Origin of the sequence: Arthrobacter sp. MAHUQ-56, assembly GCF_019710585.1 — a bacterium.
Classification (GTDB): domain Bacteria; phylum Actinomycetota; class Actinomycetes; order Actinomycetales; family Micrococcaceae; genus Arthrobacter.
This window is the reverse complement of the sequence record NZ_JAIFZQ010000025.1, coordinates 57,672-113,590: the sequence shown is the minus strand read 5'-3', so window position 1 is coordinate 113,590 and position 55,919 is coordinate 57,672. Positions and strand designations below refer to the sequence as shown.

Genomic DNA, 55,919 nt, shown 5'->3' with positions numbered 1-55,919 from the left:
GCCAGCCCGGCCGACCTCGCCCGGATCTCCGCCGGCTGGCACCGCTGGGGATCCACCGACGACGGCTGGTTCCTGATCCCGAACGGCGAGGTCATCGCCAGGGCTTAACCGTTGTCCACATAGGCGCGTGCGACTGTACCGATATTTCGCCCCGCTCCTTAGCCTCGGAACATGATCATCCAAGCAGGCTTTGACCTCGAATTCCTTGCCCGTCTGCTGATAGCCCCCGAGGGGGAAATCCTGCCCAGGCTCGTCTTGATCGAGCTCGACGCTGAGATGCAGTTTGCGGACATCGGGGTTGCCAGCTGCCAATTCGACGGAAGCCTCGAGCCCCATTTCGACACGATCCTGGAGCATTTGGACCCGGACACCACCCGGTACTTCGCCATCGCCCACGCCGGAGGGTGGGAGTGCACCGACTCCGTCCATGCGCGGGTGCTCGCGGAAGCTGATGCGTTGCGGGACATGGCCCTTGCGCGTGGATTCCTCATGATCGGCCATTTTGGCCTCGACGAGGACGGGTACCTTTCCAACGGGCCCCACTATTACTTTGACCGCTACCACCTGGGCCTGCCGTGCACCATGGATCACTGGGTGCATTCCAAGCATGGAAAATGTGGCTGAGGGACGGACACAGGCAGCCCGGTAAGATTGTCCAGTGCAATTTTCCCTGTGGCTGGCGTTGGCCGGCGCCGGCGCCCTGATCAGCTTCACCCCCGGAGCCGGGGCCATCAACACCATGAGCAACTCGCTCAACGCCGGGTTCCGCCGGTCCATCTGGGGGATCCTGGGGCAACAGGCAGCACTGGTTGTGCACGTGCTGATTGTGGCACTGGGCGTCGGAGTCCTTGTGGCGAGCTCCCCTGTTGCATTCAACGTGATCCGGTATGCGGGAGCGGCCTACCTGGTGTACCTGGGCATCCGGCAGTTCCTCAGCAAACCCGCCGTGGAGCAGGAGCAGGCCGCAGCCCTCCGGAACGAGCCCGCCTGGTCCATCTTCCGCCGCGGTTTTTGGGTGAACCTGCTGAACCCCAAGGCGATCGTCTTCTTCCTCGCCTTCACTCCCCAGTTCATCCGGCCGGAACAATCCCTGGTCACGCAGTACGCCGTCCTCACGGCAACCATTGTGGTCATCGACATCCTGGTGATGTGGTTCTTCTTCGCGGCGGCAGCCAGGTCCTTCCACCGCTTCACCAGCACAGAACGGGGCCAGCGTGTCCTCAGCAGGGTCTTCGGGGCGCTGTTTGTCGCCGTTGGGGTCCTGTTGGCCCTGATCCACTAGAACCACCGTAAAGGCCTGCCCGGCGAAGGCCACACCAAATTGGCAAGTACCCTTGTTATTCCAAGTCATGCATCTTTACAAAGATGTAAATCTTTGTGAACCTCCCGCTAGCCAAGGGACATTCCAGCGCGCATGCTTAGTTCCATGAACTCAACGTCGAGCCCATACCGCGTCATCACCGTCTGCACGGGCAACATCTGCCGGTCCCCCATGGCCGAGCTGATGCTCGCCGCGGCGCTGGAACGCGAAGGGCTGGACGGACTGGTGACAGTCGATTCGGCCGGCACCACCGGGTACGAGGCCGGGCGCCCCATCGACCCACGGGCGGCCCGCAGGCTCGCCGCCACCCAGCTGACGTCCGGGCACCACATTGCGCGTGAGTGGGAGCACGAATGGTTCCGGGAGCGCGACCTGATTCTGGCGCTGGACATCGACCACTTCGCCTGGCTCAGTGAAGCCGCTCCTGACCAGGAGTCCCTGGACAAGATCCGCATGCTGCGCAGTTTCGACCCCGCCATGGCAGACAAGGACCGGCTGGACCAGGGCATCGAAGACCCCTGGTACGGCGGCCACTCGGACTTCGACGCCGTCTGGCACCAGATCCACGCCGCGCTGCCGGGGCTGGTCCGCCACATCAAGGCGGCAGTCCTGGAGAAATCGCAGCTCCAGCCCCAGGCGCTCTAGAACAATGGCACCTGCGGATGAAAGCGTGCGGGGGAAACCGGTACGCTCTAGTCCATGAATCCAGCGCCCGTCATTATCGCCATCGACGGGCGCTCCGGCGCAGGTAAGACCACCCTCGCCATCGAACTCGCAGCCCGCCTCCGCGCGCACCACAAGGTCTCCCTGTTCCACCTTGAGGACATCTACCCGGGCTGGAACGGGTTGGCGGCCGGCGTCGAACGGTATGTCTCCACCGTCCTGGCGCCGCTAAGCCGGGGCGGGGCGGCCAGTTGGACCAGCTGGGACTGGGAGAACCATTACGACGGCGATACGCGCGTGACGCTGCCCGCCGAGATCGTGATCGTGGAGGGCGTGGGGGCCGCAGCGGAGGCGGCCCGGCCGCTGCTGAGCGCCGTCGTCTGGGCTGAATCTCCCGACGAGGTCCGGCGCGTCCGCGCGCTGGCCCGCGACGGCGAAACCTACGAGCCGTACTGGGACCAGTGGGCCGCGCAGGAGGAAGAGTGGCTGGGCCAGGACGACGTCCCCGGCCACGCCGACCTGCGGGTCCAGAACCTTGCTGACGGGTCCGCACCGGCCGACCTCCTGCGGCTCCTCCCCTACCTGCCCGCGCTGGCGCCCATCCTCGCCCCCGAACTGTCCGCCCGCCGTGGCCTCTGCCTCCGCGCGGAGCGCCTGGACGCCGCACCTGACGCCCCGGCACTGTTCCAGTCCCTGTATGGCCGCTCGGGCAACGCGGTCTGGCTGGATTCCTCCAACGCCGGCGCAGCCAACCAGCAGGTCGAGGCGGACGGGGACGCCGCTGCCGCCGGGCGCAGCCGCTTCAGCATCATGGCGGACGATGGCGGCGTGTTCGGGCAGTTCGTAACGCACCGCGCCGGCGAAAGCCTGGTCAGCGCAGGCTCGGCGACGGCGAAAGTGACCGGGCCTTTCTTCCGCTGGCTGGACACGGTGTGGGGCCGCCGGGCGGTCCGGACCCCCGAGGGCTACCCCGGCCAGTTCACCCTTGGCTGGCTCGGCTGCCTGGGCTACGAACTCAAACGCGAAAGCGGCGGCAGCGACCTTTCCGCCGCCACCCCGGACGCCGCGCTGATCTTCGCCGGCCGGGCCGTCGTCCTGGACCACGCTGCAGGCGACACCTGGCTCCTGGCATTGGAGGCCCCGGATGCCGGGGAGTGGCTCGGCGAAGCCAAAGCGGCGGTGGAAGCGGCAACCGGCCCCAAGGCTGGCGCCGAAGCCGGCGGCAGCACCGGCGTCGTGCATACCCCAGTGCCGACGTTCCGCAGCCGGGACACGGGCGCCGGCTACCGGCAGAAGATCGCCGAAGCCCAGCACGAGATTTCCGAGGGCAACACCTACGAGGTCTGCCTGACCACCACGCTCGAAGCCCGCATTCGGGCGGACTCGCTGGACCCTTGGGACACGTACCTGGCCCTGCGGCGCAGGAACCCGGCCCCGTTTGCCAGCTACCTGCGCCTGGGAAGCCTCACCGTGGCCAGCACGTCGCCGGAGCGGTTTTTGAAGATAGCGTCCGACGGCGGCATGCGCGCCGAACCGATCAAGGGCACCCGCCGCCGGGCTGCAGACCCCGGCGAGGACGAACAGCTGCGCACGGACCTGGCAACGTCCCTGAAGGACAGGGCCGAGAACATCATGATCGTGGACCTGTTGCGCAACGACCTCAGCCACTTCGCGGTCCCGGGATCGGTGACGGTGAGCCGGCTGTGCGCCATCGAGAGCTACGCCACCGTCCACCAGATGGTCAGCACCATCGATGCCCGCCTGCTGCCCGGTTCCCCGCGCGCCGAAGCGGTGGCAGCGTGTTTCCCGGCCGGTTCGATGACCGGGGCGCCGAAGATCAGCACCATGGCCATCCTGGACCGCCTGGAAGCCGGACCCCGGGGAATCTACTCGGGCGCCATCGGCTACTTTTCGCTCAACGCGGCCACGGACCTCGCCGTCGCCATCCGGACTCTGGTGATCAACGACGGCGGCGACGGAACCGTGGAACTCTCGCTCGGCGTCGGCGGTGCCATCACCGCCGATTCGGTCCCGGACGACGAGTACGAGGAAATCCGCACCAAAGCGTTCGGCGTGCTCTCCACCCTGGGCGCAACGTTCCCGGACGAATGACCCGGCGCTGGTTTAGAAAGACCCCGCCCGGGGTACTCTTCTGACTTCGACCCGCTCAAGCCATGCGGCGGCCCCCTGAGTGTTCCCGCCAGAGTGAGGTTTGCCGCGTGACGGATCCCTGCCCGCCCCATGACACCGTCCAGCGGCCGCACCGCAGCTTCAAGTACGTCCTGATGCTTGGCGCCCTGGCCGCCCTTCCTGCGGTCACCACCGACATGTACCTGCCTTCCCTCCCCGCCGTGGTGGATGACCTTGAAACCAGCCAGGCCGCCGCCCAGCTCACGTTGTCCGGGACCCTCCTCGGCGGCGGGATCGGCCAACTCGTGATCGGCCCGTTTTCGGACAGGTTCGGACGGCGGCTGCCCCTGTTCATCGGCATCGCACTGCACGTGGCCATCTCGCTGTTGTGTTCCGTGACGCCGAACATTGAAACACTGACAGTGCTGCGCGTACTGCAGGGATTCTTCAACGCGGCCGCGGCGGTAGTGGCACTTGCCGTCATCCGGGACCGTTTCACCGGTTCCGCTGCCGCCCGGCTGCTGTCCCGGCTGATGCTCGTGGTCGGCGTTGCACCGCTCTTCGCCCCCACCGTGGGCCAGGCCGTCGCCGGGTTCTGGAACTGGCGTGCCGTCTTCTATGCGCTGGCGCTCATCGGGCTGGTCCTGGTGGCGATCGTCTGGAAGTTCATGCCAGAGACACTCCCGGCCGACAGGCGCTCCCCGGGCCGCCCCCGGCACGTGGGCGGCGCGTACTGGTCCCTGCTGCGGGACAGGCACTTCATGGCCCTGGCCATCATCCCCGGGCTCGGGCTGGCCCTGATCATGAGCTACGTTGTGGGGTCGCCGTTCGTCTTCCAAAACGAGTACGGCTTCAGCGGGCAGCAGTTTGCCCTCGCCTTCGCCCTGAACGGTGCGGCGCTCGTACTCTCGGCGCAGCTCAACGCCGCGTTGGTGCGGAAATTCCCCCCGGTGCGCCTCCTGCGGACCGCCCTCCTGGTCCAGCTGGGCTTTGCCCTGCTGCTGCTGGCCGTGGTGGCCACGGGTGCCGGCGGTGCGTTCGGCCTGATGGCAGGCCTGTGGCTTGTCCTGGCCGCCCAGGGCATGATCCCGGCAAACGCCTCCGTGTTGGCCCTGCACAACTACGGCCACATGGCAGGGACGGCGGCGGCGGTTATCGGAGCTTTGCAGTCCGGTGTGGCGGGGCTGGTGAGCCCATTGGTGGGGCTGCTGGGCGGGCATGCCCTGTCCATGGCCGGGGCCATGATCGGCAGCTGCGCCCTGGCAGTGACTGCCCTCGCCGCCGGAACTCCTGCCTACCGGAAAGGCGGGTGGACGGAATACGCGGGGCGCGACGACGACCGGAGGGTAGGTGCCGACGGCTAGGGCCGCGTGGGCGGCCCTTGCCGTTCCCGGACGGTGCTACCGGACGGTTGCCACTACTGGACGGTTGCCGCTACTGGACGGTTGCCGTCAGCCGGGCCACGTTGTCCACGTAGCGCGCGGCGAGGGGACGCTTCCGCCAGTCGGCCAGCTTGAGCTCGTGCGAGATGTCACGGTATGTGTCCTCCACGGCCCGCATCTTGTTCACGATGTCCTCGCCCAGGAGCATCACGGACACCTCCAGGTTCAGGGAGAACGAGCGCATATCCATGTTGCTGGAGCCAAGGACCGCCACCTCGTCATCAATGGTGAAGTGCTTGGCGTGCAGCACGAACGGGGCCTTGTACAGGTAGATCCGGACGCCGGCTTCGAGGAGGGCCTCGTAGTAGGACTGCTGGGCATGGTGCACCAGGAACTGGTCACCCTTTTCGGACACGAAGAGTTCCACGTCCACGCCGCGCTGCGCCGCCGTGGTGATCGCGTACAGCAGGGAGTCATCCGGGACGAAGTAGGGGCTGCAGATCGAGATCCGGTGCTGGGCGGAGTAGATCAGGGTGTTGAAGAGCCGCAAATTGTTCTCGGTGATGAACCCGGGACCGCTGGGGACCACCTGGGCAGTGACTGTGCCGGGATGCGGGTCGGACGGCAGCTGCAGCTGGTGTTCCAGCGACTCATCGGTTTCACCCAGCCAGTCGGTGGCGAACACGACGTTCAGGGTGGTGACGATGGGTCCGCGCAGGCAGGCCATCAGCTCCACCCATTCGCGCCCGGCCTTGCGGTGCCGGGGGTTGTTGTACGAGGGCTCGATCAGGTTCTGGGAGCCGGTGAAGGCCACCTCGCCGTCCACCACCATGATCTTGCGGTGGTTCCGGAGGTCGGGCCGGCGCCACTGGCCGTGGATGGGCAGCAGGGGCAGCATGCGCTTCCACTGGATCTTTCCGGCCCTCAGGCGCTTGAGCAGGTTCTTGTAGCCCTTGATGCGGAGCGTGCCGATGTGGTCGAACAGGAGGCGCACTTCCACACCCCGCTCGGCCGCTTCCTCCATGGCCGTGATCAGGTCGTCGGTGACGTGGTCCGTGCTCATGATGTAGAACTCGGCGTTGACGTACTTCTTCGCCTTCCGGACAGCCTGCGTCATGGCCAGGATGGAGTCAGGATAGCCGGGGATGAGGTCTACCGAGTTTCCGTCCACCATGGGCAGCGAGCCCAGCCTGCGGTTCAGTTCCGCCGCGGACTTCACCCATTCGGGGCCGGGATAGTCGCTTTCGACATCCGAGAGCGCGGTGATCCCGGCCCGCACCCGGTTGTTGACCAGCTGCTGCTGCGCCCGGCGGCGGCTGGAGAGCCGGAAGTTGCCGAACAGCAGGAACAGGACGATGCCCACGAAGGGCACGAAGAAGATCCCCAGCAGCCATGCCATCGCCGTGGTGGGGCGCCTGTTGCCGGGAATGATGCCCAACGCCAGGACCCTGATGGCGAGGTCGGCGATGCCCAGCAGCACCACCACCCACATCGGGGCAGTACCGGCTAGCGAAAACGGCCACAACACGTCAAGAACCCCCGGGAAGATCGGGTTCCGGCGGGCGGATCCGGCCGGCACACTGTGCCCAGCTTATCCGCGGCGCCCCACTAAGCTGGTGCCATGAGCTCAGCAGCCCCCGTGGCCCTCGTCTTCCTTGACCCCGCCTTCCCGGATGGCCGCGTCGCTGACGCATCCAAACCCCAGCTGCTGGTCACGGATCTGGGCGTCACGCGCGGTGACGGCGTCTTCGAAACCATGCTGGCCGTGGGCGGAACGGTACGGAAGATGCCGGCCCACCTGGACAGGCTTGCGGGGTCCGCAGAGGCCCTGGACCTGGTGGTCCCCGGGCGGGACGCGTGGCAGCGGGCCATTGCCACCGCTGTTAACGGCCACCGGTCCGAGCACCCGCCAACCGATCCCGCCACTGACGAGCTGGTGGTCAAGCTCGTGGTGACCCGCGGCGCCGAGGGCGCGGCCGCCCCCACTTCCTGGGTGCAGGTCTCCCCTGCCGGGGAGGCCGGGCGCCGCCAGCGCGAGACGGGCATTGACGTCATCCTCCTGGACCGGGGCTACGACAGTGACGTGGCAGAACGGGCGCCCTGGCTGCTCCTGGGCGCCAAGACGCTTTCCTACGCAGTGAACATGGCGGCGCTGCGCCACGCCCACAAGCAGGGCGCCGACGACGTCATCTTCCTGTCCTCCGATGGCCGCGTCCTGGAGGGCCCCACCTCCACGGTGCTGCTCGCGCATGTGGAAAAATCCGACGACGGCACGTCCGTGAAGCGCCTCATCACGCCCCGGCTGGACAGCGGCATCCTGCCGGGCACCTCCCAGGGCGCCCTGTTCACCGCCGCCAAAGCGGCCGGCTGGGAGCTGGGGTACGGCCCCCTGGAACCCCAGGACCTTTTCGATGCTGACGCGGTGTGGCTGATCTCCAGCGTCCGCCTGCTGGCGCCCGTCAACCGGATCGATGGCAAGGAGATCGGCACCCCCTCAGTCCAGAAAGAGCTGACTGCCGAATTGAGCGGGCTGTTCGCCGGCATCCACTAGGCGCAGGCGGGCCCGCCACGGGTCTTTTCCCTGTTCGGCATCACCCGTAAGGTGTGGACCATGGACTCGCAAAACCTGCCCATCGAAAAACTCTCCTTCGACGACTGCTGGGAACTTCTCGACGGCGACACCGTGGGCCGGCTGGCCATCGTGGTTGACGGCCACCCCGAAATCTTCCCGGTGAACTACGTTGTCCATCGGCGGAGCATCGTCTTCCGCACGGCCGCGGGGACGAAGCTCTGGGGCGCAAAGATGGAGCGGCCGGCAGCGCTGGAAATCGACGGCTACGATTCCGCCACGGAGCTCGCGTGGAGCGTGGTGGTGCGGGGTGAGACGGAGATCCTCGAGGAGCAGGCGGACCGGGATGCCGTGGACAGTCTTGGACTGGAGCCTTGGCAGCCGGGCGAAAAGGCCAATTACGTCAGGTTGAACGCGAAGGCCATGACCGGGAGGCGGTTCAAGGTCAACCGGCCGGATGTCTGGAACACCCGCCTGCAGGACAGGCGCCGCGCGTCGTTCGAGTAGCCGTGCCTCAGGCGCCGGAACCCGCTGTCTGCCGGGTGAGCTGCGCTTCCAGTCCGGACAGCAGGATCGCGAGCCCCTGCTCCAGCTCTGCCTCGCCGTCGTATTCCGCGAGGGCAGGGGCCAGGGCGCGGAGCCACGGAAAGTCCTTTGCGGGCAGGCGGTGGAGGCCCAGGCGCAGGAGCGCTTCGTTCTCCTCCGGATCCACCACGAACTCCTGAAGTTCGTTGAGGATGTGCCCGTAGAGGAAGCCGTAGTAGGCGCGGTAGACGTGGAGTGCGTCGGCAGGCTCGAATCCCGCCGCCACCAGCAGGGACAGGATCTGTTCCAGTGGCCTCAGGGTGCCCAGCGGCCGGAGGCCCAGCGGAGTGGAAAGGGGCCGCGTCACCAGCAAGGGCACTGCGTTGGGGTGCCGGAGCGCTTGCCGGCGCAGGCCGTGGGCAATCTTCCGAAGCTGCGCCTTCCAGTCCGGGTCCGAGGGCTCGATGGACAGGTCATCGAGAACAAGCTCCGCCACACCGTCGAGCAAGGCGGCGCGGTTTTGGGCGTAGCGGTAGAGGCTCATGGGATCCCGGCCGAGTTCCAGCCCCAGCCGGCGCATGCTCAGCGCTTCCAGCCCTTCGGCATCCACCAGTTCGAGGGCTTTGGCCAGGACAATGTCCCTGCTCAGCCTGCTTTTCGGTTGGCCGCTCCTGGGAGTATCGGCGGAAGTCATCGCGTGGTCCTCATTGCCGGGCCGCCGTCCCACGGTAACTGGGAGGGTTGCCTCATATCTGGTCTACGGGTAAAGTCTACAGTGTAGACATCGTGGTGACAGCACTCTGTGCTCCCCTGAATTTTCCGGGGAATGCAACTACACAATCCTTGCCCGCAGTGCAGGGCATCGAGGCTCGCCGCTGTAGCCTACCGGCGGCACAGTGCACCGAGCGAAGGGAGCCGTCATGGCACATTCGCAGTTCGATCAGTTCCTCCAGGAAGCCACCTACGTCGACCAGGCTTCAGAATCCGCCCTCGACCGGGACCGGTTGTTTGGCCTGTACATGAGCTGGTGCTTCATCAACCAGCAGGTACCCGGGGCCGAATCCAGCTTCTGGTCAGCCATGAAGAACAAGATGCCGGCAGGCCGCAAGGGCGTGCGGATGACGGGGCCGGCCGCTGCCGACTACATCGTCACCACGTATCCCGAACTCGTGTAGGCCTTACGGGGACTACATCCGGCCGCCTGATGACCGGGAAATGGACATGAATGCTGTGGTGCCGCAGGCGCCGCAGCATTTTCATGCCCGGCCGAAAGATGCGCATGCGCGTCCCCGGCCCGGGGTGCCGCTCAATTACGGAACATGACGACGGCGGCGATGCGGCTGCGCGCGTCAGATGTTACGTTTTTGGGGAGTAATGAGTACCGGCGTTAAGCCCTGACTGGCCGGTCGGCAACCCTCCCTTTCGCGGCGGGGTGCCTCAGGTGAATACTCGGCATATCGACCGATTCGAGCTGCAAGCGTGAGAGAAGGAGATCCGTCGTGCCTGACGCACCCGCCCCTGAAGAAAAGCTGTCCTACCGCCTGATTACAGGCCCGGACGACCGATCATTCTGTGAACGGATCTCCGCTGCCCTGGACGAGGGGTATGTGCTGCACGGCAGCCCGGCGGCCACCTTCAACGGCAGCAGCGTCATCGTCGCCCAGGCAGTGGTCCTGCCGGCCGCGATCGCTTCCGCAGACGCCGCCGTCGCCACCGCCGTGGATGAACTTGACGGCGAATTTGAGGGCGAGTTCGACGGCGAGGGCCACGCATGAGCTACGCAGGAGACCTGACACCGCAGGAAGCCTGGGCCAAGCTCGAGCAGGGCGCCATCCTGGTGGATGTCCGCACCGAGGGCGAATGGGCCCACATCGGCATCCCGGATACCAAGGCCACGGACAACGACCCGCTCTTCATCCAGTGGACCTTCCGCGGCGGCATCCCCAACCCCGACTTCGTGAAGGACCTCAAGGAGCAGGCACCCGAGGACCCGTCCGCGGAACTGGTGTTCCTGTGCCGCTCCGGCCAGCGGTCCGTCGCCGCTGCCATTGCCGCCACCCAGGCCGGCTTCACCTCGTACAACGTGCTGGAAGGCTTCGAGGGGGAGCCTGACCGCTACGGCGAACGGACCGTCAACGGCTGGAAGAACCGCGGCCTGCCCACCAACCTCGGAAAGAACTAAGTGACCTTCAACCCAGATGCCTCCGGCTGGAGCGCCGACACCCAGGCCGTCCGCGGCGGACTCGACCGCACCAACTTCCAGGAAACGTCCGAGGCCATCTTCCTGAACTCCGGGTTCGTCTACGAATCAGCGGCGGCGGCAGAACGCGCCTTCACGGGCGAGGATGAACGGTTCGTCTACTCCCGCTACGGCAACCCCTCCGTGGCAACCTTCCAGGAACGGCTCCGCCTGCTGGAAGGCACCGAGGCATGCTTTGCGACGGCGTCGGGCATGTCCGCGGTCTTCACCGCACTGGGTGCCCTGCTGGCCGCCGGTGACCGGGTTGTTGCCGCCCGCTCGCTGTTCGGCTCCTGCTTCGTCATCCTGAATGAGATCCTCCCCAGATGGGGCGTGGAAACCGTCTTCGTTGACGGCCCCGACCTGGACCAGTGGCGCGAAGCCCTGTCCAAGCCCACCACCGCCGTGTTCTTCGAATCACCATCCAACCCGATGCAGGAAATCGTGGACATCGCGGCCGTGAGCGAACTGGCGCACGCCGCGGGCGCCAAGGTGGTGGCCGACAACGTCTTCGCCACTCCCCTGCTGCAGCGCTGCGGGGACCTCGGCGCGGACGTCATCGTCTACTCCGGCACCAAACACATCGACGGCCAGGGCCGCGTGATGGGTGGTGCCATCCTGGGCACCAAGGAATTCATCGACGGCCCCGTGAAGCAGCTGATGCGCCACACCGGTCCCGCACTTTCCCCGTTCAACGCCTGGGTGCTGACCAAGGGGCTGGAAACCATGGGCCTGCGCGTCAACCACTCGTCCGCCACCGCACTCCGGCTCGCCGAGTGGCTGGAGCAACAGCCGGCCGTGAGCTGGGTGAAGTACCCGCTGCTGAAGTCCCACCCACAGTACGACCTGGCGGCGAAGCAGATGAGCGCCGGCGGCACCGTCCTCACGCTGGAACTGGCGCCCTCTGCGGGCCGGTCCGGCAAGGAGGCCGCGTTCGCGCTGCTGGACGGGCTGCGGATCATCGACATCTCCAACAACCTTGGCGACTCCAAGTCCCTCATCACGCACCCGGCCACCACCACGCACCGGGCCATGGGGCCGGAGGGGCGCGCTGCCATCGGACTAAGCGACGGCGTGGTCCGCCTCTCCGTGGGGCTTGAGGATGCGGATGACCTTATCCGCGACCTGGAACAGGCGCTGAAGCAGATCTAGTTTCCGGCGCTCTTCCGCATTTTAATAAGCAGCGGAGGCGAAGGAGGCAAGCCGTGGACCAGTCACAGCCGTATGCCAGGGCGGGAGCGGTGAGCACCGCGGCGGGCGTGTGCTGGCTGCTGGGGATCGCGATGGTGGGCAATGTCCACGCCACCAAGAGTGCGGAGCAGCGGCTGGCTATGCTGGAACGCCACCGCGGCCTCTGGACGCTGGGGCAGTTCCTTGCGGCGGCAGGAACTGCGGCGGCCCCCATGGGCTTCCTGCGGCTTGCAGCGCAGCTTCGGCAGTCCCCCCAAACCGCGGGAGCGGCATCGGAGCCTGCCCGGGGCGAAAACCTGGCGGCGGCGGGGGCCGCGGCCCTGCTCGCCGGCAGCCCCTTGTTTGTGTGGGACCTGGCCGTACGCGCGGCCGACATTGAAAAGTTCGCCTACCGGAGGGGTGCGGCGTGGCCCTTCCTGGCGTACGCCGGCCTCCAGACCTGCGGCATCGGCCTGCTGGGCGTGGCACTGCAGTCCTCATCCCTCAAAGGCAGGACCGCCCTGGGTGCCGCCGCCAGCACGCCGCTCTTCGCCGGCATCCTCCTGCGCTACAAGGACATTCCGCCGTTCGTGTTCTACCTCGTGGAGACCGCCCTCGGCGTCAAGCTCCTGCGCTTCAAAAAGGAGCCGCCACTTTGAGGGATCCTGGCGGGACGCCTAGGACTGCCGCACCCGCAGCAGTTCCGGCGCCGCTTCGACCTCCGCGAGATCCAGCGCGTCCCGCATCGTGACGCTGACGGCCTGCCGCACCACGGCACCGAACCCCATGTCCTCCGGGGGCTGCCCCGCCAATGCCTTGTCGCGGGCGCGGCGCTGTTCAGCCGCTCCTGTCCCCCGGGCAATGATGTCCTCCACGCCTTGCCGGGCCAGCGCCAGCTCGCCCTGTTCGTCCAGGACCGGTGCCAGGTACTCCACCAGGGACCGGACCACATCCTTGGCAGGCGCCGGACGGAAGTTGCCGAACTCCAGGAGCTCGCCGCTGAGTCCTGCGCTGCTGGCCTGCCACGAAGCCATCCTCAAGAGCACGGTGGGAACCGGCGCCGGGTCAACCTCCTGCCGCCATTCCCTGCTGGCGGATTCCACCAGCGCCCGGACCAGCACGGCAATGAGGCCCGCGTCCTCGGCACGAAGGCACACGTCAGCCACCCGCACTTCCACGGTGGGATGGTTTCGGGAAAGCCGCGCGTCAAAGTACAGCATGCCTTCGTCGAGCATGACGCCCGTATCCAGCAGGCGGGTCACCACCCGGCGGTAGGCCTGGTAGGTCCCGTAGATACCGGCGGGCCCGGCCGTGGGCCACCGGTTCCAGGCCTGTGTGCGGTAGCTCTCGAATCCGGTGGGAACGCCGTTCCAGAAGGGCGAGTTGGCGCTTAGCGCGGTCAGCACCGCCAGCTTGTCGCGTATGCGGTCCAGAACCGCCACGCCCTCTTCCGGGGACTCGACGTACGTGTGCACGTGGAAGCCGCAGGTCAGCTGTTCCTGCGCAGTGAGGCCAAACCGCTCCAGCATCCTGGCGTAGCGGGGGTCGGGGGTGGTGTGGCTGGTGGACGCGACGGGCGACGTGGCCAGCGCGGCTACCCGGGCACCGTGCTTTTGGGCTGCCTGGTCGGCAAGCGTCCGGCCAGCGCGGATCTGTAGGAGCAGCGTCTCATAATCCAGGCACGGCCGGGTCTGCGTCTCTATCTGCTCAAGCTTGAGCTCGGCACTCAAGCCCATCTCGTCGTCGTAATCCGCCTTGTTCCCGGCATGGTGCACGTCCGGGTCCACGGGGAAATCGTCCGCCGCAACCCCCTTGCCGGCCAGGAGTGCGTCAGCCAGGGCAAGCGGTTCTCCGGACTCCGGGTCAACAATCAGGAGTTCTTCCTCTACGCCGAATGTACGCATACGAACATTCTGCGGCAGTGACGGCGGAAGTGAAGCAGCCCCGCCCATCATGACGAACCGTTAATGGTCAGTCCTGGAAGTACTCCACCTTGGCTCCGATGGTGTTCAGCCGCTCGGCCAGGTCCTCGTAGCCACGCTCGATCACGTAGATGTTCCGCAGTTCGGACACGCCCCTCGCCGCGAGCATGGCCAGCAGCAGGCAGGCGGCCGGTCGCAGCGCCGGCGGGCAGCCCACCTCTGCCGCACGCCAGCGGGTGGGGCCGTTGACGTAGATGCGGTGCGGATCCAGCAACTGCACCTGCGCGCCCAGCCTGTTCAGCTCGGTCAGGTAGATCGCCCGGTTCTCGTACACCCAGTCGTGGATCATCGTCTGGCCGGTGGCGTTCGCGGCGATCACCGCGAAGAACGGCAGGTTGTCGATGTTCAGCCCGGGGAACGGCATGGGGTGGATCTTGTCCTCGGGCGCCTTCAGCTCAGAGGGCTTGGTGGTCACATCGACCAGCCGGGTGCGGCCGTTGCGCGCCATGTACTCCTCGGAGACCTCCAGCTGCTGGCCCATCTGGCCCAACGTGGCGAGCTCGATCTCCATGAACTCGATGGGTACGCGGCGGACCGTCACCTCCGAGTTGGTAACGATGCCCGCGGTGATGAGGCTCATGGCCTCGATGGGGTCCTCGGAGGGGAAATACTCGATCTCGGCGTCGATCAGCGGACGCCCCGTGATCTTCAGGGTGGTGGTGCCCACGCCCTCGATGCTGACTCCGAGCATCTGGAGGTAGAAGCACAGGTCCTGCACCATGTAGTTGGGGCTGGCGTTGCGGATCACGGTGGTTCCCGGGCGGTGGGCGGCCGCCATAATCGCATTCTCGGTGACCGTGTCGCCGCGTTCGGTGAGGACGAAGGAGCGGTCCCGGGTATCGGCGGGCGGCGCCTGGACCGTGTAGAAACCCGCGCTGGCCTCCACCGAGAGCCCAAACTGGCGAAGCGCCTGCATGTGGGGCTCCACGGTCCGGGTGCCAAGGTCGCAGCCACCGGCGTAGGGCAGCCGGTATTGCCTGGACTCATCCAACAGCGGCCCGAGCAGCATGATGACGCTGCGGGTGCGGCGCGCTGCGTCAACGTCCATGGCGTCCAGGTCAAGGACTGCCGGGCGGCGCAGGCGGAGGTCGGTATCGTTGAGCCACGTGCATTCGACGCCGATGCTGGTCAGCACCTCGACGATGCGGTTGACCTCCTCGATGCGGGCGAGGCGGCGGAGCACCGTGGTGCCGCGGTTGATCAGGCTGGCGCACAGCAGCGCCACACCTGCGTTCTTGCTGCTGTTCACGTCCACGGCGCCGGACAGGGTGCGTCCGCCCTCCACGCGCAGGTGGGTCATCTGCGGCTTGCCCACATTGACGATGCTCCGCTCGAAGATGTTCTCCAGCCGCTGGATCATCTTCAGGCTCAGGTTCTGCTTGCCCTGCTCCATCCTGGCGACAGCACTTTGGCTGGTGCCGAGTTCGGCGGCGAGCTGACCTTGGGTCCAGCCCTTCTCGCTCCGGGCGTCCCTGAGCATGGCGGCAACGTGTTCGGCGGTTTCCTGCGTCATGACACAAATATATCATTTATGAGTTATCCCGGCGCCCCGACGCGCCCTGAGAGCAACGAGCAGCCAGGTACTACCCGGTAGATGCGATAGGCTGCCGGCGCTAGCTGCCGAGCCAGACCATGTTCCACGTCCCCGCGGATACGGCGGCCACCAGGGCAAGCCCGGCCACCAGGACACCGCCGGCGAGCACCCACACGTCCAGTACGCTGTAGGTGGATTCGCGGGCCCAGGTCCGCGGCCCGCCCCCGAATCCCCTGGCCTCCATGGTCACCGCCAGCCGGGACGCACGGCGGATCGCCTGCACCAACAGGCCGAAGCTTTGCCCCAGCGTTGCCTTTACGCGCTGGGCCACGTTGCCGCGGGAGCCAACGCCGCGGGCCCGGCGGGCCATGCCGATGGTCTGCCATTCCTCAGCCATCAGGCCCACCAGGCGCATCGCGGCCAGGGTTCCCAGGACGAAGCGGTGCGGCAGCCGCGCCTTTTGCGCCAGCGCGTCGGCGAGGTCCGTGGGATCGGTGCAGCTCATGAGCAGCACCGCGGGAAGCGCGATGGCGAACCCGCGGAGTAAAAACCCGATCCCCAGTTGCAGGGACCCCTCGCTCATGCTCCAGATGCCGACGTCGAGCAGGATCCGCCCGCTGTCCGGAGCCAGGATGGAGGTGCTCCAGCCCCCGACGGCGGCGGCGAGGATGAGCGGCCAGCCGCGCTGCCACAACAGGGACGGCGTCAGGCCGGCAAGCGGGAACAGGAGCACTTCGAACACCAGGGCCACCGAGGCGGAGACCCAGTCGATGGACAGCGCCAGGACCGCCGTAATGAGCACGACGGCGGCGAACTTGCTCAGCGGGTTGGCCCGGGTCAGGAGCGCGTGGTTGCCGCGCAGGGTGAGTTGCTGCCTCATGGCGCCACCGCTTCCGCCGCGGCCATCCGCAGTTCGGCCCCGCCCAGGGCGGCGGTGAACTCGGCATCGTGCGTCACGGAGACCACCGCGGTGCCGGCGTCCAGTAGTTCGGACAGGAACGATGCCAGCTCCGCCCAGGTGTTGGCGTCCTGGCCGAAGGTGGGCTCGTCCAGCACCAGGACCTGCGGGCTGGCGGCCAGGACGGTGGCTACGGACAGCCGCCGCTTCTCGCCGCCGGACAGGGTGTACGGGTTGGCATCCACCAGGGCGGTCAGCCGGAGCCGCTCCAGCAGTTCGTCTACCCGTTCCCCGCCGTGGCCCAGGTGGCGTGGGCCGAAGCGCAGTTCATCGAGCACCTTGCCCGTCACGAACTGGTGCTCCGGCTCCTGGAACACGGTGCCAACCCGCGAAATCAGCTGTTCGGCCTTCCACTTGTACGGATCGATGCCCGCGCCGCGGCTGAGGTCCAGCGTGGCGGACACCGTCCCTGCCACCGGTTCCAGCAGGCCGGCGAGCGTCAGGGCGAAGGTCGATTTTCCGGCACCGTTGGGCCCGGTGATGGCCAGCGCCTGCCCCGCCCGGACCTGGGCCGTGAGGCCTTCCTGGACCGGGACCGGCGGCACCTTCCGGAAGCCGCTGCGGCGCGGACGCTCGCGGGAAACGGCAAGCTGCTCGGCGGCCAGCAGAAGGTTGCCCGCCCCCGCGGCCGGAACTGCCGCACGGCTTCGGGTTGCCGGTACGTAACCGGGCACCCAGACTCCCGCGGCAGCGAGCATGGTCCGGGCCTCTGCAAGGACGCGGTCCGGCGGCCCGTCCAGGAGTACGGCATCCTCAGCGGCGGAGCCGGGCTGCAGGACCACGATCCGGTCCACGACGTCCTTCCACACGGATACCCGGTGTTCCACCACCACCAGCGTGGCCCCGGTCTTGTCGAGGCAGCGGGCGACGGCGTCGCGGACTTCCAGCACTCCGTCCGGGTCCAGGTTGGCGGTGGGTTCGTCCAGCAGGATCAGTCCGGGGCGCATGGCAAGGATGCCGGCCAGCGCGAGGCGCTGCTTCTGCCCGCCGGACAAGGCCGACGTCGGGTGGTCCAGCGGAAGGTGGGCAAGCCCGACGTCGTCCAGCGCCTCGTGTACGCGCGCCCAGATGGCGTCGCGGGGCACCGCGAGGTTCTCGGCGCCGAAGGCGGCGTCGTCACCCAGCCGCGACAAGACCACCTGGGTCTCCGGGTCCTGCTGCATCAGCCCGGCATGGCCGCGCCGGGCGCGCGGGGACTCCCCGTCGACCAGCAGCGAACCCGCCTCGTCGGCATCCCCGGCCTCGCCGTCGTCATTCACATCCCCCAGCACCCCGGCAAGGGCATGCAGGAGCGTGGACTTTCCGGCGCCGGAGGGACCCAGCAGGAGCACGCGCTCCCCCGGGCTGATGTCAAGGTTGAGGGCGTTGACGGCCGGCTTGGACCTGCCGGCATGCCGCCAGCCCCAGCCTCGGGCGGTGATGGCGGCAGGCCTGGCGGGAGCCCCGGCGCCCTGGGAAGCGGCGGGCATCAGGAGAAGACGGGCTCCGTTGCGGCCTTGCGCGAGGCGAAGGAGCTCAGGACCCCGGTGCGGGCCAAGCCGCGGGTCGCGATCCAGGACAGCGCGCCGGCGATGATGGCTCCGGAGACCATGCAGAAGACGATGTAGGCCAGCTTGTCCGCGCCGGAGTAGGCGATGTTCCAGCCCCAGGGTGCGAAGGAGTCGTTCAGGCCGCAGAAGAGGCCGGATGCCGCACCGGCCAGCAGGGACACGGGCAGGTTGAACTTGCGGTAGACGAAGATCGCGAAGACGATCTCCGCGCCCAGGCCCTGGACGAAGCCGGAGAACAGGACGGACGTGCCGTACTGCGAACCCATGAGGAGTTCACCGGTGGCTGCCACGGTTTCGCAGAACAGCGCGGCTCCGGGCTTGCGGATGATCAGCATCCCCAGGACACCCGGGATCATCCAGCCGCCGGCGATGAGGCCGGTCAGGGGCGGGTAGGCCGCGTTCATCGGCACGGATACTGCGGCCGCGCCCTGGGACCAGGCCCAGAAAATGACGCCGCCGGCGATGGCGACGAGAGCCGCCACCACGATGTCCACGACGCGCCAGGACTTGCTGGTGGTCTTCTTGATTGCTGCTGTGCTCATGTGATCCTCCTGGGTAACAGGAGGGGAAAGCGCGGCAATCCGGCGTTGAGTGCCGTTGCCAGTCACTTCGAGAACTCGACTCCCTTGCGCCGGTACTAACCGGATCAGGTTCGAGGGTCTGCGGCGGTCCGCACTCTCAGCGCCCACCTGCGGTTCCCCGGCCTGGCCGGGATGCCGACGGCGGCGCTCCCCTGTCGTTGTAAATGGTGGTTTTGGTTCAATTCAGGCGTGTATTTCAGCCCTTGCGGGCGTGGTCAAGTTTACACCTGGCGAGGGGTAGATTGTGGGGCATGAGTGCCAATCCGCCGCATGTGACCGAGTTCGATCCGGATTCCCTCGACACGCAGCCCGAAGGGTCCCTGGAGGCGTTGATCGCCCGCGTCGAAGCGGAGGTCCGGGAGCTGCAGTTCCCCGGGTTTTCCCCGGATGACGCCCTGAACCTTGGCCTCCTCCTCGTGGAACTGGGCAAGGAGCGGGACCTTCCCATCGCCATCGACATCACCAAGGGCGAGCAAGTCCTCTTCCATGTCGCACTGCCGGGCGCCACGCCTGACAACGGCCACTGGATCCGGGCCAAGCAGCGCACCGCCGCACGGTACGAGGCGCCGTCGCTCCTGGTGGGCCTGCGGGGCCGGCTGGGCGGCGGCCGGATAGAAGACAACGCCTGGTTCGACCAGTCCCGCTACGCCGCGCACGGGGGTGCCTTCCCCATCTTCGTCACGGGAGTGGGAGCGGTGGCAACCGTCGCCGTTTCCGGGCTGCCCCAGGTGCAGGACCACGACCTGGTGGTGGAAGCCCTCCGGGACGTCCTTGGCTCGGCGCTGGAGGTGTAGCTGCCGCTCATTCGTCGAAGTGCGTGGTGACCCCGGCACCCGCGGCCACCGACTCGACGATGGACTGGGCCAGCTCCCGCAGCTTGATGTTCCGGGCGTTGGAGGCAGCCTTGATGATTTCCATGGCCGCCGACTGGCTGCACCGGTTCTGGGCCATGACGATGCCCGCGGCGAGGTCGATGGCGGTCCTGGATTGCATGGCCAGTGCCATGTCGTTGCGGGCGTCATTGAGCTGGGCAATCTTCAGCGCGAGCCGAAGCGACTTCGATGCCTGGGCGGCGAACGCCTCCGCCCGGCTGACGTGCGGGCCGCTGAAGGCATCGCTGCGTGACGCATACAGGTTCAGGGCGGCCCGGGTTGCGTCATCCACCAGCAACGGCACCGACAGGATGGAGCGGATGCCCTGTTCCGCAGCAGCGGCAACGTAACCGGGCCAACGGTGCTCCTGTGCGGTGTCCGGCACCAGGACACTCCGCATCTCCCCCATGGCCGTCAGGCACGGTCCCTCCCGGAAAGTGTTCTGCAGTTCATCCATTCCCTTGGCGGTGGGGTCGCTGCTGGCCACGGTGGTGGCCTTCTTCCGCCGGAGCAGGGTCACCCCGCAGACCACCGGCACGAACGGGGCGGCTGAAAGGCCCTCCGCTGCAACGGTGGCCAGTTCGTTGAGGAAGACTTCCACGTCCGGGCTGTCCAGCACCAGGTCCTGCAGGTCCTGGAAATACTCGGAAAGTTGCAGGGGGTGTTCAGGGGCGAGGGGTTCTTGAACCATGGCAGTGCTCCGGGTGGACTGGTCGCCACCGGAAGCATACGGAGGGACGGGGATGCCGCTTCCTGCCAAACGGTTCTGCGTTCCACCCTAACCCGTTGCCGACCCACATTCTGCTGCCCGGTTCCCGCATAGCTTTAATTACTAAGCCATGCTTACTATGTTCCTCCCGGGTTTCGAGGAGGACACGGCCTGGCAGCGCCAGGCACAGGCTCCCCCGCGTTCGTTCCCGGCATCGGCGCGGCAGACCAAGGAGCACCATGAGAATCCCGGAAACCAGAGGACCCGTCAGCAGCGCCCTGTTCAAAGTCCTGGTGCAGGCGCCGGCTTCCTCCGCGGCTGACCTGGACGCACTGCACGCCATGGTGGCGGGACAGCTGGCCCTGGCCGCGGACATCATTGGCCACGAGGACATCCAGCTCTCCCTCTTCAGCCTTTACGAACTCCACTACTCAGGCCTCGACGGCGTCGCCGACGACTGGGAGTGGGAGCCTGGACTGATCCGGATCCGGCGGATGATCGAGGAGCCATTCGAAAAGGCGCTCCGTGAGGCCGCGCGGAAGGTCGGCCGGGAACACGGCGTTCCGGCCACCGGCGCCTTCACCGGGAGCCAGCTGCCCGGTGGCAATCCAACAAGCGACGACGTCGCCCGGATCCTCTTCGATCTTGCTGCCAGCGACACCGGCCCGAGTGTCTCGCGCTACGTGGCCAGGAAGGCGTCGCTGGAGCAGTTGAAGGAGTTCCTGGTGCACAAATCGGTGTACCAGCTGAAGGAAGCCGATCCGCATACCTGGGCCATTCCCCGCCTCACTGGCCGCGCCAAGGCCGCGCTCGTGGAAATCCAGGCGGACGAGTACGGGGGCGGCCGGCCAGAACGGATGCACAGTGCCCTGTTTGCCCGCACCATGCGCGGCATCGGACTGGATGACTCCTACGGCGCGTACGTTGACTCCGTCCCAGCGGTCTCCCTCGCTTCGGTCAACCTGATGTCGCTGTGCGGATTGAACCGGCGGCTCCGCGGCGCCATCACCGGCCACCTGGCCATCTACGAGATGACGTCCTCCCAGCCCAACCGCTTTTATGGCAACGGCTTCCGCCGCCACGGTTTCGATGCCGGCGTCACGCACTACTTCGATGAACATGTGGAAGCCGACGCCGTGCACGAACAGATCGCCGGCCGGGACCTGGCAGGTGGGCTGGTGGAGGCCGAGCCGGAACTACTGGGGGATGTCTTGTTCGGTGCCACGGCCGTCATGGCCATCGACAGCCGGCTGTCAGCCCACCTGCTGGGCTCCTGGGAGTCCGGGAAATCATCGCTGCGGGCGGCAGTGCCCGTGGCGGCATAACGCCGCGGCCGCGGCAGGACGTCGAGTACATCCTTCCCCTGCGCTGGACCGATGAACCCGAGGCCTTGGAATCTGGGAGGCCGAACTCCGGCTGCGCCACCGAGGCAAAGCCCACGCCCGAACCACAGAGGAGCAAATGTGAACCAGGAGCAGCCGGAAACCACGGAAAACGGCGCCGGGGAACCGGCCGCCAGTTCCATTGTGGTGTGCCCCGACGGGCCACTGATTGTCAGGGGCGAGTTTGAGATCGTCACACCCTCCGGCGGCCCGGTGCCCCGCGACCGCAAAACCGTGGCGTTGTGCCGGTGCGGGGCCTCGGCCATCAAGCCCTACTGCGACGGAACCCACAAGATGATCAAGTTCCGCACGGAGCGCCCTGCGGGATAGGGCACGGCGGGCGGGCCTACCCGGGCGCACCGGGGTGTGCGGCTAGGCTGGAGGCAGTCCGCTTTCCGCTGTCAAGGAGTACTGGGAATGAACCTTTTCATCAAGCTGCTCGGGACCGGGGTGAGCCTCCTCGCAGGCCTGGCCGGAACCAAGCTGGTCAACGGCATCTGGGAAAAGACCACCGGGCAGAAGGCGCCCACCGGCAAGAACGAGGATGTCCCAACGAGCCTGCGTTCGGCCCTGACCTTCGCGTTGATCTCGGCATCGGTCAGCGCCATCATCCAGGTCCTGGCCAACCGCGGCACCCAGCGCGCCATCGCCCGCTTCGCCAAGAGCCAGGACATCGTCTAGGAACTAGCGCGTCCCGCCGTCGTCGGAGCTGTCCTTCCGGGCAGCCTCGGCGGCGGCTTTCTGCACTACGGCTTCAAGCTCGTCCGCGCTGAGCAGCTCCCGGTGCAGGTGCTTGGTGCGGTACCCCGCCCGGCCCACCATGTGTGCGGACACGGGGACGGTGAGGAGCTGGAAGATCCAGGCCACCAGCAGCACCGGCCACACCCACCAGGTCCACAGCTGCAGGCCGATGGCTGCCAGGAGCAGGAACAGGCCCAGGACCTGGGGCTTGGTGGCTGCGTGCATCCGGGACATCAGGTCGGGGAAGCGCAGCAGGCCGATGGCGGCCGCCAGGGACATCAGTGCACCGACCACCATGAAGACGGCCGAGGCCAGGTCAACCCAGCCGTCCGGACCGGAAAAGTCAGGATTCATTGGGGTCCACCCTCCGGTCGGCAACGAAACGGGCCACCGTGACGGACCCGATGAAACCGATGATGGAAATGGCCACCACCAGCATGAGGTTGTTCAGGTGCCGGTTCACCGCCATATCGATGCACAGGGCGCCGCCCAGGATGGCCAGCAGCACGTCGGCGGCGAGCACCCGGTCCAGCAGCGAGGGGCCGCGGGCGATCCTGATGATCGCTCCGGCGGCAGCCAGGGAGAAGATGACGGCGGTCACCGCCAGGACTGCGTCCATCACGCGGCTGCCTCCTTTCGGACGGCTTCGAGTTCCTCCCGCGTGCCCATGATCCGGATCAGGCCGGCCTCGATGGACCGCACCTCGTTCCGCAGGCCTTCCACGTCCTCGCGGGAGGTGATGTTGATGGCGTGCAGGTACAGGGTGGACGTTGACCTGTCCACCTCCACCACGAGGGATCCGGGAATCAGGGAGATCACGTGCCCCGTGGCGGTGACCAGCAGGTCCTGGTGGCTGCGCAGCCGCACAGCGACGATGGCATTGGTCACCTTTGGCCCTCGGACCACGGCAAGGTAGAACACCTGCGCGCTGGCCACCGCCACCTTGCCGAGGAACACCACGGCGAAGGGCACTGCATACAGGATGTTGAACCGGCCGCTGAGCTCCACCGGCGGAAGGTAGAACAGCCGCGCGACGCCCACTGCCAGCAGCGCGCCGAACAGGAGGTTGCCAGGGCTGAAGTCCTGCCACAGGGCCCCCCATACAACCACCAGCCACACCAGCAGCGGCAGCTCCTGGCGCAGGGAAATCCTTTGCCGGCTCATCGTCCTCCTCCCACCACAGGGGCGGCCGGGACGGGGGATCCGTCGCCGAGGACCGCGTGGATGTACGGGGTCCGGTCCAGCATGTCCCGTGCGGCGTGGCCGGACAGCTCGAACAGCGGCCCGGCGAAAAGGGTCAGGGCAACCCCGATGACCACCAGGCCCATGGTCGAGCCCACCATGGTGCGCGGCAGCAGCGTCACCGTGTCGTTGGGCTTGGCGCCGGGACCGGAAACCCTCGCCGCCGGTGCGGCAAGGAGCACCGGATCCGGATGCTCGGCGTCGGTGGGCCGGCGCCAGAACGCACGGTTCCAGACCCGGGCGACGGCCAGCAGGGTCAGGAGGCTGGTGACCACGCCGCCGACCACCAGGGCATAGGCAAGCGGCGTCCCCAGTTCCACGCCGGCCTGCAGCAGGCCCACCTTGCCCAGGAACCCGGAAAAGGGCGGAATCCCGGCGAGGTTCATGGCGGGGACGAAGAACAGCAGGGCCAGCAGGGGCGAGAGCTTGGCCAGTCCGCCCAGCCGGTCCACGGAGGAGCTGCCTCCCCGCCGCTCGATCAGGCCGGTCACCAGGAAGAGGCTGGTCTGGATGGTGATGTGGTGGGCCACGTAGAAGACGGCCGCTGCCAGTCCGGCGGCGGAAGACATGGCCAGCCCGAACACCATGTAGCCGATATGGCTGACCAGGGTGAACGAGAGGAGACGTTTGACGTCGCTTTGCGCCAGCGCACCCAGAATGCCCACCACCATGGTGAGCAGTGCCGCCACCATCAGGGGCGTGTTCAGGGCATCGCCCGGGAACAGCAGCGTCTCGGTCCGGACCATCGCATATACGCCCACCTTGGTGAGCAGGCCCGCGAACACGGCGGTGACCGGGGCAGGGGCCGTGGGGTACGAGTCCGGGAGCCAGAAGGACAGCGGGAACACCGCGGCCTTGATGCCGAACGCCACCAGCAGCATGACGTGCAGCAGGGTCCTGGTGCCCTGGTCCAGTTCGCCCAGCTTCATGGCGAGGTCGGCCATGTTCACCGTCCCCGTGGCGCCGTAGACCATGGCGATGGCGATCAGGAACAGCACCGAGGACACCACGGACACCACCACGTAGGTCACGCCGGCCCGGATGCGCGGCCCGGTGCCGCCCAGCGTCATCAGCACGTAGCTTGCCGTCAGCAGGATCTCGAAGCCCACGTAGAGGTTGAAGAGGTCGCCGGACAGGAAGGCGTTGGACACCCCCGCCACCAGGATCAGGTAGGTGGGGTGGAAGATCGAGACCGGGGCGTCCTGGTCGCCGTCGGCCATGCCCTGCCCGGTGGCGTACACCAGCACGGCCAGGCTCACCGCGGAGGAAACCACCAGCATCAGCGAGGAGAACTGGTCCACCACCATCACGATGCCCCAGGGCGGCAGCCAGCCGCCGATGGTCACGGCGGCGGTGCCGCTCTCCCACGCCGAGGCCAGCAGCAGGCATTCAAGCGCCAGGGTCAGGGACAGCAGCGCGATGCTGACCGCGCGCTGGGCGCGGGAGTGCCGGATCAGCAGGAAGGTCAGGGCGGCGCCCAGGATGGGAAGTACGACGGCGAGCGGAGCCAGGGCTGCGATGTTCACTGTCCGCCTCCTTCCGGGCTGGCTTCCATCGGGCGGGGATCGACGTTGAGTGACCCGGGCTGCTCCTCCGCCGCAGCGTCCTCGGCGGGCATTTCGCGGGCGCCCGCCGTGACTGTTGCCAGCGGAAACTCGGACGTCTCGGCCGGGACCTCGGCGTCGTCCTCGGCGTCGAAGCTGGGGGTTTCGGCCACCCGGAGGTCTTCCACGTCGTCCTGGATGTCGTCCTGGCGCGCCAGCACCCAGGTGCGGTAGATGATGCCGAGCATGAACGCCGTAACGGCGAAGGAGATCACGATCGACGTCAGGATCAAGGCCTGCGGCAGCGGGTCGTTGTAGTCCTGGGCCGCGATGTCCTTGGAGAACAGCGGGGCCAGGCCCGCGTAGCCGCCGGTTGCCAGGATCAGCAGGTTGGTGGCGTTGGCCAGTAGCATCAGCCCCAGCAGCACACGGGTCAGGCTGCGCTCGAGGATCAGGTAGATTCCGCACGCGTACAGGGCACCCATGACGATCAGGAGGGTCAGGTTGATGCTCATGCTTTGCCCTTTGCGGTGGTCTCGGCAGGCATCCCGCCCGGTTCCTCTTCCTGTTGCAATACTGGTGCGGCTTCGCCCTGGTGCCCCGAGCCTGCTGAGCGTTCCTCGAAATGCTCGTCGATTTCGGCGCCGAGGCTCCGCAGGACGTCCAGCACCAGGCCGACCACCACGATGTACACGCCGATGTCGAAGATGGTGGAAGTGACGAACTTGATGTCCCCGAACAACGGAAGCCAGATCTCGATGATGGCGGACTGGAACACCTGGCCGCCCAGCAGCAAGGGCATTACGCCGGACACGGCTGCCAGTGCCAGGCCGGAACCCAGCAGGGCGCCGGCGCTCAGGGGCGCGGCCTCCCGGAGTTCGAACCTACCGCCTGCCAGGTAACGCATAGTGAGGGCCAGGCCCGCGGTGAGCCCGCCCGCGAAGCCGCCGCCGGGCAGGTTGTGGCCGGCCAGCAGCAGGTAAAGCGAGAAGATGATCATCGAGTGGAAGATCAGCCGGGTGACCACTTCGAAGATGATGGACCGCCGTTCCGGGGCCAGCGTGCGTCCGGCCACGATCCAGGGGTCGCGCGCCGCGGCCGCGAACTTCCGGCTGACGGCCAGCGCTGCGCCATCGCGGGAGCCGGGATCCACCCCGTGGAAGCGGCCCACGGTGCCCTCGGCAACAGACGCGGAGGACTGCAGCCGCTTACCGCGGCCGCGCACGAAAATCAGGCTTGCCACGCCGGTGGCGGCGAGCGCCAGGACGCTGATTTCCCCGAAGGTGTCCCAGGCGCGGATGTCCACCAGGGTCACGTTGACCACGTTCAGCCCGCCGCCGCCCTCGTAGGCCAGCTGCGGAAACTGCAGTGACACGGGAATGGCGGTGCGGGCGCCCATGGCGAAGATCGCGGCGAACACCATGGTCACGCCGAACCCCAGCCCGATGATCACGCGCAGCACCCGGTACTTGCCGCCGGTACGGTCGCGGAGTTCAGCGGGAAGGCTGCGCATGGCCAGCACGAACGCCACCAGGATGATGGTCTCCACGAGCATCTGGGTCAGGGCCAGGTCCGGGGCGCCCTGGAGGGCGAACAGCAGCGCGATGCCGTAGCCGGTGACGGACACCATCAGCACGGCAAGGAAGCGTTTGTTGGCCCGGACGGCGGCAAGGGCTCCGATGACGATTCCCACGCCGGCCACCAGCTGCAGCGGGGAGTTGGGATCCACCAGGTAGATGTCCGCAGGCAGGTCCTTGCCGGCCAGCAGGATCACGGAGAGCGGCAGCACGAACGCCACGCTGAGGATCACGGCAAGGTAGTAGTACAGCGAACCGCGCTGGGTGCGGCCGGTGATCCAGACGGCGGCGTCGTCCAGCGCGCCGATGGTGAGCTGGTAGGCGCGGTCGCCGTCCACCCACGCGGGGACCAGGGACTGCGCGCGGGCCACCGCGCTGCGCCCAAAGTACATGGCGGCGCCCAGGACGAAGGTGACGGCCGTCAGCCCAAGCGCGGGGGTGAAGCCGTGCCACAGCGCAAGGTGGCCGGCCTGCTCACCGGGAGTGCCGGCGTCGGGCGCTGTGGAGGCGAACAGCGCCGCGTACGGCTGGATCCACGCATCAGCGGGCACCGGCCAGAGCCCGTACACGATGGTGAGCAGGCTGAGGATGGCGGGAGCGGCGAGGAAGGAGGGCCTGATGGCCTTGAACGGAGTGGGCTCCACTCCCGGCTTGAGGGCGAACGCCCCCCACATGAAGCGGGCGCTGTAGGCGAAGGTGAGGACGGAGCCCAGCACCAGGCCAACCAGGACCACCATGCCCCAGGGGCCGGACTGCGCGTCCTTGGCGTGGTGCACGAACGCTTCCAGCACCGATTCCTTGGCCACGAAACCGCCCATCAGGGGAACGCCCGCCATGGACGCGGCACCGATGGCAGCCACGATGCCCAGCGCGCGCGAGGAGCGGAAGACGCCGGAGAGCTTCCGGACGTCCCGGGTGCCGGACTGGTGGTCAATGATGCCCACTACCAGGAAGAGCGTCGCCTTGAACAGGCCGTGGGCCAGCAGCATGGCCAGGCCGGCCAGCGCGGCGTCCGGCGTTCCCAGGCCCACCGCCATAGTGAGGAAGCCCAGCTGGCTGACGGTGCCGTAGGCGAGGATGAGCTTGATGTCGGTCTGCCGCAGCGCCCGGTAGCCGCCTACCAGCATGGTGGCCAGGCCCAGCCCCAGGACCACGGGCTGCCAGTACAGCGTCTCCGAGAACCCCGGGGCCAGGCGCGCCACCAGGTAGATGCCGGCCTTGACCATTGCGGCGGCGTGCAGGTAGGCGCTGACAGGGGTGGGCGCGGCCATGGCGCCTGGCAGCCAGAAGTGGAACGGGACCAGTGCGGACTTGGTGATGGCGCCGACCAGGATGAGTACGACGGCGGCGCCTGCCACCGCGCCGTCCGTCCCGGCAGCCAGCGTGGAGGCTTGGTCCAGGATGCTGGAGATGCGGTAGGTTCCGGCGGCATGGCCGAGCACGATGAGGCCCACCAGCATCGCCAGGCCGCCCGCCGTGGTGACCATCAGGGCCTGCAATGCGGACCGCCGGGCGGCCAGCCGGGTCCGGGCAAAGCCGATCAGGAGGTAGGACAGGATGGTGGTCAGTTCCCAGAAGATGAACAGCAGCAGGAGGTCATCCGCCACCACCAGGCCGAACATGGCACCGGCGAAGGCCAGCAGCTGGGCGCCGAACGCGCCAAGATCCTGGTCCTTCTTTTTGAAGTAGCGTGCGCAGTACACCAGCACCAGGGAACCGACGCCGAGGACCAGCAGGGACATGACCCAGGCCAGCGCGTCCATCCGGAAAGCGAGCTCGAGACGCAGCCCGGGAATCCACTCAAAGACCTCTGCCACCGCCCCGGATCCGGAATAGACGGGGCCGTGCTGGAAGAGGAGCCACCCGAAGGACGCCGCGGGAACGGCGGCCAGTGCGTAGAAGGCGTTCCGCCCCCAGGCCCGGAAGAGGAAGGGCGCCAGGACAGCCACCGAAAAGTGCACGGCAAGGACTGTTATCACTGGTGTCTCCGCAACGTCAGGGATTCGATTGTCAAAAGTTGGAGCAGGCGGCAAAGAAGTTGGATCCGGGAGAGGCCAGTTTATCAAGGCTCCTGCGCTGCCTGCCGCGCCGGGGCCCCGGCAAGCCGGTGAATTCCCCGGCGTCAGGGGCCCGGCGTCCGCCGGGTGTTCGCCACGGGCGGATACTATGCAGCCTATGAACAGCGCCAGCGCCCCCGGGGCGATGCGGCCCGCCTCGGAACTCGAAGCCGGAACCCCCTCCAGCAGGGGGCAGGTCCTGGCCTGGGCCTCCTGGGACTGGGGATCCGCCGCCTTCAACGCCGTGATGACCACCTTTGTCTTCACCGTGTACCTGACGTCCAGCGCCTTCGGCGGCGAGGACAGCGCCTCGGCGGTCCTGGGTGCGGCCCTGGCGGTGGCCGGCTTCGCCATCGCACTGCTGGCACCGGTCACCGGCCAGCGTTCGGATGCCGGGGGGCGGCGCAAGCTGTGGCTGGGGGTCAACTCCGCCGCCGTCGCCGTCCTCACGGGACTGTGCTTCTTCGTGTTCCCGCGGCCGGAATTCCTGCTCCTTGGCGTATCCCTGATCGCGTTAGGCAACGTCTTCTTCGAATTCGCCGGGGTCAACTACAACGCCATGCTCGCCCAGGTCTCCACGCCGCGGAACATCGGAAAGGTCAGTGGCCTTGGCTGGGGCGCCGGCTACCTGGGCGGCATCGTGGCCCTCCTGGCCGTCCTGCAGCTCTTCGTCCAGCCGGCTTTCCAGTGGTTCGGCGCGTCCACCCAGGACAGCCTCAACATCCGGCTGGTGGCTGTCTTCTCCGCCCTGTGGTTCTTTGTCTTCGCGCTCCCGGTCCTCTTCGCGGTCCCCGAACTGCCGCGGACCCCGCAGGCCCGGCGCCTCGGATTCCTGGCCAGCTACGGCCTCCTGTTCCGGCGGATCAAGGCGATCTACGCCACCAGCCCGCACACGATCTACTTCCTGCTGGCCAGCGCCGTGTTCCGTGACGGCCTGGCTGCTGTCTTCACCTTCGGCGGAATCATCGCGGCCGGGACCTTCGGCTTCACGCTGTCGCAGGTCATTTTCTTCGCCATCTTCGGGAACGTCGTGGCGGCCGTCGGCGCCGTGGCCGGCGGCTTCCTGGACGACAAGGTGGGCCCGAAGGCCGTGATCGCCGGCTCCCTGGTGGGACTGCTCGTGGCCGGCACCGCGATCCTGCTCCTGGGCAACGGCACCTACACCTTCTTCGGCATGGACTGGGCCGGCAGCACCACGTTCTGGGTGTTCGGGCTGTTCCTCTGCCTGTTCGTGGGCCCCGCCCAGTCATCCTCCCGCGCCTACCTCGCCCGGCTCGCCCCGCACGGTGAGTCAGGCGAACTCTTCGGGCTGTACGCGACCACCGGCCGCGCGGTCAGTTTCCTGGCACCGGCCCTGTTTACCTTGTGCATCACCGTGGCCACACCGCTGGTGCCGGCAGGAGAGGCGCAGCGCTGGGGCATCCTGGGGATCATGGTGGTGCTCCTGGCCGGGCTCCTGGTCCTGCTGCCGGTGAAATCGCCGGACAAAGCCCCGATTGCGGTGGTTCCCGTCAGCTGACGGCGCGGCTGTTCGCCCTTGGAACACACCCCCGCCAGGTCTTGCCCGGCAGACTAGGCTGGAACCATGAACGTGGAAGAAACCAACCTTCCGGGCCTCGGCCGGCGCAAGGACTTCATGACAGCCTCCGGCCGCCGGATCGGCGTCGTGGAGCGGTGGGAAGGCCAGACGGAACTCATCGTTTCCACCTGGGACGACCCCGATACCTGCCAGGCTTCGATCCCGCTGACCAGCGACGAAGCCGCCACCCTCGGGAACCTCCTGGGCGGCCAGCACCTGGCCATGAAACTCACGGAAGAGCACAAGGACGTGCCCGGCATCGTCACCCGGCAGTTCTCCATCGCCGCGGATTCCCCGTTCCAGAACCAGCCCATGGGCAAGGCCTGCATCCGTACCCGGTGCGGCGTCTCAATCGTGGCAATCATGCGCGAAGGTGAGGTCCTGCCCTCGCCGGGGCCCGACGTCGTGCTCCACCCCGGCGACCTCTTGGTGGCGGTGGGTACCCAGGAAGGCCTCGACTCGGCTGCCAATATCCTGCGCCACGGCTAAATCCCATGGACCCGTTGGCCCTGACCCTCATCGAACTGGGGGCCGTTGTGTTCTGCCTCGGCCTCCTGGCCCGGCTGGCCGGACGGATCGGAATGTCCCCCATCCCGCTCTACCTCCTGGGCGGCCTGGCGTTTGGCGCCGGCGGCATCGTCAAGCTCGAAGGCATGCACGAGTTCGCACATCTCTCCGGCGAAATCGGCGTCATCCTCCTGCTGCTCATGCTCGGACTGGAATATACGGCCGCTGAGCTGTTCACGGGGCTGCGCCGCTCGTGGCAGGCCGGCGTCCTTGACCTGGTCCTGAACTTCGTCCCGGGCGCAGCACTTGCCCTGACCCTGCACTGGGGTTTCGTCGGCGCCATGGTGATGGGCGGGGTCACGTACATTTCCTCGTCCGGCATCGCCGCGAAGGTCATCACGGACCTGGGCCGGCTGGGCAACCGCGAAACGCCCGTGGTGCTGTCCATCCTGGTGTTCGAGGACCTGGCCATGGCCGTTTACCTGCCCATCCTCACGGCCACCCTCGCAGGCGTAAGTTTCTTGGGCGGCCTGACCACCGTGGGAATCGCCCTGGCCGTGGTGAGCCTGGTCCTGATGGTGGCGCTGCGGCACGGGCACCACGTCTCCAAGGCCGTCCACAGCGAAAACTCCGAGGTCTTCCTGCTCAACGTCCTCGGGGCGGCCCTGCTGGTGGCGGGCGCGGCGTCCGCGATGCAGGTGTCCGCCGCGGTGGGCGCCTTCATGCTGGGCATCGCCATTTCCGGGTCCACGGCGCACAGCGCCACGCGCATCCTTGAACCCCTGCGGGACCTGTTCGCGGCCATCTTCTTCGTGGCCTTCGGGCTCAACACCGATCCCGCCACCATCCCGCCGGTACTCGGCTGGGCGCTGGTCCTGGCGGTAGCCACGGCGGCCACCAAGATGGCCACCGGCATCTGGGCGGCAAAGCGCGCCGGGATTGCCCGGCCGGGCCGCTTCCGTGCCGGCGCCGCACTCGTGGCCCGCGGCGAATTCTCGATAGTCATCGCCGGCCTGGCCGTGGCCTCGGGAGCGGTCCCGCGCGAACTCGCGGCACTGGCCACCACCTATGTGCTGATCATGGCCGTGATGGGCCCGCTGGCCGCCCGCTACGTGGAACCGCTGACCAAGGCATTCGCCAGGAAGCCGGCGGTCGCCGCGCAGGCGTAATGCCCGGCTAGATGCTGGTGCGGTGGAAGTTCAGGTGGCTGCGGCTGGCGGTGGGACCGCGCTGGCCCTGGTAGCGGTTGCCGTACTCGCCCTGGCCGTAGGGGAACTCCGCGGCGGAACTCAGCCGGAAGAAGCACAGCTGGCCAATCTTCATGCCCGGCCACAGCTTGATGGGCAGGGTGGCCATGTTGGAGAGCTCAAGGGTCACGTGGCCGGAGAAACCGGGGTCGATGAACCCGGCCGTGGAGTGCGTCAGCAGTCCCAGGCGGCCCAGGGAGGACTTGCCTTCCAGGCGGGCGGCGATGTCATCGGGCAGGGTGACCGTCTCGTAGGTTGAACCCAGGACAAATTCCCCGGGGTGCAGGATGAAGGCCTCGTCCTGCTCCACTTCCACCAGGCGCGTCAGCTCGGGCTGCTCCTGGGCGGGGTCGATGTGCGCGTACTTGTGGTTGTCGAACAGCCGGAAGAATTTGTCGATCCGGACATCCACCGACGACGGCTGCACCATCGCGGGTTCGAAGGGTTCCAGCACGATCCGCTGGGAGTCAATTTCGGCACGAATGTCGCGGTCAGAGATCAGCACCGTCCCAAATTACCGTATCGGTTATCCCCAACCCCATTTTCCCGTTGTTGCAGTAGCCCACTGGGGCTAATGTTGCCAGTGATAGCCGCCGGATGGTCTCCCGGATGGCATGACAGAGCTGGGGATGTTGTGAATAGATTGGTTACACCCTCTTTTATTGGCGTGCTCTGTGCGTTGGCGCTGGTCTCGCCGTCCGCCTCCGCACCGCTGCAGCCGCTTCATGGCCAGGCGGCCGGAGCGCAGGGCATCTCCCTGGCGGCACCGATAGTGAACGGCGACGGCACGGCCGCGGTCAGTACAGGGTCAGCGATGGCGCCGCTCACCCCGGCCGTGGACCCTGACATCCTGGCCGCCCAGCCGGGCGCTCACGTTCCTGCCGGCCCGGGCACGGCCACGACGGAAGCCGCAGCCCCGGCCACCGGGCCATTCGCCCCCGTGCCGGCACCGACGTCGCCGGTTGCCACCACGACGGAGGCCGCACCCCCGCCCCCCGAAACAGTGTCCATTCCTCCGCTGTGGGCACCGGACAACGAACTGGCATCACCTCCCACCTCCCGCCTGGCCGCCCCGGAGTCCGCCACGGGAGTTCCCACCACGGAAGCCCTCGTCCCCGACAGCAATGCGGCAGCCATCCTCACCGTGTTCACCAAGATCAACGAGTACCGGGTAGCCAACGGGCTGAACAAGGTGAAGTACCACCCCACCGTTGCCGGCATGTCGCAGGAGTGGTCGGACAGCATTGCCACCCGTGAGGTGATCGAGCACCGGGCCAGCTTCTGGACCGACCCGCGCGCGCTGAACCCCACCAACGGCGCCGGCGAGGTGATCGCCATCCGCACTGACCGCGATGCCGCCCAGCTGGTGGAGTGGTGGAAGGGTTCCCCGGGCCACAACGCGATGCTGCTGGACCCTCGCTTCAATGTGATGGGCGCCGGCATTTCCTACACCAACTCCACGTACCAAATCTGGGGCGTGGTGAACTTCTTCGGCTACACCACGCTGCCGGCCGGCACCCTCGACTCCCCTGGGGCCGGCACCGGCAACGCTTTCCCGCCCCCGGCCCCGAGCGTGTGCGATGCCCCAGTCAAGCACATGCCGCCCACCCTGAACCTCACAGCCGCCGCGATCACCGGCCCCGCCGACCTCGTCTCGGTGGACTCCGCCGGGCAGCTGCTGAACCGGGCTTCCACGGGCGCACGCACCTACGCCGCCGCGAAGGTGATCGGATCGGGCTTCACCGGCGCCAAGGAAGTCTTCGTGACCGACTGGGACCGCGACGGCACCTACGACCTCCTGACGCAATGGACCAACGGCAACCTGACGCTGCACAGGGGCCTCGCCACCGGAGGGTTCCAGGCACCCCTCACGCTCGGCGCAGGCGGATGGAACACACTGACCCTGGCCGTGGGGGGCTGGTGCGCGAACAACAGGATGCCCCAGATTCTGGCGTTGGACGGCTACGGAAACCTGTTCCTCTATCCGAACAAGGGGACCGGGGACCTCGCCGAGCGGGCAACAGTGGCCACGGGCATTTCCGCTTCCCGCTTGTCCATGGTGGATTACGACGCCGACGGGTTCCAGGACCTCCTGGCACTCAGGTCGGACGGCTCCGTGCAGCTGTACCGCGGCTGGGGCACCACCGCGCTGCGGGCAGAAGCCCGCCCCACCGTGGCCAGCGGCTGGACGGACGTTACCGGCATCAGGCCCCTGCGCAGTGCCACCGGCCTGAACTCCACGGGCGTTGCCCTGCGCCGGGCAAACGACGTAGTGCAGTACTGGGACCTGACGGGCGGAAGCCTCGCATCGCCGTCGAACATTCCCGGTCCCTGGACCGGGCAGCGGCTGGCGCAATAGTTGTCCCGGGGGCGGCTCCGGATCAGATGGCCGGTTCCAGTTCCAGCACGTCCTTGAGCCGGGCCAGCTGGGCGACATCGGAGCTGACCCGGCGCTGGAGCATCCCGTTGAGGAAACTGAAGCGGTCGAAGAAACCGAACCGGCCCTCGCGCCTGGCCTCCAGGGCGAACCGGACCCGGGTTCCCGCGTCTTCCGTGCTGAGGTAGTAACCGCCCCAGCGGGTGGCCGGCCCGGAAACAATGTGGAACCGGATTTCGGCGCCCGGGCGGGCATTGGTGATCTCCAGCTCCGCGGGGATACTCAGCCCGGAGCGTCCTGCCACCATCTTCCGGTACACGGCGCCCACGGTTTCAGCCTGGCCCCGGGCCAGCTTCACGCTGCGGACGTCGTCGCGCCAGAGGGGGAGGTTGGTGGCGTCCAGGAGGAATTGGTACACAGCCATGGCGTCGCGCTCTATGAGGACCTCGTGCTCTGCGATTGCCATGAAGATAGTTCCTGTTGTTGACGTCGGCGGCCGCAATAGCCTCCTCCCCCAATGCGGTGGCTACCCGGGGATCAGGTTAGCCAGCGCCCAACCTCCGCACCTAGCCGGCACCGCTGACGTTACTGAAGAGTTACTGGATGACGCCGCGGATGACAGGACACGCGGCATACGCCAGCGGGATGGGCGGGGCAGCCGCCATATCTGCGCTAAGCTAAGTTCTGCCCCGCGCGAGCGGCGGCAGCGCGGCTGTAGCTCAATGGTAGAGCGCTAGCTTCCCAAGCTTGATACGCGGGTTCGATTCCCGTCAGCCGCTCCATCCATGGCCTGCCAGTGACTTCCGGGCAAACAGCCTTAGGCAGCGGCCCGCCGCGCAATCTGCAGCGGATGGCGCCGGTCCCGCCAATCCACCCGCAGCTGCAGCGAGCCCTTCCGTGCAAGTATGCCGGCGACCGTAAGGGCCGCCAGTGCGGGCACGCCGCCGGAGACCAGCAGCGCCGCGTGCGGATCCGCATGCTCGGCGATCCAGCCCAGCATCGGCCCGCCCAGCGCCTGCCCGCCGATCAGCACCATGATGTACAGGCTCATCACCCGTCCGCGGATCGCCATGTTGGAGCTGACCTGCACCAGCTGGTTGGACCCGGTGAGGAACATCAGGCACCAGAAGCCGGACAGCACCATCATGGCCCCAAACCACGCCATCGAGGGCGCCAGCACCGCAAGGCAGAGCATGAGTCCGTACATCCCGGCGCAGAACACCACGGACCGCAGCCGGAGCTGCCGACGGCGGGTGGACGCCACGGCACCGCACAGCGCACCGAGCGCCACCAGGGCATTGAGGAGGCCATAGCCCCCGGCGCCGGCCTGGAAGATGTGGTCCGCGAAGGCCGCAAGCACTACGGGCAGGCTCATGGCGAACACGGAAATGAACCCTGCCATCAGCCACGGCCAGTAGATGGTGGGCTTACCCAAGGCGTAGCGGAGCCCCTCGCGGAGCATGCCCTTGCTCTTGGGCGCCGGGGCACTGACGTGGAGCTGGTCCTTGCGCAGGACCAGCAGCATGGTCACCGTGGAGCAGCAGGCCACGGCGTTGGCGGCAAAGGCCCACCCCGCTCCCACCGCGGTCAGGAGCACACCGGCGAGCGCCGGGCCGAGCAGGCCCCCTAGCTGGAACGTGGTGGAGTTGACGCTGATGGCGTTGCGCAGGTACTTCGGCCCCACGAGTTCGTTGACGAAGACCTGCCGGGCCGGCTGGTCAAGGACCGTGACCAGCCCGAGCACCAGGGCGATGGCGTAGACGTGCCATACCTGGATGGCGCCCGTGAGGGCCAGGGCCGCCAGCGCGGCGGCAAGGATGGCGGCCATCGCCTGGCACAGGATGAGGATCTTCCGCTTGGCGAACCGGTCAGCGATCATGCCGCCCCACGGGCCCAGCACCAGGGACGGCAGGAACTGCAGCGCCACGGTGAAGCCCACCGCCGTCACGGATCCCGAAAGCTGGAGCACCAGCCAGTCCTGGGCAATGCGCTGCATCCAGACGGCAATGACTGCGATGAAATGGCCGACGACGAAGATCCGGAAGTTGGGCACCTTCAGCGAGATGAAGGTATGCCGCCACGGAAGGCGCTCCGCCACGACCGGCAGCGGCTGGGTCTGCTGGTCCGGCGGCGCGGAGCCCGCCGCGTCGATGACTGGTTGGGAGACGGAGGCCGACGAAGGCGGTGGGGGTGCCACAGGGATGTCCTCAAGATTGCGGGCGGTCTGGGATGTCCTTAACGCTAGGGTGGCGGAAGGAGATTATGGAGAGGTATGGTCCCTATAACTAGTATTGCGAACCGCAATATGCCTTTGGACAACGGAGGCCATATGTTTGAGCCCGCGCAGCTGCGGTCCTTCCTCGCCGTCGCCGACACCCTGAGCTTCACCAAGGCGGCGGAGCGGCTGGGTCTGGCCCAGCCCACCATCAGCCAGCACATCCGCAAGCTCGAAGCAGCGGCGAAGCGCACCCTGATCAGCCGGGACACGCGGGACGTGCGGCTCACGGACAACGGCGATGCGATGGCCGGGTTCGCCCGGACCATCCTGTCGGCACACGACGCCGCCGCCCGCTACTTCTCCGGCTCGGCCATGCGCGGGCGCCTCCGGTTCGGCACGGCTGACGACCTCGCCATCACCGGGCTGCCGCGGATCCTGCGGGAATTCCGGCAAATCTACCCACAGATCAACCTTGAACTCACCGTGGGGCAGAGCGACCAGCTTTACCGCAAGCTCAACGCCGGGCAGCTGGACCTGGTGTTCGTCAAGTGGGTGGCGGGCGCCAAGGACGGCACCGTGGTCCAGCACGATTCCTTCTCCTGGGTGGGGCTGGAGCAGACCACGCTCGATCCCGGCACACCGGTGCCGCTGATCGCCTACCCCTCCCCCAGCCTCAGCCGGAAGCTTGCCATCGATGCGCTCGAAGCCCATGGCAGGACGTGGCGGATCACCTGCACCACACGGCAGATCAGCGGGGTGCTCGCCGCCGTCCGCGCAGGCATTGGCGTCGCCGTCATGCCGACATCGCTGGTGCCCGAGGACCTGAAGATTATCACCCGCCGCTTTGACCTTCCGGCGGTGGGGGACGTGGACTTTACGCTGATCCGCAACCCACTGGCCAACACCGAGGTGATCGACGCACTGACCCAGTCAATCGTGGGAAGGACAATTAACCGCCAAACTTAACCCTCCAACACCGAAATATCCAGCATTTCGACATGTTAGGGGGTCCGTGTCCATTGATAGGGGAAACGGTATCCCCTATGCTGGGTTTTCCAAGGGTCAAGCAGCAGGCCGGTTCTACAAACAGGCGCGCCCCGTAGGGGGCTCCGGCGCCTGGGACAGGCAGCCAATGACGACAGCCAGGAACACCCATCTCAGCACTGCGCACGCGCGCCCGCTTTCTTCAGCACGGCCGTCCACCCGCCAGGCAAACCTCGGCGCCGGACATGCCACCGCGGACTCCGGCTACGTAGGTAAGCCAACCTGCGACAAGTGCCGCACCGACGAATTCGTCTACCTCGAGACTTACATTCCACCCACCTACCGACGGGACGGAAGCGTAGCAACGCTGGGTGAAGTCGCCTACACCTGCACCCGCTGCGAGGATTTCTCCGCCCACAGCGTCCCCGTTACGTGGACGCCGCCGGGCTGGTACCTGGGCTAGGGCTCAATCAGGAAAGCCGGGCAGCCACCATGTGGTGGCTGCCCGGCTTTCCCTGTTCCCGGAGCTAGATCAGTGCATCCGAGAGGTGGTTCGGGGTGCCGAACCGGTGGGCGGTGATGCTGACGGCCTGCTCGTGCAGGAACGGCAGCAGTTCCACGCGGCCGGCCTCCGTGACCGGGTGGGCGTAGACGGCGAGGTCCGGGCGGCCACCGGTGGCCTCGGCAAGCGCGGAAGCGTCGCCGCCGATGAGGCGGATGCGCGCACCGGACAGCTTCCCCGCGGCGGCAAGGCGTCCCGCCGAAGCCAGCCAGCCGGCGTCGGACTCCACCGTCACGTCGATGTCCAGCCCGGTCAGCACGGAGCGGAACTGCGCGGGAAGTTCGACGGCGATGGACACGGTCAGAGCCGAGCCCGCCAGCACGCCGGCGGCCACGGTCCGGACGAGGTGCGCCAGCGGCGCGCCTTCGGAGAGGCGGATGGTGACGGGCAGGTTCCGGTAGCGGAAGATGTTGCGTTCCGCGCCCAGGCCGGAGACGTCCTTGGCGGTGCCGAACTCCGCCGCCCAGGCCTCGGCGTCGGATGCCAGGGCCCGCTGGACGGACTCAAGTTCGGCCGGCTGCAGGGCGGAGCCGGCCGCGTTCAGGATGCGCCGCACACCGGCGTGAGTCACGGATGCCGTGGCCGTGCCCGTGGCAGGAGCCCAGTCACCGAGACCCGCGAGGTAGTTCGGGCCGCCCGCTTTGGTCCCGGCGCCGACTGCGGACTTCTTCCAGCCGCCGAACGGCTGGCGTTGCACGATTGCACCGGTGATGCCGCGGTTGACGTAAAGGTTGCCGGCCTGGATGGAGTCCAGCCAGATGCCCAGTTCCTCGGAGTTGAGCGAGTGCAGGCCTGCTGTAAGGCCGTACTCGATCTGGTTCTGGATGTCGATGGCCTCTTCCAGGGTGTCGGCGGTCATCACGCCCAGGACGGGGCCGAAGAACTCGGTGAGGTGGAAGTAGGAACCGCGCTTGACGCCGTAGCGCACGCCCGGGCTCCAGAGCCGGCCGGTGCCATCGAGCTGCTTCGGTTCGACGGCCCAGTCCTCGCCCTCGCCCAGGGTGGTCAGGGCATTGAGGAGCTTGCCGCCGGCCGGTTCGATGATCGGGCCCATCTGGCTGGTGGGATCCTGCGGGTAGCCCACCTTCAGCGAGGTGACGGCGTCGATCAGCTGGTTGTGGAACCGCTTGGACTTGGCCACCGAGCCCACCAGGATCACCAGCGAGGCGGCGGAGCACTTCTGGCCGGCGTGGCCGAACGCGGAGTAGGCCACGTCCTTCGCCGCAAGGTCCAGGTCGGCGCTGGGGGTGACGATGATGGCGTTCTTGCCGCTGGTTTCGGCGAGGAGCGGCAGGTCCTTGCGGAAGGAACGGAACAGTTCGGCGGTTTCGTAACCGCCGGTGAGGATCACGCGGTCCACGGCAGGGTGGCTGATCAGCTGCTTGCCGAGCTCCCGCTCGCCCAGCTGCACCATGGTGAGGACATCCTTGGGCACACCGGCCTCCCACAGCGCCTCGACCATCACGGCGCCGCTGCGGGCGGCCTGCTTCGCGGGCTTGATGACGACGGCGGAGCCGGCGGCGAGTGCCGCAAGGGTGGACCCTGCCGGGATGGCGACCGGGAAGTTCCATGGCGGGGTGACAACGGTGAGCTTGGCTGGGACGAACGTGGCGCCGTCGACCGTGTCCAGCTTGCGCGCGGACTCGGCGTAGTAATGGGCGAAGTCGACGGCCTCGCTGACTTCGGGGTCGCCCTGGTCGATGGTCTTGCCGGTCTCGCTGGCCATCACCTCGAGGAGGTCGGCGCGGCGGGCCTCCAGGATGTCGCCGGCGCGGTGCAGGATCTCTGCGCGCTCGTTGCCGGAGAGCTTGCCCCAGGCCTTGCCCTTTTCCACAGCGGTTGCGATGGCGGTGTTCAGCGCTGCTTCGTCCTTGATGAAGGCGGCCTTGACCGAGGCGTTGCCCAGCGTGGAGGACGGCACACGCTCCAGGATGGCCCGGCCCCAGTCACGGTTGGCGGGAAGCGCGGGATCCGTGTCCGGGGTGTTCCGGAAGCCGGTGTGCGGCATGGGCTCCGGCGGAAGGCTGCGGTCCTGCCGGCGGTTGGGCAGCGGCACGCTGTTGTCCAGGGCCTCCAGCGAGGAGAGGAACCGCTGCTTTTCGCGCTCGAACAGGCCTTCGTTCTCGCTGAGTTCGAACACCGCGGACATGAAGTTGTCCTGGCTGGCGCCCTCTTCCAGGCGGCGGATCAGGTAGGCGATGGCGACATCGAACTCGGAGGGGTGCACCACCGGCGTGTAGAGCAGCAGGGAACCGACGTCCTTCTTCACGGCTTCGGCCTGTCCCTGCGCCATGCCCAGCAGCATCTCGAACTCAATACTCTGCTGTACGGAATCCGCAATGCCGCGCTGCTTTGCCAGCAGCCAGGCGAAGGCGATGTCGAACAGGTTGTGGCCGGCCACGCCGATCCGGATGTTTTTGATCCGCTCGGGGTGCAGGGCGTAGTTGATGACGCTCTTGTAGCTGGTGTCCGAGTCCTGCTTGGTGCCCCAGGTGGCCAGCGGCCACTCGTGGAGCGAGGCTTCCACCTGTTCCATGGGCAGGTTGGCGCCCTTGACCACGCGGACCTTGATGCCGGCGCCGCCGTTGGCGCGGCGCCGCGCGGCCCAGTCCTGCAGCCGGATCATGGCGGACAGCGCGTCCGGGAGGTAGGCCTGGAGCACGATGCCGGCCTCGAGGTTCTTGAACTCGGGCTTGTCCAGGATCCTGGTGAAGACCGCGATGGTCATGTCCAGGTCCTTGTACTCCTCCATGTCCAGGTTGATGAACTTGGGCTGGGGGAACGAGTTGGCGCGCTGGAACAGCGGGGTGAGCTTTTCGACGACGTGTTCCACGGCCTCATCGAAGGCCCAGGCGGAGTGCGGGGCAACGGTGGAGGAGACCTTGATGGAGACGTAGTCGACGTCGGGGCGGGCCAGCAGGGTGTGGGTGCCTTCGAGCCGGCGGGAGGCTTCGTGCTCGCCGAGGACCGCCTCGCCCAGGAGGTTGACGTTGAGCTTGATGCCGTCCTTCTTGATCCTGGCGATGGCCGGGCCCAGCTTGGCGTCCGTAGCGTCAACGATCAGGTGGCCCACCATTTCGCGGAGCACCTTGCGCGCGATGGGGATGACCACCTGCGGCATGACCGGGGCCATGGTGCCGCCGAGAGCCACGGCGCTGCGCATGTACCAGGGCAGGAAGGCGGGAACTTTGGGGGCAAGCTTTGCCAGGTTGCGGGCGGCGACGTTCAGGTCCTCGGGGCGGACCACGCCGTCCACGAATCCCACCGTGAACTCCAGGCCGTTGGGGTCCTTCAGCACGCCGGCCAGCTGCTGGGCGGACGCGTCCACGGGGACCTTGGCGGCCTCGGTGAGCCAGTGCCGGACAAGGGTGACTGCTTCGTCGGCGAGGGCCTTTGCCTGGGGGACGTCGACGTCGACCGTCTGCGGGGTGGCCGCCTTGGCGACTGCCGGTTCCATTGCAACGTGGGTCATGGTTTTCCCGATTCTTTCTCGCTGTGGGAGGGGTCTTTCCACCAGTATGAGCTTCCGCTCACATAAGATAAAGCGATCTTTTCCAACCAATACAGGTTAGGAAAACCGATGTTTTGGGCCTCCCCTTTAACGACCGACGGCAGGCCCTCCGCCTCCCCCGGATGCCCTATCACTTTTGGTTCCCAAGACGGCCGTTTAGGGGCCAAAAGTGATAGAGCAACGGGTTAGGGGCGGAGGACCTGCCGTGAGGGAGGTTATCCAGGTGTTGCGGGAGTCGCCGTCAGGTGAGCGGGCGGTGCAGCTCCGCGAGTTCCTGGTGGCGGGGGCTGTCGGGGTTCATCAGGGAGTGCTTGCGCCCATACCCGAAGTAGATGGCCAAACCGATGATCAGCCACACCACGAACCGCAGCCAGGTCTCCCAGTGCAACTGGAGCATCAGGAAGCCAGAGGCCAGGACGCCGAATGCAGGGACCAGCGGCATCAGGGGCAGGCGGAACGTGCGCGGCGTGTCCGGGCGCTTGTACCGGAAGATGATCACGGACAGGCAGACGACGACGAACGCGGCCAGGATGCCGATGTTGGTCAGGTCCGCGACCTCCTTGATGGGGAAGACCCCGGCGAGGAACGCGGAGGCGACGCCTGCGATCCAGGTGACCCGCTGCGGTGTGCCGTGGCGGTCGGTCTTGGCGAACCAGCCGGGGAGCAGGCCATCGCGGCTCATCGAGAACCAGACGCGGGTGACGCCCAGGAGGAAGGTCAACATCACGGTGAGGATGGACAGCACGGCGAACACGGAGATGATGGTGGCGATGACGGGAAGCCCCACGGAGGTGAAGGCAGAGGCGAAGCCGGCCTTGGGATCAATGTCCTTGTAGTTCTGCATGCCTGTGAGCACCAGGGTGGCGGCCACGTAGAGCAGCATGGCGATGATGAGCGAGAGCACGATGGCCTTGGGCATGTGCTTCTTGCCCTCCTTGGCCTCCTCGGCCGCGGTGCTCATGGCGTCGTACCCGAACACGGCAAAGAAGACGGTGGCGGAACCTGCAACCACGGGGCCGAAGCCGCTGGGCATGAACGGGTTGTAGTTGTTGGTGTCGATGTAGAAGACGCCGAGCCCGATGATGAAGAGGATCAGGACCACCTTGATGGCGACGGCCACGAGTTCGAAGCGGCCGAAGGCCTTGGTGCCGCGGGACAGGATCCAGGTCACCAGGAGGCAGACCAGGATGGCGGGGATGTTGACGATCCCGCCCTTGCCCTCGTCCACGGTGGAGGTCATCCAGGCAGGCATGTGGATGCCGATGCCGGCAAGGAAGGCGTCAAGGTAGCCGGAGATGCCGATGGCCACTACCGCAACGATGGCGATGTATTCGAGCAGCAGGTCCCAGCCGATGAACCAGCCGATCACCTCGCCCAGCGCCACATAACCGTAGGTGTAGGCAGAGCCGGCGCGCGGAATCATGCCCGCGAACTCCGCGTAGGACAGTGCCGCCGCCGCGGAGGCGAGGCCTGCGATCAGGAAGGAAATCAGCACCGCGGGCCCCACTCCCGGGTTGCCTTCACTGCCCGCGGCCACCAGCCCCGCGAGGGAGAAGATGCCGACGCCGATGATGCCGCCGACGCCGATGGCGGTGAGCTGCCACAGCCCGAGGGACTTGAAAAGACCGCTGTGTTTGTTCTCTTCCTCGATGTCATCAATAGGCTTGCGCCGCATGATCGATTGGCTTAGATCTTTACTGCTCATCAGGAACTCCTGCTTTGGGGTGCGACCCCGCCGCGGCACGCCAAGAAACTGGCTGTGACGGGGGTAACTCGGTTCCAACAGTATGCGTGGGCGGTTGCGTTAGATAAAGTGACTACTTCTAACCTATATTCGTTAGTTTCAGTTAGGAATTCGCCATGCTCGACGTGCGCCGGCTCCGCCTGCTTCGGGAACTCAGCATCCGGGGGACGCTCGCGGAAGTGGCGGAGGCACTGCAGTACAGCCCGTCGTCGGTATCGCAGCAGCTCGCCCTGCTGGAGAAGGAAGTGGGCGTGGAACTGCTCCGGAAGACCGGCCGCCGGGTGCAGCTGACGCCGCAGGCCGAGGTGCTGGTGACGCACACGGCGCAGCTTCTGGAAACCATGGAGCAGGCGGAGGCGGACCTCGCGGCATCGCTCACCACTGTCACCGGAACCGTGAAGATCGCCGTGTTCCAGTCCGCCGCGCTGGCCCTGATGCCCGACACCCTGACCCGCATGGCAACGGCTTATCCCGAGGTCCGGATTGAGATGATCCAGCGCGAGCCCGAAACGGCGCTGCACGAGACCTGGGCCCGGGATTTCGACCTGGTGATCGCCGAACAGTACCCGGGGCACGCCGCCCCCCGGTACCCGGAACTGGACCGGATCAAGCTCACCACCGACGCGATCAGGCTGGCCGTTCCCCCGGCGGCCGCCGGCGGTGCCGGGATCCGTTCGCTGGCGGACACCGCCGACCTCGCCTGGGTCATGGAACCCCGCGGCGCAGCCTCGCGCCACTGGGCAGAGCAGGCATGCCGCAGTGCCGGGTTCGAACCGGATGTCCGTTTCGAAACCGCGGACCTGCAGGCCCAGGCCCGCCTGATTGAGTCAGGCAATGCCGTGGCCCTGATGCCGGACCTGGTGTGGACCGGGCGCGGCACCACCGCCCAGTTGCTGGAGCTTCCGGGCAAGCCGCACCGGACCATCTTCACGTCGGTACGCCGCTCCGGCGCGCAGCGCCCGGCCATCCTGGCGGCGCGGGAAACCCTCGCAGCAGCCGCGGCGGCAGTGGCGGGGAACGACGCCGGGTGACCGGCCGCCGTCGTACGTGTCCTTCCGTGCGCCACGGGACCGCCCGGTCACAGCGCAGGCGCGTCACGGGAAGCCCAAGTGTTTCCTGCGTCACTGCGGTCCTGGGGACCCGGGGCTAGACTGGTGCCGTTATGAATCGAACAATGTTCAAGTCCAAAATCCACCGGGCCACGGTCACGCACGCCGACCTGCACTATGTAGGTTCGGTCACCGTTGACCTGGACCTGCTGGAGGCCGCGGATATCCTGCCCGGCGAGCTGGTCTCCATTGTCGACATCACCAACGGCGCCCGCCTGGAAACGTACACCATCGCCGGTGAGCGCGGTTCCGGCGTCATCGGCATCAACGGTGCCGCAGCGCACCTGATGCACGAGAATGACCTCGTCATCCTGATTACCTATGCGCAGATGACCACCGAGGAAGCAAAGGCCTACCAGCCCAAAGTGGTCCACGTGGACGAAAACAACAAGGTGATCCAGCTGGGCAACGACCCCGCCGAGGGCTTTACGCCCGGCATGATGCGCCCGCCTTTCGCGCTCAACAACGCCGCACTCTGAACCCGGAGCGTGAACCCCGGTAGACACTTCCTCCATGCCCGGGGAGGAATACCTTGCTAGGAGTGCTGGCCGGTTTCTTCGTGGTGTGGTGCATCATCCTGGTGGGATGGTTCGTGGGCCGGCGCAGGATCCTTGGAGACCATGCCCGGCCCGTGCTCAGCGGCCTTACCTTCTTCGTGGCCAGCCCGGCGCTGCTTTTCGAAACCCTCAGCAAGGCCCGTCTGCAGGAAGTGTTCGCCGAACCCCTGCTGGTGACCGCGGTGGCTGCCAGCGCCACGGCCTTGATCTTCTTCGTCCTGGCCAGGTTCTGGCTGAAGCGCGCCTTGCCCGAATCGCTGATGTCCGCCATGTCCGCGTCGCTGGCAAACTCGGCCAACCTTGGTATTCCCATTGCGGTATATGTCCTGGGCGATGCCAGCTATGTGGCGCCGCTGCTGATCTTCCAGCTGGCCTTCTTCACACCCATGTTCCTGATGATCCTGGATTCCAGCACCAGTGCCCACCGGACTACTCCCCTGGGCTTCCTCCTGATGATCCTGCGCAACCCCATGATCGTCGGCTCGGGCCTGGGGCTGCTGGTGGCCGGCACGGGCTTCCAGGTCCCGGCTCTGGTGATGGAGCCGATCCACCTGATTGGCGGCGCGGCCATTCCGGCGATGCTGATCGCGTTCGGCATGAGCCTGAACGGTACCCGTCCGCTGCAGGCCTCGGCCGGGCGGCGGCTGGACACCCTGCTGGCCAGTGGATTCAAGCTCGCTGTCCAGCCCGCCCTCGCCTACCTTTTCGCACGCTTCGCCCTGGGGATGGACGGCCACGCGCTGTTCGCGGTGGTGGTTACCTCCTCCCTGCCCACGGCCCAGAACGTTTTCGTGGCGGCCAGCCGGTACCAGACCGGCCTGACCGTCGCCAAGGACACCGTGCTGATCACCACCGTGGTGGCAGTGCCGGCGATGATCGGCGTCGCGCTTTTGCTGGCATAACTGTTTGCGTAACCGCAGCTTGGAGGGCTGATGACAACTGTTCTGGACACCGTGGTGATCGGCGGCGGGGCCATGGGCTCGGCCGCCGCCTGGGCGCTGTCCCGCCGCGGACGCGAGGTGACGCTCGTGGAGCAGTTCGGCCCCGCGCACAAGATCGGCGCTTCGCACGGCGCCACCCGGAACCTGAACCCCGGGTACCACCAGCCTGAGTACGTGGCCATGCTGGCCGAGGGCCTGGCGCTGTGGGAGGAGCTGGAGCAGGAAAGCGGCGAGCAGTTGCTGGCGCGCACCGGCATCGTCAACCACGGCGTCAACCCGCACTTTGCAGAGGTTGCCGCCGCCCTCACCTCCGCCGGTATCCGGGCGGAATTCCTGGACCCCGCCGAGGCCGGCGAGCGCTGGCGCGGCATCCGCTTCGACCAGCAGGTCCTCCACATGCCCGACGGCGGCCAGCTCAACCCCGAAGCAGCATTGCCCGCCTTCCAGCGGCTGGCCGCTGCCCGCGGCGCCGGGATCAGGCACCACACCAAGGTGGTGGGCTTCGAGATGCACGACGACGGCGTGCGGCTGACGCTCGAATCCGCTGCAGGCACCGAAGTGGTCACCGCAGCGCAGGCCGTGGTGACTGCCGGCGGCTGGACGGAGAAACTGCTGGGCAGGGCCCGCGGCAAGGACGCAGGCGAAATCCGGATCCCGCAGCTGACGGTCACGCAGGAGCAGCCCGCGCACTTCCGGATCACGGACACCGGCGCGGTGTGGCCCGGGTTCAACCACTACCCCGGGCCGGACTACCAGGGCTGGTACTCCCCCGTGTACGGCATGCAGACACCCGGCGAGGGCGTCAAGGCGGGCTGGCACGGAGTAGGACCCGTGGTGGACCCGGACCACCGCGATTTCCTGCCGGAACCCGCGCAGCTCGCGGCCCTGCAGGACTACGCCCGGCAGTGGCTGCCGGGCGTGGACGCCGACTCGTTCGAGGCCATCAGCTGCACGTACACCACCACCCCGGACGAGGACTTCATCCTGGACCGGGTGGGGCCCGTGGTCATCGGGGCAGGGTTCTCCGGGCACGGCTTCAAGTTCACACCGGTGATCGGGCGGATCCTGGCGGACCTGGCCACCGGGACCCGGCCCGCGCCGGAGATTTTCCGGGCGTCCCGCTAGCTCTGCAGCTAGCGGGAGCTCCGCGGCTTCGGGGCTGCGGCCGCAGGTTTGTCCCCGGCTGCCTCGCCAATCTGGCCAGCCTGTTCCAGCGTCCCGGCTTTCACGGCGGGCATGGCCAGCACCGCCGCCACCGTGAGCAGGCCGGCCACCAGGGCGGCCAGGAACACGGCACTGGAGGCGGCAACAACCGCTGAGGGGTTCCCGTTGCCGCCGGCGCCGCCGTAGATCGAGTTGGCCACGGCACCGAACACGGCGACGCCCAGGGCGCTGCCGATGGAACGGGCGAACATGTTGGTGCTGGTCACCACGCCACGTTCATGCCACGGAACGCTGGACTGGGCGGAAATGAGGGTGGGGGTGGCCAGCAGGCCCAGGCCGAGCCCGACGACGAAGCAGCTGAGCGCGATCAGCACCACGTTGGGTGCGCCCGCCGTCAGCGACAGGATCAGCAGGCCCGCAACCGCGATGGCGACGCCGATCAGGGCGGTGGCCTTGAACCCGATCCGGAGGTAGAACTTTCCGGCCTGGGAGGCGCTGAGTGGCCAGCCGAGGGTCAGGGCCGCGAGGGCCAGCCCGGCGACCAGCGGGGAGGAGGACAGCGCGCCCTCAAGGAACGTGGGCACGTACGAGGTCAGCCCGATCATGACCGCGCCAACGCCGAAGGACACGAGCGCAGTGGTGGCCAGCAAGCGCCGGGAGACCACCCAGGAGGGCAGGACGGGCTCCGCTGCGCGCCGCTCCACAAGCAGGAACGCGGCCAGCAGCAGGGCGCCGACGATGAAGATGCCATAGCTGACGGGAGAATCCCATGCCCAGGCTTGGCCGCCCTGGAGGGCGCCGAGGATCAGCAGGCCCAGCGAGCCGGCCAGCAGGGCAGCACCCGCGTAATCCACCTTGTGCCGGGCCCGTTCCACGTTCTCGTGGAGGGTCCGGACCAGCATCCATCCCGCCAGCAGGCAAAGCGGCACGTTGACCAGGAAGATGCCGCGCCAGATGCCCAGGGCCGAGAAGACACCGCCCAGGCTGGGGCCCACCACGGAGGAGATGGCCCACACGCTGGCCAGGTAGCCCTGGACCTTGGCGCGTTCCTCCAGCGAGTAGATGTCGCCGGCGATGGTGATGGAGACCGGGAGGACTGCCCCGGCACCCAGTCCCTGCAGGGCCCGGAAGGCGATCAGGGAGGGCATGCTCCAGGCAACGCCGCACAGCACCGAGCCGAGCAGGAACAGCCCGATGCCGGTGAGGATGATCGGCTTGCGGCCGGCCATGTCGGAGAGCTTGCCGTAGATGGGCACGGACACCGCCTGCGCCAGCAGGTAGGCGGAAAAGAGCCAGGGGAAGCTTGAGAAGCCGCCGATGTCATGGACGATGGACGGAACGGCAGTGGCCACGATGGTGGAATCGATGGCCACGAGCCCGGTGGACAGCATGAGGGCGATGAGGATGGGCCCGCGTTCGGACCGGAATCCCACGCCTTGTTTAGCGTCAGCCATGTCAGACAGCCACCAGCCCTGCGGCCTGGGCCAGCAGTTCCACGGAGCGCAGCCGGCCCTCGGTGCCGGTGCTCTGGTGCGCCACGATGAGTTCGTCGGTGTCGGCGTGCTTGCCGAATTCCGTCAGGTATTCCATGACGACGTCGGGCGTCCCCACTGCCGAGTAGCGCATCATTTGTGACACGTGCTGCCCCTGCGGCGAGTCGAGGACCGTGTCCGCCTCGTCGTCCGTGAATTCCCGGCCGCCGCCGAAGAAGAGGGAGACACGGGCACGCTTGGTGGCCAGCATCATGTCCTGCGCCTCGGATGCGGAGTCGGCGGCGATGACGTTGACGCCGGCGATGACGTACGGCGCGTCGAGCTGGGCGGACGGCTTGAACTCGCGGCGGTAGATGGCCACGGCGTCCTGCAGCGCCGCCGGGGCAAAGTGCGAGGCGAAGGCGTAGGGCAGGCCCAGCTGGGCGGCCAGGCGGGCACCGAAGAGGGACGAGCCAAGGATGTAGAGCGGAACGTTGGTTCCCTTGCCGGGGGTGGCTTCAACTCCCTGAATGCGGGTGGGACCGGTGAGGTAGCCCTGCAGTTCCAGGACGTCCTGCGGGAAGCTGTCGGCGGACATCGGGTCGCGGCGGAGCGCCCGCATGGTGTTCTGGTCGCTGCCGGGAGCACGTCCCAGGCCCAGGTCGATCCGGCCGGGGTGCAGGGTTTCCAGGGTGCCGAACTGTTCGGCGATGGTCAGCGGCGAATGGTTGGGGAGCATGATCCCGCCGGCGCCCAGTCGGATGGATTCGGTGTGTGCCGCAACATGGGCGATCAGGACGCTGGTGGCCGAGGAAGCGATGGAGGACATGTTGTGGTGTTCGGCGTACCAGACCCGCCGGTAGCCCAGCTTTTCGGCCTTTTGCGCCATGGCCACGCTGCCCGCGAAGCTCTCCGCCGCCGTCTGGCCTTTGCCGATGGTTGCCAGGTCAAGGATGGAGAGGGGAAGAGTCACGTCAGGTGCCGGCCTTTCAGGAATGTTGCGTAGTGTGTTGCCGGCCGGATTAAGGCGGGCACTTGGTGCATAACGACGGCGGCCCCCGGCTTATTTCTGTGATCTGCGGAATACTCAGCCTACTGATGATGTTGCCGCCCCTATGAGCCCAGAGACAACGAACCAGCTGGAACTGTCCACAACTATCGACCTGAAGGACCTCGGAACCGTGCACCGGCTCGGTTTTGGCGCCATGCGCATCGTCGGCGACGGGGTGTGGGGCGAGCCCGCGGACCGCCAGGCCGCCGTGGCCGTGGTGCGCCGCGCCGTCGAACTCGGCGTCGACTTCATCGACACCGCCGACTCCTACGGCCCCAACATCAGCGAGGAAATCATCGCCGAGGCCCTGCACCCCTACAAGGAAGGGTTGAAGATCGCCACGAAGGTGGGCTTCACCCGCACCGGTCCGAACAAGTGGGTTCCCGTGGGCCGGCCTGAATACCTCCGCCAGCAGACCGAGCTGAGCCTGCGCAAGCTCAAGGTGGACACCCTGGACCTGCTGCAGTTGCACCGGATCGACCCCAAGGTGGACCGCGAGGAGCAGTTCGGCGTGCTGCGCGAACTCCAGGACGAAGGCAAGGTCCGTGCCTTGGGCCTGTCGCAGGTGGGCGTTGAGGAACTCGAAGCGGCCGGGAAGCATTTCACCGTGTCCACCGTCCAGAACCGCTACAACCTCACCGACCGAAGTTCCGAGGACGTGCTGCGCTACTGCGAGGAGAACGGCATCGGGTTCATCCCGTGGGCGCCCATTTCCGCCGGTGAACTCGCGCAGCCCGGCGGTCCGCTGGATGCCGCTGCCAAGCGGCTGGGCGCCACTGCCTCGCAGGTTGCCCTCGCCTGGCTGCTGCGCCGCTCGCCGGTGATGATGCCGATTCCGGGTACCGGTTCCGTGCACCACCTTGAAGAGAACATGGCCGCCGCCGGCATCACGCTCGACGACGACACGTATGCCGGGCTTGAAGCCGCCGGCAAGTAGACAACGAGCAAGACAGAGAAACAACAGTCAGGAGAAACAGTTATGGCAAACATCCTTATGGTCGTCTCGGCCGCGGATTCCCTCACCATGAAGGACGGCAGCGAACACCCCACCGGCTACTGGGCCGAAGAGCTGGTGGTGGCCCACCAGACCCTGACCAGGGCCGGCAACACCGTCCACATCGCAACTCCCGGGGGCAGGAAGCCCACCGTCGACCAGGTGAGCCTGGCCGCCGAGTCGGCAGGTGGCGAGGAGCGGGCGCAAGGCTTCAAGGACTACCTGGCCAAAATCGATAACGAGCTGGCGCACCCGCTGGTCCTGGCCGACGTCGACGTTGCCGGCTACGACGCCGTGGTGATGCCCGGCGGCCACGGCCCCATGGCCGATCTCTACAAGGACGCCGACCTGGGCCGGTTGCTGGTGGCCGCTGACGGCGCCGGCAAGGTTATCGCGCCGTTCTGCCACGGCCCTGCCGGGCTGCTGAGCGCAACGGCCGACGACGGCGGGTTCCCTTTCAGGGGCCGCCGCCTCACGGTCTTCAGCAACGAAGAGGAACTGGGCGGCGGGACCGGCGAGAACACGCCGTGGATGGTGGAGGACGCGCTGAAGGAAAAGGGCGCCGTCGTCGAAAACGCCGCTGCCTGGTCCTCCAACGTGGTGCGGGACGGCAACCTCATTACCGGCCAGAACCCCCAGTCCAGCGAGGACGTGGCCAAGGAAGTCCTCAAGGCACTGTCCTGAGTTTGACGTCAACGCAGTAGAAGAGGGGACCAGCCACGGGCTGGTCCCCTCCCTTGTGGCGCACGACGTTGGGCGCCGCGCTGCCTGCTACTTCAGTTTGAAGTTGGCACTGATGGAGCTTCCGTCGTTCGCCGTCATGGTCAGCGTGTAGCAGCTGCCGGCCACGGTGGGCGTCTTCCAGTTGTAGATGAACTGGCCGGAGGTGGCGTCGTACCGCAGCGATGTGTTGCCCGTGGCGGTGGTTTCAATGTCGTCCACCGGGCTCAGGAGCGAGCACGTCACCTGCTTCGTAGTGAACTTGGCCAGGGCCGGATCGGTCAGTTCGGTGTCGCCTGCGAAGATCTCGAACTTGGCCGGAACGGTGCTGCCGTTCTTGACCGTGTTCAGCACACCGTTCATGTCGACCGGCTGGTAGAAGCCCTTCAACGTCCAGGCCTTGACCGTGTAGGACTGCGTCACCGTGGTGGTGTTGCCAGCCAGGTCTTTAGCCGTTGCCGTGAGGGTGTGCGGGCCAACTGCAGAACTGTAGCCATCGACCACGCAGCTCCCCGCGAGGCCCGAAACGCTGTCCGACGCCGTGCAGGTGGGTTTCGCGGCGGTGGCGCCGAAGTAGCTGTCGGCGACGACGGAGTCGAAGGAAACGGTCGGAGCAGTCTTGTCGATCTTGAAGGTATGCGACGCCGCACCCGCGGCAGTGGTGTTGCCGGCGATGTCGCTGAACGCGGGGCTCAGGACCTCAACCTCGCCTTCACCGTCGGTGGTTGCCGTCCGGGTAGCCGTGGCCAGCCCCGATGTTGCGTCGGTGCCGGTGAAAGTGGCAACCACGTCACTGCGGTACCAGCCGTTCGTGCCGTCAAGTCCCGCTGCACTGGTGTAGCCGACGGACGGCGCAGTCTTGTCGATCTTGAAGGTCTGCGACGCCGCACCTGCGGCTGTGGTGTTGCCGGCGATGTCGGTGAATGCCGGGCTGTCCACCTTAACCGCGGCACCCTCGCCGGAGGAGGTCACGGCCTGCGTTGCCGCCAGCAGCCCGGAGGTGGCGTCGGTTCCGGTGAAGGTGGCCTCGACGTCGGAGAGGTACCATCCGTCGTTGCCCTGGGTGCCGGTCCCGCCGCTTGCAGCGACAGTGGGTGCTGTTGCATCCTTCCCCAGGTTCACGGTCTGGGTGGCAGCAGTTCCGCCCGAGCTGCTCGCGGAGCAGCTGAAGTCGGTTGCCACGAGATCGGCGGTGATGTCCTGGTCCTGGCACCCGGTCAGCTGCAGGGTGCTGGGAGAATCCTCTTCGGTGACGATCCAATGCAGGGCCACCGGGCTCTTGTACCAGCCGTTGGAACCGTCCGGGATGGCGGGCGACAGCGTGTAGGAGATCTCCGGGGCCGACCCGTCAGTGATGTTGTACGTGACGGAACTGCTGGCGGTGAGGCCGCCCTGGTCCGTGTAGGTGCAGGAAGCCGTCTGGGAACCGACACCGCCTGCTGCGTCGGTTCCCGAAATGGCGCTCAGCGTTGCCCCGAAAGTGCTGGCGCCGTCTTCAGTGTCCGAAACGCTGCAGAGAGCCGCTGGGACTGATCCCTTGACGTAGGAAGCCCCCGCCGTCACCCCCGTGATGTTCAGGACCGGCGCGGTGTTGGAAGGTGCCGCGGCTGCCACGTTGACGGTGAACGTGGCGGGCGCGAGGTTGAAGGTGCCGCCGGTGTTGTTGCTGACCTGGCTGGCACTCACGGTGGCAGTACCGGCCCCCACCGGTGTGATGGTCAGGGTCTTCGTGTCCCCACAGGATGTGAACGTGACGCTCGAAGGTGACACGGTAGCGACGGCTGTGTTGCTGGAGGCGAGGTTCAGCGAAAGCGTTGTGGAACCTGTCAGGTTGCAACCGTTCTTGATGTCGTTCGTCGGGGCGACCGCGAGCGTCGTGGTCCCGTTCGCGCCGCCCGCGTTCAGCGGTAGCACCTCCGCGGTTGAGTCGATGCTGCCGTCAAGGTTGTTGAAGATGTCGTCCGCGAACGCCACTCCGCCGCCCGTCAGCAGCAGGCTTCCCGCCGCCACCGCCGCGGCTGTTTTGGTGCTGGTTCGCCTGAGCAGGCCCGTCCCCCCAGCAGTCGTTTTCCCACCTGGCGAATGATTCATGTGTATGCCTCCCTCATGGCTTACGGCCCACCCGGACCGCAACGTACTTCACCGTAAGTTGGGGCATGGGCGGAGAACACGCGTAATGACCACCTGTCTTTCCTCCGTGAGTACTCGTTTTCTGCTGGACCCGTGGCGGTGGCGTGGGCGGACTGGCCGCGGGTCGGCGGGTCGGCGGGTCGGCAAAGTATGAGGCCGTGCTGTCCGACGCAACCGTCACCGGCACACGGAAGGAAAAGTCCGAACTGAACCCGGCGGGGAACGTCGTCAGTTCACCAGGCCGGCAGTGCGGGCACCGGGCCCGTCGCCTCAAGACCCCCGGCATCGCCGCGCGCCAGCCACTTCAGAAGCCCCTCCCGGTCAGACTCGACCCGCAGGCCGCCGTCACCGATGACCCATTCATCGCGTTCCTCGGTCACCAGCGTCATCCCCGGCGCTCCCTTGGCACGCAGCGCGCGCACCACGGCCTCGATGGCATTCAAAAGCGAATCCGGGTCAGCCTCTTCGATGGTCCAGGCAGTGTCCAGGTCGTTGTGGTGCACCACCACCTCCGCAATCCGGAGCGCAACGATGGACGTGGCCGGCAGTTCCCGGCCGGCCACCCGCACTTCCGGTGCCGCAAGGTCCCCGGTCAGCCGCGGGGCTTCAACCGCGAACTGAACGGCCGATTCCCGGACTTCAGCCAGGAGTTCCTCCCGCGGCAGGGCAGCAAGGGCGGCGATAGCCTCCGACCGTGCTTCACGGGAAGCGTAGAGCTGTCGTTCCTCCCCGGAGACGGCCCAGTCGATCAGCCCCACCAGGGCACGTCCACTGGATGAGACGTGGGCGATGACGTGGGCACGGGTCCACCCTTCACAGAGCGAAGGAGCAGCCAACTCATCATCGGACAAGGAGGAGACGGTGGCCAGGAACATTTCCGTCTCCCGGCCCAGGCGGGACAGGTCTGCGTGCAGGCGCGCTGGATTGATCATCACGCCAGCCTAACCGCGGCGCCACGGCGCCGGCCATCGTTATCGCACCCCTGTTTCATACCGGCAGCATATGGACTAAGACCCCGCCCCAACCACCGCCGGAATGGGGTTCCGTTGGCGTGGTTGAGGCCTGTCCCCGCCGGATTCATTGAGCCGGCCGTCACCTTTGATATGTGGATGCCGCCCAATGCACCCCCGGCAGGAAACCCGGCATTTGCCTCATATGTTCCACGTCACATTCCCTGTCAGGCTGGGTTGCCGAGGCCGCAGACCGGATTCCTCCGGAGCCGCAACGCCTTCACATCCACCCCCGAAAGGACATGGGACCATGACGCTGCCCTACCCGCATTCCACGATCTCCGGAGATCCGGGGAAGGAAGCCCGCACAGCCAACTGGGTGGCTTTCATAATTTGCGCGGCCCTCCTGTTCGATGGCTATGACCTGGTGGTCTACGGCACGGTCCTTCCCGGCCTGCTGGCGGACGCCGGCCAAATAGGGCACTTCGATGCGGCCACTGCCGGACTCCTCGGGTCCTGGGCGCTGATCGGCGTGCTGGTGGGGGGTCGCTGGCATGCGGGGCCATCGGGGACTTCTTCGGCCGCCGCCGACTGATGCTCGCGGGCATCGCCTGGTTCTCCCTGGGCATGTTTGCTACCGCACTGGCCACAAACGTGGCCGCCTTCGGCGCCCTGCGGTTTGCCACCGGACTGGGCCTGGGCATCGTGATCGCCAGCGCCGGGGCCACGATGGCCGAGTTCGCCCCTGCGGGACGGCGGCAGTTCTACAACGCGATCGTGTATTCCGGCGTCCCCGCGGGCGGCGTGCTGGCGTCTGTCCTGGGCATCGCCTTCCTGGACAGCATCGGCTGGCGCGGGCTCTTCATCATTGGATCCCTGCCCCTCCTGGTCATCCTGCCAATCGCGTGGCGAAAGCTGCCGGAATCCCCGCGGTGGCTGATGGCCTGTGGCCGGGAAGAGGAAGCCCTGGCGGCTGCATGGCGCACCGGGGTACCGCTCGCCGAGGAAAAGGTGATCCGCCAGGTTGGTGCCGCGCCGCGGAAGTCCGGCTTCGCCGCCGTCTTCTCCCGCCAGTTCGCCGTCGCATCCATCCTGCTGGGCCTGATGTCATTCTGCGGACTCCTGCTGACGTACGGCCTCAACACCTGGTTGCCCAAGATCATGGAAGGCTACGGATATGGCAGGACCTATGCCCTGTTCTTCCCGCTGGCCCTGAACCTTGGCGCCGTGGTGGGCGGACTGGCCGCGTCCCGGATGGCGGACCGGAACGGACCGCAGCGGGTCATCGCTGCCACGTTTGCCCTCGCCACCATTTCCCTGGGATTGATGACGTTTAGCTTCCCGCTGCCGCTGCTCTTCGCCTTCATCGCCACC

At 67.1% G+C, this 55,919-nt stretch carries 54 protein-coding genes, 1 tRNA gene and 2 riboswitches (2 of these 57 cut by a window edge); of the genes, 32 read left to right on the top strand and 23 right to left on the bottom strand.

Translation table 11 applies throughout. The features are described from left to right. The 6 genes from K4G53_RS19935 to K4G53_RS19910 form a co-directional block, all read left to right on the top strand. A protein-coding gene (locus K4G53_RS19935; protein WP_221387425.1) for a methyltransferase domain-containing protein crosses the window boundary here: on the top strand, positions 1 to 108 show its final stretch. 711 nt of this gene lie to the left of the window's left edge; 108 of the gene's 819 nt are visible here — the last part of the coding sequence; its start codon lies beyond the left edge, outside the window; it ends in the stop codon at positions 106 to 108. Between the two features lie 63 nt (positions 109 to 171). Then, positions 172 to 624, top strand: coding sequence for a hypothetical protein (locus K4G53_RS19930; protein ID WP_221387424.1), 453 nt, complete (start codon positions 172 to 174; stop codon positions 622 to 624). 34 nt (positions 625 to 658) lie between these two features. Beyond that, a complete protein-coding gene (locus tag K4G53_RS19925; protein WP_221387423.1) occupies positions 659 to 1,282 on the top strand; it encodes a LysE family transporter in 624 nt (207 codons plus the stop codon). A gap of 144 nt (positions 1,283 to 1,426) precedes the next feature. Beyond that, positions 1,427 to 1,966, top strand: coding sequence for a low molecular weight protein-tyrosine-phosphatase (locus tag K4G53_RS19920; RefSeq protein WP_221387422.1), 540 nt, complete (start codon positions 1,427 to 1,429; stop codon positions 1,964 to 1,966). Between the two features lie 54 nt (positions 1,967 to 2,020). Beyond that, entirely contained in the window at positions 2,021 to 4,096 is a 2,076-nt protein-coding gene (gene pabB, locus K4G53_RS19915) for an aminodeoxychorismate synthase component I (RefSeq protein ID WP_221387421.1), read from the top strand. A gap of 107 nt (positions 4,097 to 4,203) precedes the next feature. Further along, the gene (locus K4G53_RS19910; RefSeq protein WP_308287938.1) at positions 4,204 to 5,478 is read left to right on the top strand and encodes a multidrug effflux MFS transporter; all 1,275 of its coding nucleotides are present in this window, start codon (positions 4,204 to 4,206) and stop codon (positions 5,476 to 5,478) included. 70 nt (positions 5,479 to 5,548) lie between these two features. Here K4G53_RS19910 and cls read toward each other — a convergent pair whose 3' ends face one another. Next, complete coding sequence (gene cls, locus K4G53_RS19905) at positions 5,549 to 6,988, bottom strand: cardiolipin synthase (protein WP_221387443.1); 1,440 nt, start codon at positions 6,986 to 6,988, stop codon at positions 5,549 to 5,551. Positions 6,989 to 7,117: 129 nt separating this feature from the next. Between cls and K4G53_RS19900 the strand changes: the two genes are divergently transcribed. Beyond that, positions 7,118 to 8,047 (top strand): aminodeoxychorismate lyase, encoded by a 930-nt coding sequence (locus tag K4G53_RS19900; RefSeq protein WP_221387419.1) that lies wholly within the window; start codon positions 7,118 to 7,120, stop codon positions 8,045 to 8,047. Between the two features lie 60 nt (positions 8,048 to 8,107). Continuing rightward, a complete protein-coding gene (locus K4G53_RS19895; RefSeq protein WP_221387418.1) occupies positions 8,108 to 8,572 on the top strand; it encodes a pyridoxamine 5'-phosphate oxidase family protein in 465 nt (154 codons plus the stop codon). A gap of 7 nt (positions 8,573 to 8,579) precedes the next feature. Here K4G53_RS19895 and K4G53_RS19890 read toward each other — a convergent pair whose 3' ends face one another. Continuing rightward, a complete protein-coding gene (locus K4G53_RS19890) occupies positions 8,580 to 9,284 on the bottom strand; it encodes a TetR/AcrR family transcriptional regulator C-terminal domain-containing protein (RefSeq protein ID WP_221387417.1) in 705 nt (234 codons plus the stop codon). A 226-nt stretch (positions 9,285 to 9,510) separates the two neighbouring features. Here K4G53_RS19890 and K4G53_RS19885 point away from each other — a divergent pair, with 226 nt between their 5' ends. The 5 genes from K4G53_RS19885 (at position 9,511) to K4G53_RS19865 (ending at position 12,658) form a co-directional block, all read left to right on the top strand. Then, positions 9,511 to 9,765, top strand: coding sequence for a hypothetical protein (locus K4G53_RS19885; protein WP_221387416.1), 255 nt, complete (start codon positions 9,511 to 9,513; stop codon positions 9,763 to 9,765). Positions 9,766 to 9,960: 195 nt separating this feature from the next. After that, a riboswitch (SAM riboswitch) is annotated at positions 9,961 to 10,076 on the top strand. 13 nt (positions 10,077 to 10,089) lie between these two features. Then, on the top strand, positions 10,090 to 10,365 hold the full coding sequence (locus K4G53_RS19880) for a DUF1737 domain-containing protein (protein ID WP_221387415.1): 276 nt from the start codon (positions 10,090 to 10,092) through the stop codon (positions 10,363 to 10,365). Further along, on the top strand, positions 10,362 to 10,772 hold the full coding sequence (locus tag K4G53_RS19875) for a rhodanese-like domain-containing protein (protein ID WP_221387414.1): 411 nt from the start codon (positions 10,362 to 10,364) through the stop codon (positions 10,770 to 10,772). The genes K4G53_RS19880 and K4G53_RS19875 overlap by 4 nt, the downstream gene beginning before the upstream one ends. Beyond that, positions 10,773 to 11,981 (top strand): O-succinylhomoserine sulfhydrylase, encoded by a 1,209-nt coding sequence (locus K4G53_RS19870; RefSeq protein WP_221387413.1) that lies wholly within the window; start codon positions 10,773 to 10,775, stop codon positions 11,979 to 11,981. Between the two features lie 53 nt (positions 11,982 to 12,034). Next, entirely contained in the window at positions 12,035 to 12,658 is a 624-nt protein-coding gene (locus tag K4G53_RS19865) for a hypothetical protein (RefSeq protein ID WP_221387412.1), read from the top strand. An 18-nt stretch (positions 12,659 to 12,676) separates the two neighbouring features. Here K4G53_RS19865 and K4G53_RS19860 read toward each other — a convergent pair whose 3' ends face one another. The 5 genes from K4G53_RS19860 to K4G53_RS19840 all read right to left on the bottom strand — a co-directional run bounded on the left by K4G53_RS19860 (position 12,677) and on the right by K4G53_RS19840 (position 18,565). Further along, a complete protein-coding gene (locus tag K4G53_RS19860) occupies positions 12,677 to 13,903 on the bottom strand; it encodes a glutamate--cysteine ligase (RefSeq protein ID WP_221387411.1) in 1,227 nt (408 codons plus the stop codon). A 67-nt stretch (positions 13,904 to 13,970) separates the two neighbouring features. After that, positions 13,971 to 15,494 carry a UDP-N-acetylglucosamine 1-carboxyvinyltransferase gene (locus K4G53_RS19855; RefSeq protein WP_221387410.1) on the bottom strand — a complete coding sequence of 508 codons (1,524 nt, stop codon included), beginning with the start codon at positions 15,492 to 15,494 and terminating at the stop codon, positions 13,971 to 13,973. Between the two features lie 100 nt (positions 15,495 to 15,594). Further along, complete coding sequence (locus K4G53_RS19850) at positions 15,595 to 16,395, bottom strand: energy-coupling factor transporter transmembrane protein EcfT (RefSeq protein WP_221387409.1); 801 nt, start codon at positions 16,393 to 16,395, stop codon at positions 15,595 to 15,597. Then, positions 16,392 to 17,942, bottom strand: coding sequence for an ABC transporter ATP-binding protein (locus K4G53_RS19845; RefSeq protein WP_221387408.1), 1,551 nt, complete (start codon positions 17,940 to 17,942; stop codon positions 16,392 to 16,394). The genes K4G53_RS19850 and K4G53_RS19845 overlap by 4 nt, the downstream gene beginning before the upstream one ends. Next, entirely contained in the window at positions 17,942 to 18,565 is a 624-nt protein-coding gene (locus K4G53_RS19840; RefSeq protein ID WP_221387407.1) for an ECF transporter S component, read from the bottom strand. The genes K4G53_RS19845 and K4G53_RS19840 overlap by 1 nt, the downstream gene beginning before the upstream one ends. A gap of 63 nt (positions 18,566 to 18,628) precedes the next feature. Beyond that, positions 18,629 to 18,768: riboswitch (TPP riboswitch) on the bottom strand. Positions 18,769 to 18,855: 87 nt separating this feature from the next. Here K4G53_RS19840 and K4G53_RS19835 point away from each other — a divergent pair. After that, entirely contained in the window at positions 18,856 to 19,398 is a 543-nt protein-coding gene (locus tag K4G53_RS19835) for a heme-degrading domain-containing protein (RefSeq protein ID WP_221387406.1), read from the top strand. 7 nt (positions 19,399 to 19,405) lie between these two features. Here K4G53_RS19835 and K4G53_RS19830 read toward each other — a convergent pair whose 3' ends face one another. Next, positions 19,406 to 20,167, bottom strand: a complete 762-nt coding sequence (locus tag K4G53_RS19830; RefSeq protein WP_221387405.1) for a GAF and ANTAR domain-containing protein — start codon at positions 20,165 to 20,167, stop codon at positions 19,406 to 19,408. Positions 20,168 to 20,424: 257 nt separating this feature from the next. Between K4G53_RS19830 and K4G53_RS19825 the strand changes: the two genes are divergently transcribed. The 3 genes from K4G53_RS19825 to K4G53_RS19815 all read left to right on the top strand — a co-directional run bounded on the left by K4G53_RS19825 (position 20,425) and on the right by K4G53_RS19815 (position 22,248). Then, positions 20,425 to 21,510 (top strand): iron-containing redox enzyme family protein, encoded by a 1,086-nt coding sequence (locus K4G53_RS19825; RefSeq protein WP_221387404.1) that lies wholly within the window; start codon positions 20,425 to 20,427, stop codon positions 21,508 to 21,510. A gap of 138 nt (positions 21,511 to 21,648) precedes the next feature. Next, positions 21,649 to 21,897: a CDGSH iron-sulfur domain-containing protein gene (locus K4G53_RS19820; RefSeq protein ID WP_221387403.1), complete on the top strand. Its 249-nt coding sequence runs from the start codon at positions 21,649 to 21,651 to the stop codon at positions 21,895 to 21,897. 87 nt (positions 21,898 to 21,984) lie between these two features. After that, positions 21,985 to 22,248 carry a DUF4235 domain-containing protein gene (locus K4G53_RS19815; RefSeq protein WP_221387402.1) on the top strand — a complete coding sequence of 88 codons (264 nt, stop codon included), beginning with the start codon at positions 21,985 to 21,987 and terminating at the stop codon, positions 22,246 to 22,248. A gap of 3 nt (positions 22,249 to 22,251) precedes the next feature. On the opposite strand, the gene mnhG is transcribed toward K4G53_RS19815, so the two are convergent. The 6 genes from mnhG to K4G53_RS19785 are packed head-to-tail and all read right to left on the bottom strand — an operon-like array spanning position 22,252 to position 28,650. Next, the gene (gene mnhG / locus K4G53_RS19810) at positions 22,252 to 22,662 is read right to left on the bottom strand and encodes a monovalent cation/H(+) antiporter subunit G (protein WP_221387401.1); all 411 of its coding nucleotides are present in this window, start codon (positions 22,660 to 22,662) and stop codon (positions 22,252 to 22,254) included. After that, the gene (locus tag K4G53_RS19805) at positions 22,652 to 22,930 is read right to left on the bottom strand and encodes a monovalent cation/H+ antiporter complex subunit F (protein ID WP_221387400.1); all 279 of its coding nucleotides are present in this window, start codon (positions 22,928 to 22,930) and stop codon (positions 22,652 to 22,654) included. Before K4G53_RS19805 ends, mnhG begins: the two co-directional genes overlap by 11 nt. Further along, positions 22,927 to 23,472, bottom strand: coding sequence for a Na+/H+ antiporter subunit E (locus tag K4G53_RS19800; RefSeq protein WP_221387399.1), 546 nt, complete (start codon positions 23,470 to 23,472; stop codon positions 22,927 to 22,929). The genes K4G53_RS19805 and K4G53_RS19800 overlap by 4 nt, the downstream gene beginning before the upstream one ends. Next, positions 23,469 to 25,076, bottom strand: coding sequence for a Na+/H+ antiporter subunit D (locus K4G53_RS19795; protein ID WP_221387398.1), 1,608 nt, complete (start codon positions 25,074 to 25,076; stop codon positions 23,469 to 23,471). Before K4G53_RS19795 ends, K4G53_RS19800 begins: the two co-directional genes overlap by 4 nt. Further along, positions 25,073 to 25,609: a Na(+)/H(+) antiporter subunit C gene (locus K4G53_RS19790; protein WP_221387397.1), complete on the bottom strand. Its 537-nt coding sequence runs from the start codon at positions 25,607 to 25,609 to the stop codon at positions 25,073 to 25,075. Before K4G53_RS19790 ends, K4G53_RS19795 begins: the two co-directional genes overlap by 4 nt. After that, a complete protein-coding gene (locus K4G53_RS19785) occupies positions 25,606 to 28,650 on the bottom strand; it encodes a Na+/H+ antiporter subunit A (RefSeq protein WP_221387396.1) in 3,045 nt (1,014 codons plus the stop codon). Before K4G53_RS19785 ends, K4G53_RS19790 begins: the two co-directional genes overlap by 4 nt. Before the next feature lie 196 nt (positions 28,651 to 28,846). On the opposite strand from K4G53_RS19785, the gene K4G53_RS19780 reads away from it, so the two are divergent. The 3 genes from K4G53_RS19780 to K4G53_RS19770 all read left to right on the top strand — a co-directional run bounded on the left by K4G53_RS19780 (position 28,847) and on the right by K4G53_RS19770 (position 31,983). Next, positions 28,847 to 30,247 carry an MFS transporter gene (locus K4G53_RS19780; protein WP_221387395.1) on the top strand — a complete coding sequence of 467 codons (1,401 nt, stop codon included), beginning with the start codon at positions 28,847 to 28,849 and terminating at the stop codon, positions 30,245 to 30,247. Positions 30,248 to 30,313: 66 nt separating this feature from the next. Continuing rightward, on the top strand, positions 30,314 to 30,796 hold the full coding sequence (locus tag K4G53_RS19775) for a cation:proton antiporter regulatory subunit (protein WP_221387394.1): 483 nt from the start codon (positions 30,314 to 30,316) through the stop codon (positions 30,794 to 30,796). 5 nt (positions 30,797 to 30,801) lie between these two features. Then, positions 30,802 to 31,983: a cation:proton antiporter gene (locus tag K4G53_RS19770; protein ID WP_221387393.1), complete on the top strand. Its 1,182-nt coding sequence runs from the start codon at positions 30,802 to 30,804 to the stop codon at positions 31,981 to 31,983. Positions 31,984 to 31,990: 7 nt separating this feature from the next. Here K4G53_RS19770 and dcd read toward each other — a convergent pair whose 3' ends face one another. Beyond that, positions 31,991 to 32,566: a dCTP deaminase gene (gene dcd / locus K4G53_RS19765; RefSeq protein ID WP_221387392.1), complete on the bottom strand. Its 576-nt coding sequence runs from the start codon at positions 32,564 to 32,566 to the stop codon at positions 31,991 to 31,993. A 162-nt stretch (positions 32,567 to 32,728) separates the two neighbouring features. On the opposite strand from dcd, the gene K4G53_RS19760 reads away from it, so the two are divergent. Next, entirely contained in the window at positions 32,729 to 34,420 is a 1,692-nt protein-coding gene (locus K4G53_RS19760; RefSeq protein WP_308287937.1) for a CAP domain-containing protein, read from the top strand. A 22-nt stretch (positions 34,421 to 34,442) separates the two neighbouring features. Here K4G53_RS19760 and K4G53_RS19755 read toward each other — a convergent pair whose 3' ends face one another. Beyond that, on the bottom strand, positions 34,443 to 34,904 hold the full coding sequence (locus tag K4G53_RS19755) for an SRPBCC family protein (protein ID WP_221387390.1): 462 nt from the start codon (positions 34,902 to 34,904) through the stop codon (positions 34,443 to 34,445). A 242-nt stretch (positions 34,905 to 35,146) separates the two neighbouring features. On the opposite strand from K4G53_RS19755, the gene K4G53_RS19750 reads away from it, so the two are divergent. Next, positions 35,147 to 35,220: transfer RNA gene (locus tag K4G53_RS19750), tRNA-Gly, on the top strand. A gap of 35 nt (positions 35,221 to 35,255) precedes the next feature. On the opposite strand, the gene K4G53_RS19745 is transcribed toward K4G53_RS19750, so the two are convergent. Continuing rightward, on the bottom strand, positions 35,256 to 36,635 hold the full coding sequence (locus tag K4G53_RS19745; RefSeq protein ID WP_221387389.1) for an MFS transporter: 1,380 nt from the start codon (positions 36,633 to 36,635) through the stop codon (positions 35,256 to 35,258). Between the two features lie 132 nt (positions 36,636 to 36,767). On the opposite strand from K4G53_RS19745, the gene K4G53_RS19740 reads away from it, so the two are divergent. Both K4G53_RS19740 and K4G53_RS19735 read left to right on the top strand, forming a co-directional pair. Beyond that, a complete protein-coding gene (locus K4G53_RS19740) occupies positions 36,768 to 37,622 on the top strand; it encodes a LysR substrate-binding domain-containing protein (protein ID WP_221387388.1) in 855 nt (284 codons plus the stop codon). A 166-nt stretch (positions 37,623 to 37,788) separates the two neighbouring features. Then, entirely contained in the window at positions 37,789 to 38,103 is a 315-nt protein-coding gene (locus K4G53_RS19735) for a hypothetical protein (protein ID WP_221387387.1), read from the top strand. 64 nt (positions 38,104 to 38,167) lie between these two features. On the opposite strand, the gene K4G53_RS19730 is transcribed toward K4G53_RS19735, so the two are convergent. Continuing rightward, positions 38,168 to 41,674, bottom strand: a complete 3,507-nt coding sequence (locus K4G53_RS19730; protein ID WP_221387386.1) for a bifunctional proline dehydrogenase/L-glutamate gamma-semialdehyde dehydrogenase — start codon at positions 41,672 to 41,674, stop codon at positions 38,168 to 38,170. 280 nt (positions 41,675 to 41,954) lie between these two features. After that, complete coding sequence (locus K4G53_RS19725) at positions 41,955 to 43,418, bottom strand: amino acid permease (protein WP_221387385.1); 1,464 nt, start codon at positions 43,416 to 43,418, stop codon at positions 41,955 to 41,957. Positions 43,419 to 43,573: 155 nt separating this feature from the next. On the opposite strand from K4G53_RS19725, the gene K4G53_RS19720 reads away from it, so the two are divergent. From K4G53_RS19720 to K4G53_RS19705, 4 genes are all read left to right on the top strand, one after another. Next, complete coding sequence (locus tag K4G53_RS19720; protein WP_221387384.1) at positions 43,574 to 44,488, top strand: LysR family transcriptional regulator; 915 nt, start codon at positions 43,574 to 43,576, stop codon at positions 44,486 to 44,488. A gap of 131 nt (positions 44,489 to 44,619) precedes the next feature. Continuing rightward, entirely contained in the window at positions 44,620 to 45,045 is a 426-nt protein-coding gene (panD, locus tag K4G53_RS19715; RefSeq protein WP_221387383.1) for an aspartate 1-decarboxylase, read from the top strand. A gap of 53 nt (positions 45,046 to 45,098) precedes the next feature. Beyond that, entirely contained in the window at positions 45,099 to 46,025 is a 927-nt protein-coding gene (locus K4G53_RS19710; RefSeq protein ID WP_221387382.1) for an AEC family transporter, read from the top strand. Between the two features lie 30 nt (positions 46,026 to 46,055). Beyond that, complete coding sequence (locus tag K4G53_RS19705) at positions 46,056 to 47,189, top strand: FAD-dependent oxidoreductase (RefSeq protein ID WP_221387381.1); 1,134 nt, start codon at positions 46,056 to 46,058, stop codon at positions 47,187 to 47,189. A gap of 8 nt (positions 47,190 to 47,197) precedes the next feature. Here K4G53_RS19705 and K4G53_RS19700 read toward each other — a convergent pair whose 3' ends face one another. After that, a complete protein-coding gene (locus K4G53_RS19700; RefSeq protein ID WP_260323883.1) occupies positions 47,198 to 48,682 on the bottom strand; it encodes an MFS transporter in 1,485 nt (494 codons plus the stop codon). Position 48,683: 1 nt separating this feature from the next. Next, a complete protein-coding gene (locus tag K4G53_RS19695) occupies positions 48,684 to 49,673 on the bottom strand; it encodes an LLM class flavin-dependent oxidoreductase (protein ID WP_221387380.1) in 990 nt (329 codons plus the stop codon). 142 nt (positions 49,674 to 49,815) lie between these two features. Between K4G53_RS19695 and K4G53_RS19690 the strand changes: the two genes are divergently transcribed. Continuing rightward, the gene (locus tag K4G53_RS19690; protein WP_221387379.1) at positions 49,816 to 50,688 is read left to right on the top strand and encodes an aldo/keto reductase; all 873 of its coding nucleotides are present in this window, start codon (positions 49,816 to 49,818) and stop codon (positions 50,686 to 50,688) included. Between the two features lie 42 nt (positions 50,689 to 50,730). Then, complete coding sequence (locus K4G53_RS19685; protein ID WP_221387378.1) at positions 50,731 to 51,429, top strand: type 1 glutamine amidotransferase domain-containing protein; 699 nt, start codon at positions 50,731 to 50,733, stop codon at positions 51,427 to 51,429. Positions 51,430 to 51,516: 87 nt separating this feature from the next. On the opposite strand, the gene K4G53_RS19680 is transcribed toward K4G53_RS19685, so the two are convergent. Beyond that, a complete protein-coding gene (locus tag K4G53_RS19680) occupies positions 51,517 to 53,475 on the bottom strand; it encodes a PxKF domain-containing protein (RefSeq protein WP_221387377.1) in 1,959 nt (652 codons plus the stop codon). Positions 53,476 to 53,828: 353 nt separating this feature from the next. After that, positions 53,829 to 54,527: a maleylpyruvate isomerase family mycothiol-dependent enzyme gene (locus K4G53_RS19675; RefSeq protein WP_221387376.1), complete on the bottom strand. Its 699-nt coding sequence runs from the start codon at positions 54,525 to 54,527 to the stop codon at positions 53,829 to 53,831. 328 nt (positions 54,528 to 54,855) lie between these two features. Between K4G53_RS19675 and K4G53_RS21410 the strand changes: the two genes are divergently transcribed. Beyond that, entirely contained in the window at positions 54,856 to 55,140 is a 285-nt protein-coding gene (locus tag K4G53_RS21410) for a hypothetical protein (protein WP_260323881.1), read from the top strand. Then, positions 55,140 to 55,919 carry the 5' portion of an MFS transporter gene (locus K4G53_RS19670; protein WP_260323880.1) on the top strand. It continues 309 nt past the right edge of the window, so 780 of the gene's 1,089 nt are visible here — the first part of the coding sequence; the start codon lies at positions 55,140 to 55,142; its stop codon lies off the right edge, out of view. The genes K4G53_RS21410 and K4G53_RS19670 overlap by 1 nt, the downstream gene beginning before the upstream one ends.

Bases quoted from the DNA above. Each gene is read 5' to 3' on its own strand.
- K4G53_RS19875 (WP_221387414.1), top strand. From the start codon at position 10,362: ATGAGCTACGCAGGAGACCTGACACCGCAGGAAGCCTGGGCCAAGCTC.
- K4G53_RS19845 (WP_221387408.1), bottom strand. From the start codon at position 17,942: ATGCCCGCCGCTTCCCAGGGCGCCGGGGCTCCCGCCAGGCCTGCCGCC.
- K4G53_RS19675 (WP_221387376.1), bottom strand. From the start codon at position 54,527: ATGATCAATCCAGCGCGCCTGCACGCAGACCTGTCCCGCCTGGGCCGG.
- K4G53_RS19725 (WP_221387385.1), bottom strand. From the start codon at position 43,418: ATGAGCAGTAAAGATCTAAGCCAATCGATCATGCGGCGCAAGCCTATT.
- K4G53_RS19895 (WP_221387418.1), top strand. From the start codon at position 8,108: ATGGACTCGCAAAACCTGCCCATCGAAAAACTCTCCTTCGACGACTGC.
- K4G53_RS19930 (WP_221387424.1), top strand. From the start codon at position 172: ATGATCATCCAAGCAGGCTTTGACCTCGAATTCCTTGCCCGTCTGCTG.
- K4G53_RS19825 (WP_221387404.1), top strand. From the start codon at position 20,425: ATGAGAATCCCGGAAACCAGAGGACCCGTCAGCAGCGCCCTGTTCAAA.
- K4G53_RS19730 (WP_221387386.1), bottom strand. From the start codon at position 41,674: ATGACCCACGTTGCAATGGAACCGGCAGTCGCCAAGGCGGCCACCCCG.
- K4G53_RS19900 (WP_221387419.1), top strand. From the start codon at position 7,118: ATGAGCTCAGCAGCCCCCGTGGCCCTCGTCTTCCTTGACCCCGCCTTC.
- K4G53_RS19755 (WP_221387390.1), bottom strand. From the start codon at position 34,904: ATGGCAATCGCAGAGCACGAGGTCCTCATAGAGCGCGACGCCATGGCT.
- K4G53_RS19840 (WP_221387407.1), bottom strand. From the start codon at position 18,565: ATGAGCACAGCAGCAATCAAGAAGACCACCAGCAAGTCCTGGCGCGTC.
- K4G53_RS19735 (WP_221387387.1), top strand. From the start codon at position 37,789: ATGACGACAGCCAGGAACACCCATCTCAGCACTGCGCACGCGCGCCCG.
- K4G53_RS19850 (WP_221387409.1), bottom strand. From the start codon at position 16,395: ATGAGGCAGCAACTCACCCTGCGCGGCAACCACGCGCTCCTGACCCGG.
- K4G53_RS19920 (WP_221387422.1), top strand. From the start codon at position 1,427: ATGAACTCAACGTCGAGCCCATACCGCGTCATCACCGTCTGCACGGGC.
- K4G53_RS19815 (WP_221387402.1), top strand. From the start codon at position 21,985: ATGAACCTTTTCATCAAGCTGCTCGGGACCGGGGTGAGCCTCCTCGCA.
- K4G53_RS21410 (WP_260323881.1), top strand. From the start codon at position 54,856: ATGACGCTGCCCTACCCGCATTCCACGATCTCCGGAGATCCGGGGAAG.
- cls (WP_221387443.1), bottom strand. From the start codon at position 6,988: ATGTGGGTGGTGGTGCTGCTGGGCATCGCCGACCTCGCCATCAGGGTC.
- K4G53_RS19720 (WP_221387384.1), top strand. From the start codon at position 43,574: ATGCTCGACGTGCGCCGGCTCCGCCTGCTTCGGGAACTCAGCATCCGG.
- panD (WP_221387383.1), top strand. From the start codon at position 44,620: ATGAATCGAACAATGTTCAAGTCCAAAATCCACCGGGCCACGGTCACG.
- pabB (WP_221387421.1), top strand. From the start codon at position 2,021: ATGAATCCAGCGCCCGTCATTATCGCCATCGACGGGCGCTCCGGCGCA.
- mnhG (WP_221387401.1), bottom strand. From the start codon at position 22,662: ATGAATCCTGACTTTTCCGGTCCGGACGGCTGGGTTGACCTGGCCTCG.
- K4G53_RS19780 (WP_221387395.1), top strand. From the start codon at position 28,847: ATGAACAGCGCCAGCGCCCCCGGGGCGATGCGGCCCGCCTCGGAACTC.
- K4G53_RS19770 (WP_221387393.1), top strand. From the start codon at position 30,802: ATGGACCCGTTGGCCCTGACCCTCATCGAACTGGGGGCCGTTGTGTTC.
- K4G53_RS19705 (WP_221387381.1), top strand. From the start codon at position 46,056: ATGACAACTGTTCTGGACACCGTGGTGATCGGCGGCGGGGCCATGGGC.
- K4G53_RS19860 (WP_221387411.1), bottom strand. From the start codon at position 13,903: ATGCGTACATTCGGCGTAGAGGAAGAACTCCTGATTGTTGACCCGGAG.
- K4G53_RS19885 (WP_221387416.1), top strand. From the start codon at position 9,511: ATGGCACATTCGCAGTTCGATCAGTTCCTCCAGGAAGCCACCTACGTC.
- K4G53_RS19800 (WP_221387399.1), bottom strand. From the start codon at position 23,472: ATGAGCCGGCAAAGGATTTCCCTGCGCCAGGAGCTGCCGCTGCTGGTG.
- K4G53_RS19740 (WP_221387388.1), top strand. From the start codon at position 36,768: ATGTTTGAGCCCGCGCAGCTGCGGTCCTTCCTCGCCGTCGCCGACACC.
- K4G53_RS19855 (WP_221387410.1), bottom strand. From the start codon at position 15,494: ATGACGCAGGAAACCGCCGAACACGTTGCCGCCATGCTCAGGGACGCC.
- K4G53_RS19890 (WP_221387417.1), bottom strand. From the start codon at position 9,284: ATGACTTCCGCCGATACTCCCAGGAGCGGCCAACCGAAAAGCAGGCTG.
- K4G53_RS19775 (WP_221387394.1), top strand. From the start codon at position 30,314: ATGAACGTGGAAGAAACCAACCTTCCGGGCCTCGGCCGGCGCAAGGAC.
- K4G53_RS19830 (WP_221387405.1), bottom strand. From the start codon at position 20,167: ATGGTTCAAGAACCCCTCGCCCCTGAACACCCCCTGCAACTTTCCGAG.
- K4G53_RS19690 (WP_221387379.1), top strand. From the start codon at position 49,816: ATGAGCCCAGAGACAACGAACCAGCTGGAACTGTCCACAACTATCGAC.
- K4G53_RS19790 (WP_221387397.1), bottom strand. From the start codon at position 25,609: ATGAGCATCAACCTGACCCTCCTGATCGTCATGGGTGCCCTGTACGCG.
- K4G53_RS19835 (WP_221387406.1), top strand. From the start codon at position 18,856: ATGAGTGCCAATCCGCCGCATGTGACCGAGTTCGATCCGGATTCCCTC.
- K4G53_RS19700 (WP_260323883.1), bottom strand. From the start codon at position 48,682: ATGGCTGACGCTAAACAAGGCGTGGGATTCCGGTCCGAACGCGGGCCC.
- K4G53_RS19685 (WP_221387378.1), top strand. From the start codon at position 50,731: ATGGCAAACATCCTTATGGTCGTCTCGGCCGCGGATTCCCTCACCATG.